Annotated in this window: 57 protein-coding genes; 18 read left to right on the top strand and 39 right to left on the bottom strand. The window is 39.1% G+C overall.

Annotated elements, in window-relative coordinates; all coding sequences use genetic code 11:
- Positions 1–45 precede the first annotated feature (45 nt).
- The gene (locus ORQ98_RS06890; RefSeq protein ID WP_274688053.1) at positions 46–1,428 is read left to right on the top strand and encodes an HDOD domain-containing protein; all 1,383 of its coding nucleotides are present in this window, start codon (positions 46–48) and stop codon (positions 1,426–1,428) included.
- Positions 1,429–1,439: 11 nt separating this feature from the next.
- Here ORQ98_RS06890 and ORQ98_RS06885 read toward each other — a convergent pair whose 3' ends face one another.
- The 4 genes from ORQ98_RS06885 to ORQ98_RS06870 all read right to left on the bottom strand — a co-directional run bounded on the left by ORQ98_RS06885 (position 1,440) and on the right by ORQ98_RS06870 (position 3,443).
- Positions 1,440–1,958, bottom strand: a complete 519-nt coding sequence (locus tag ORQ98_RS06885; protein WP_274688052.1) for a hypothetical protein — start codon at positions 1,956–1,958, stop codon at positions 1,440–1,442.
- A 110-nt stretch (positions 1,959–2,068) separates the two neighbouring features.
- Complete coding sequence (locus ORQ98_RS06880; RefSeq protein ID WP_274688051.1) at positions 2,069–2,452, bottom strand: SCP2 sterol-binding domain-containing protein; 384 nt, start codon at positions 2,450–2,452, stop codon at positions 2,069–2,071.
- A gap of 39 nt (positions 2,453–2,491) precedes the next feature.
- On the bottom strand, positions 2,492–2,767 hold the full coding sequence (locus ORQ98_RS06875; RefSeq protein ID WP_180566423.1) for an HU family DNA-binding protein: 276 nt from the start codon (positions 2,765–2,767) through the stop codon (positions 2,492–2,494).
- A gap of 508 nt (positions 2,768–3,275) precedes the next feature.
- Complete coding sequence (locus ORQ98_RS06870; RefSeq protein WP_274688050.1) at positions 3,276–3,443, bottom strand: rubredoxin; 168 nt, start codon at positions 3,441–3,443, stop codon at positions 3,276–3,278.
- A 161-nt stretch (positions 3,444–3,604) separates the two neighbouring features.
- Here ORQ98_RS06870 and ORQ98_RS06865 point away from each other — a divergent pair, with 161 nt between their 5' ends.
- From ORQ98_RS06865 to phoR, 4 genes are all read left to right on the top strand, one after another.
- Entirely contained in the window at positions 3,605–4,168 is a 564-nt protein-coding gene (locus tag ORQ98_RS06865; protein ID WP_274688049.1) for a chorismate--pyruvate lyase family protein, read from the top strand.
- Positions 4,169–4,195: 27 nt separating this feature from the next.
- Positions 4,196–5,071 (top strand): 4-hydroxybenzoate octaprenyltransferase, encoded by an 876-nt coding sequence (gene ubiA / locus ORQ98_RS06860; protein WP_274688048.1) that lies wholly within the window; start codon positions 4,196–4,198, stop codon positions 5,069–5,071.
- Between the two features lie 173 nt (positions 5,072–5,244).
- Positions 5,245–5,934, top strand: coding sequence for a phosphate regulon transcriptional regulator PhoB (gene phoB, locus ORQ98_RS06855; protein WP_163836011.1), 690 nt, complete (start codon positions 5,245–5,247; stop codon positions 5,932–5,934).
- A 2-nt stretch (positions 5,935–5,936) separates the two neighbouring features.
- Positions 5,937–7,262 carry a phosphate regulon sensor histidine kinase PhoR gene (phoR, locus tag ORQ98_RS06850; RefSeq protein ID WP_274688047.1) on the top strand — a complete coding sequence of 442 codons (1,326 nt, stop codon included), beginning with the start codon at positions 5,937–5,939 and terminating at the stop codon, positions 7,260–7,262.
- A gap of 246 nt (positions 7,263–7,508) precedes the next feature.
- Here phoR and ORQ98_RS06845 read toward each other — a convergent pair whose 3' ends face one another.
- The 8 genes from ORQ98_RS06845 to ORQ98_RS06810 form a co-directional block, all read right to left on the bottom strand.
- On the bottom strand, positions 7,509–8,429 hold the full coding sequence (locus ORQ98_RS06845) for a response regulator (RefSeq protein WP_274688046.1): 921 nt from the start codon (positions 8,427–8,429) through the stop codon (positions 7,509–7,511).
- Between the two features lie 107 nt (positions 8,430–8,536).
- Positions 8,537–11,011 (bottom strand): EAL domain-containing protein, encoded by a 2,475-nt coding sequence (locus tag ORQ98_RS06840; RefSeq protein WP_274688045.1) that lies wholly within the window; start codon positions 11,009–11,011, stop codon positions 8,537–8,539.
- A gap of 158 nt (positions 11,012–11,169) precedes the next feature.
- Positions 11,170–12,234, bottom strand: coding sequence for an ABC transporter substrate-binding protein (locus ORQ98_RS06835; RefSeq protein WP_274688044.1), 1,065 nt, complete (start codon positions 12,232–12,234; stop codon positions 11,170–11,172).
- A 301-nt stretch (positions 12,235–12,535) separates the two neighbouring features.
- Positions 12,536–13,258 (bottom strand): phosphate signaling complex protein PhoU, encoded by a 723-nt coding sequence (gene phoU, locus ORQ98_RS06830; protein ID WP_274688043.1) that lies wholly within the window; start codon positions 13,256–13,258, stop codon positions 12,536–12,538.
- A gap of 191 nt (positions 13,259–13,449) precedes the next feature.
- Positions 13,450–14,250, bottom strand: coding sequence for a phosphate ABC transporter ATP-binding protein PstB (pstB, locus tag ORQ98_RS06825; RefSeq protein ID WP_425347674.1), 801 nt, complete (start codon positions 14,248–14,250; stop codon positions 13,450–13,452).
- A 366-nt stretch (positions 14,251–14,616) separates the two neighbouring features.
- A complete protein-coding gene (gene pstA / locus ORQ98_RS06820) occupies positions 14,617–16,287 on the bottom strand; it encodes a phosphate ABC transporter permease PstA (protein WP_274688041.1) in 1,671 nt (556 codons plus the stop codon).
- A 21-nt stretch (positions 16,288–16,308) separates the two neighbouring features.
- Positions 16,309–18,603, bottom strand: coding sequence for an ABC transporter permease subunit (locus ORQ98_RS06815; protein WP_274688040.1), 2,295 nt, complete (start codon positions 18,601–18,603; stop codon positions 16,309–16,311).
- Between the two features lie 206 nt (positions 18,604–18,809).
- Positions 18,810–19,787 (bottom strand): PstS family phosphate ABC transporter substrate-binding protein, encoded by a 978-nt coding sequence (locus ORQ98_RS06810; RefSeq protein WP_274688039.1) that lies wholly within the window; start codon positions 19,785–19,787, stop codon positions 18,810–18,812.
- A 372-nt stretch (positions 19,788–20,159) separates the two neighbouring features.
- Here ORQ98_RS06810 and ORQ98_RS06805 point away from each other — a divergent pair, with 372 nt between their 5' ends.
- Together ORQ98_RS06805 and ORQ98_RS06800 are read left to right on the top strand one after the other, a co-directional pair.
- Entirely contained in the window at positions 20,160–20,711 is a 552-nt protein-coding gene (locus tag ORQ98_RS06805; protein WP_274688038.1) for a TRAP transporter small permease subunit, read from the top strand.
- Positions 20,711–22,090, top strand: coding sequence for a TRAP transporter large permease (locus ORQ98_RS06800; RefSeq protein WP_274688037.1), 1,380 nt, complete (start codon positions 20,711–20,713; stop codon positions 22,088–22,090). The genes ORQ98_RS06805 and ORQ98_RS06800 overlap by 1 nt, the downstream gene beginning before the upstream one ends.
- 16 nt (positions 22,091–22,106) lie before the next feature.
- Here the strand turns inward: ORQ98_RS06800 and ORQ98_RS06795 are convergent, their stop codons facing one another.
- Entirely contained in the window at positions 22,107–22,970 is an 864-nt protein-coding gene (locus ORQ98_RS06795) for an alpha/beta hydrolase (RefSeq protein WP_274688036.1), read from the bottom strand.
- A 733-nt stretch (positions 22,971–23,703) separates the two neighbouring features.
- Between ORQ98_RS06795 and ORQ98_RS06790 the strand changes: the two genes are divergently transcribed.
- A complete protein-coding gene (locus ORQ98_RS06790) occupies positions 23,704–24,387 on the top strand; it encodes a hypothetical protein (RefSeq protein WP_274688035.1) in 684 nt (227 codons plus the stop codon).
- Between the two features lie 69 nt (positions 24,388–24,456).
- On the opposite strand, the gene ORQ98_RS06785 is transcribed toward ORQ98_RS06790, so the two are convergent.
- The 18 genes from ORQ98_RS06785 to ORQ98_RS06700 form a co-directional block, all read right to left on the bottom strand.
- Entirely contained in the window at positions 24,457–24,885 is a 429-nt protein-coding gene (locus tag ORQ98_RS06785) for a hypothetical protein (protein ID WP_274688034.1), read from the bottom strand.
- A 108-nt stretch (positions 24,886–24,993) separates the two neighbouring features.
- The gene (locus ORQ98_RS06780) at positions 24,994–25,332 is read right to left on the bottom strand and encodes a VOC family protein (protein WP_274688033.1); all 339 of its coding nucleotides are present in this window, start codon (positions 25,330–25,332) and stop codon (positions 24,994–24,996) included.
- 191 nt (positions 25,333–25,523) lie between these two features.
- Entirely contained in the window at positions 25,524–26,153 is a 630-nt protein-coding gene (gene can, locus ORQ98_RS06775; protein WP_274688032.1) for a carbonate dehydratase, read from the bottom strand.
- A gap of 373 nt (positions 26,154–26,526) precedes the next feature.
- Positions 26,527–27,063 (bottom strand): GNAT family N-acetyltransferase, encoded by a 537-nt coding sequence (locus ORQ98_RS06770; RefSeq protein WP_274688031.1) that lies wholly within the window; start codon positions 27,061–27,063, stop codon positions 26,527–26,529.
- A 37-nt stretch (positions 27,064–27,100) separates the two neighbouring features.
- Complete coding sequence (locus ORQ98_RS06765) at positions 27,101–27,481, bottom strand: VOC family protein (RefSeq protein WP_274688030.1); 381 nt, start codon at positions 27,479–27,481, stop codon at positions 27,101–27,103.
- Positions 27,482–27,484: 3 nt separating this feature from the next.
- The gene (locus ORQ98_RS06760; RefSeq protein WP_274688029.1) at positions 27,485–27,967 is read right to left on the bottom strand and encodes a GNAT family N-acetyltransferase; all 483 of its coding nucleotides are present in this window, start codon (positions 27,965–27,967) and stop codon (positions 27,485–27,487) included.
- 33 nt (positions 27,968–28,000) lie between these two features.
- Positions 28,001–28,435, bottom strand: coding sequence for a GNAT family N-acetyltransferase (locus ORQ98_RS06755; protein ID WP_274688028.1), 435 nt, complete (start codon positions 28,433–28,435; stop codon positions 28,001–28,003).
- Positions 28,436–28,565: 130 nt separating this feature from the next.
- Entirely contained in the window at positions 28,566–29,342 is a 777-nt protein-coding gene (locus ORQ98_RS06750) for a class I SAM-dependent methyltransferase (protein WP_274688027.1), read from the bottom strand.
- A gap of 40 nt (positions 29,343–29,382) precedes the next feature.
- On the bottom strand, positions 29,383–29,625 hold the full coding sequence (locus ORQ98_RS06745; RefSeq protein WP_274688026.1) for an MOSC domain-containing protein: 243 nt from the start codon (positions 29,623–29,625) through the stop codon (positions 29,383–29,385).
- A 10-nt stretch (positions 29,626–29,635) separates the two neighbouring features.
- Positions 29,636–29,935, bottom strand: coding sequence for a hypothetical protein (locus tag ORQ98_RS06740; protein WP_274688025.1), 300 nt, complete (start codon positions 29,933–29,935; stop codon positions 29,636–29,638).
- Positions 29,936–30,292: 357 nt separating this feature from the next.
- Positions 30,293–30,994, bottom strand: a complete 702-nt coding sequence (gene trmB / locus ORQ98_RS06735; RefSeq protein WP_274688024.1) for a tRNA (guanosine(46)-N7)-methyltransferase TrmB — start codon at positions 30,992–30,994, stop codon at positions 30,293–30,295.
- Between the two features lie 75 nt (positions 30,995–31,069).
- Positions 31,070–31,444: a DUF423 domain-containing protein gene (locus ORQ98_RS06730; RefSeq protein ID WP_274688023.1), complete on the bottom strand. Its 375-nt coding sequence runs from the start codon at positions 31,442–31,444 to the stop codon at positions 31,070–31,072.
- A 420-nt stretch (positions 31,445–31,864) separates the two neighbouring features.
- A complete protein-coding gene (locus ORQ98_RS06725) occupies positions 31,865–32,083 on the bottom strand; it encodes a hypothetical protein (RefSeq protein ID WP_274688022.1) in 219 nt (72 codons plus the stop codon).
- 916 nt (positions 32,084–32,999) lie between these two features.
- On the bottom strand, positions 33,000–33,854 hold the full coding sequence (gene rpoH / locus ORQ98_RS06720) for an RNA polymerase sigma factor RpoH (RefSeq protein ID WP_274688021.1): 855 nt from the start codon (positions 33,852–33,854) through the stop codon (positions 33,000–33,002).
- A 319-nt stretch (positions 33,855–34,173) separates the two neighbouring features.
- Positions 34,174–35,187 (bottom strand): permease-like cell division protein FtsX, encoded by a 1,014-nt coding sequence (gene ftsX / locus ORQ98_RS06715; protein ID WP_274688020.1) that lies wholly within the window; start codon positions 35,185–35,187, stop codon positions 34,174–34,176.
- Positions 35,184–35,852, bottom strand: a complete 669-nt coding sequence (ftsE, locus tag ORQ98_RS06710) for a cell division ATP-binding protein FtsE (RefSeq protein WP_274688019.1) — start codon at positions 35,850–35,852, stop codon at positions 35,184–35,186. The genes ftsX and ftsE overlap by 4 nt, the downstream gene beginning before the upstream one ends.
- Before the next feature lie 177 nt (positions 35,853–36,029).
- Positions 36,030–36,455 carry a MarR family winged helix-turn-helix transcriptional regulator gene (locus tag ORQ98_RS06705; RefSeq protein WP_274688018.1) on the bottom strand — a complete coding sequence of 142 codons (426 nt, stop codon included), beginning with the start codon at positions 36,453–36,455 and terminating at the stop codon, positions 36,030–36,032.
- A gap of 127 nt (positions 36,456–36,582) precedes the next feature.
- Positions 36,583–37,308 (bottom strand): cytochrome b/b6 domain-containing protein, encoded by a 726-nt coding sequence (locus tag ORQ98_RS06700; RefSeq protein WP_274688017.1) that lies wholly within the window; start codon positions 37,306–37,308, stop codon positions 36,583–36,585.
- A 130-nt stretch (positions 37,309–37,438) separates the two neighbouring features.
- Between ORQ98_RS06700 and ORQ98_RS06695 the strand changes: the two genes are divergently transcribed.
- From ORQ98_RS06695 to ORQ98_RS29505, 3 genes are all read left to right on the top strand, one after another.
- Positions 37,439–37,876, top strand: coding sequence for a c-type cytochrome (locus ORQ98_RS06695; protein ID WP_274688016.1), 438 nt, complete (start codon positions 37,439–37,441; stop codon positions 37,874–37,876).
- 46 nt (positions 37,877–37,922) lie between these two features.
- Entirely contained in the window at positions 37,923–38,270 is a 348-nt protein-coding gene (locus tag ORQ98_RS06690; protein ID WP_274688015.1) for a hypothetical protein, read from the top strand.
- An 80-nt stretch (positions 38,271–38,350) separates the two neighbouring features.
- Entirely contained in the window at positions 38,351–38,491 is a 141-nt protein-coding gene (locus ORQ98_RS29505; RefSeq protein ID WP_342455187.1) for a MarR family transcriptional regulator, read from the top strand.
- Between the two features lie 128 nt (positions 38,492–38,619).
- Here the strand turns inward: ORQ98_RS29505 and ORQ98_RS06685 are convergent, their stop codons facing one another.
- The 5 genes from ORQ98_RS06685 to ORQ98_RS06665 form a co-directional block, all read right to left on the bottom strand.
- Positions 38,620–41,664, bottom strand: coding sequence for an efflux RND transporter permease subunit (locus ORQ98_RS06685; protein WP_274688014.1), 3,045 nt, complete (start codon positions 41,662–41,664; stop codon positions 38,620–38,622).
- Entirely contained in the window at positions 41,664–42,752 is a 1,089-nt protein-coding gene (locus tag ORQ98_RS06680) for an efflux RND transporter periplasmic adaptor subunit (protein ID WP_274688013.1), read from the bottom strand. The genes ORQ98_RS06685 and ORQ98_RS06680 overlap by 1 nt, the downstream gene beginning before the upstream one ends.
- A gap of 548 nt (positions 42,753–43,300) precedes the next feature.
- Positions 43,301–43,510, bottom strand: coding sequence for a YgdI/YgdR family lipoprotein (locus ORQ98_RS06675; protein ID WP_274688012.1), 210 nt, complete (start codon positions 43,508–43,510; stop codon positions 43,301–43,303).
- A 347-nt stretch (positions 43,511–43,857) separates the two neighbouring features.
- Positions 43,858–45,240 (bottom strand): hypothetical protein, encoded by a 1,383-nt coding sequence (locus ORQ98_RS06670; protein ID WP_274688011.1) that lies wholly within the window; start codon positions 45,238–45,240, stop codon positions 43,858–43,860.
- Positions 45,241–45,545: 305 nt separating this feature from the next.
- Positions 45,546–46,331, bottom strand: a complete 786-nt coding sequence (locus ORQ98_RS06665) for an AraC family transcriptional regulator (RefSeq protein ID WP_274688010.1) — start codon at positions 46,329–46,331, stop codon at positions 45,546–45,548.
- A gap of 302 nt (positions 46,332–46,633) precedes the next feature.
- Here ORQ98_RS06665 and ORQ98_RS06660 point away from each other — a divergent pair, with 302 nt between their 5' ends.
- Complete coding sequence (locus ORQ98_RS06660; RefSeq protein WP_274688009.1) at positions 46,634–47,824, top strand: MFS transporter; 1,191 nt, start codon at positions 46,634–46,636, stop codon at positions 47,822–47,824.
- A 31-nt stretch (positions 47,825–47,855) separates the two neighbouring features.
- Here ORQ98_RS06660 and ORQ98_RS06655 read toward each other — a convergent pair whose 3' ends face one another.
- On the bottom strand, positions 47,856–49,616 hold the full coding sequence (locus ORQ98_RS06655) for a sensor histidine kinase (RefSeq protein WP_274688008.1): 1,761 nt from the start codon (positions 49,614–49,616) through the stop codon (positions 47,856–47,858).
- A 206-nt stretch (positions 49,617–49,822) separates the two neighbouring features.
- On the opposite strand from ORQ98_RS06655, the gene ORQ98_RS06650 reads away from it, so the two are divergent.
- Genes ORQ98_RS06650 through ORQ98_RS06640 form a run of 3 tightly spaced genes read left to right on the top strand, consistent with a single transcriptional unit; the run spans position 49,823 to position 51,948 of the window.
- On the top strand, positions 49,823–50,893 hold the full coding sequence (locus ORQ98_RS06650; RefSeq protein ID WP_274688007.1) for a cytochrome-c peroxidase: 1,071 nt from the start codon (positions 49,823–49,825) through the stop codon (positions 50,891–50,893).
- Positions 50,894–50,908: 15 nt separating this feature from the next.
- The gene (locus ORQ98_RS06645; protein ID WP_274688006.1) at positions 50,909–51,229 is read left to right on the top strand and encodes a plastocyanin/azurin family copper-binding protein; all 321 of its coding nucleotides are present in this window, start codon (positions 50,909–50,911) and stop codon (positions 51,227–51,229) included.
- Between the two features lie 14 nt (positions 51,230–51,243).
- Positions 51,244–51,948, top strand: a complete 705-nt coding sequence (locus ORQ98_RS06640) for a cytochrome c (protein ID WP_274688005.1) — start codon at positions 51,244–51,246, stop codon at positions 51,946–51,948.
- A 14-nt stretch (positions 51,949–51,962) separates the two neighbouring features.
- Here the strand turns inward: ORQ98_RS06640 and ORQ98_RS06635 are convergent, their stop codons facing one another.
- Both ORQ98_RS06635 and ORQ98_RS06630 read right to left on the bottom strand, forming a co-directional pair.
- Entirely contained in the window at positions 51,963–52,910 is a 948-nt protein-coding gene (locus ORQ98_RS06635) for an ABC transporter substrate-binding protein (protein ID WP_274688004.1), read from the bottom strand.
- A gap of 174 nt (positions 52,911–53,084) precedes the next feature.
- The gene (locus ORQ98_RS06630; RefSeq protein ID WP_274688003.1) at positions 53,085–54,443 is read right to left on the bottom strand and encodes an alkaline phosphatase family protein; all 1,359 of its coding nucleotides are present in this window, start codon (positions 54,441–54,443) and stop codon (positions 53,085–53,087) included.
- 446 nt (positions 54,444–54,889) lie between these two features.
- Between ORQ98_RS06630 and ORQ98_RS06625 the strand changes: the two genes are divergently transcribed.
- The 3 genes from ORQ98_RS06625 to ORQ98_RS06615 all read left to right on the top strand — a co-directional run bounded on the left by ORQ98_RS06625 (position 54,890) and on the right by ORQ98_RS06615 (position 57,577).
- Positions 54,890–55,120 carry an alpha/beta fold hydrolase gene (locus tag ORQ98_RS06625; protein ID WP_274688002.1) on the top strand — a complete coding sequence of 77 codons (231 nt, stop codon included), beginning with the start codon at positions 54,890–54,892 and terminating at the stop codon, positions 55,118–55,120.
- 266 nt (positions 55,121–55,386) lie between these two features.
- The gene (locus ORQ98_RS06620) at positions 55,387–56,757 is read left to right on the top strand and encodes a KamA family radical SAM protein (RefSeq protein WP_274688001.1); all 1,371 of its coding nucleotides are present in this window, start codon (positions 55,387–55,389) and stop codon (positions 56,755–56,757) included.
- Positions 56,729–57,577 (top strand): ATP-grasp domain-containing protein, encoded by an 849-nt coding sequence (locus ORQ98_RS06615; protein ID WP_274688000.1) that lies wholly within the window; start codon positions 56,729–56,731, stop codon positions 57,575–57,577. Before ORQ98_RS06620 ends, ORQ98_RS06615 begins: the two co-directional genes overlap by 29 nt.
- Positions 57,578–57,671: the final 94 nt, after the last annotated feature.

Raw genomic sequence — 57,671 nt, 5'->3', positions numbered from 1 at the left:
TACACTTATGTTACTGGAGATCACTACCTAGCAAGAGGATCAAACATGGCTATTCCGCAACAGGTGCAGCAAATCTTGGATAACGAGCAAATTCGTTACCGGCTTTCCAGTGTTAGTGATAACCATGAGCATCCTCCCAAAAGTGCTACTGCTGTTTCTGTTGTATTAGAAGATGATGCTGGACAGCTGCAGATTATCTGTCCTCGTGACCATATGATTGACCTGGAAAAGATGAATGAAAAGCTAGGGCGTAAGTTAGTAGCGACGTCATATCGAAATATGCAAAAGCTTTACAGCAACCATGGTCTGCAAGCATTACCCGCTATTCCCCAGCTAACAGGTTTACCAACCTTAGTTGAAAACAGCTTGCTAAAACATGAAACTATTTATATTGACTCAGGTACCCAGCATCAATATATCCGGGTTAAAAGCGATGAGTTCAAGCGTATCACTGGCACTGCAACCTATTTGGACATTACGCTACCACTCAGTGAAATCCATCAGCGCTTTCCTAAAGCTGAAGATGATGTACAGGATATAACCAACGCGGTTGAAAATTTTACTTCCCTAAGAATCAAACAACGCTTGGAGCAGACTATTGAGATTCCGCCCTTGCCAGAAACCGCACAGAAAATCATTCAGCTACGAGTAGATCCTAACGCTGATATCCGCCATTTAATTGAGGTGGTGGAAAAAGACCCAAGCTTAGCCGCACAGGTAGTCAGCTGGGCAGCTTCACCTTATTATGCAGCTCCCGGGAAAATTCGCTCGATTGAAGATGCCGTAATTAGAGTGCTTGGCTTTGACCTGGTTATTAATCTAGCTATTGGCTTATCACTTGGTAAAACCTTAACTCCCCCCAAAAATGAGCCCGAAGGGTTCACCCCCTATTGGAAACAAGCCGCTTACTGTTCATTGGGGGTTGAGGCGATGGTTCGAAAAATTCCTCCCAAACAGCGGCCAGAACTAGGGTTAGCTTACTTAGCTGGGTTGTTACATAACTTTGGGTACTTGGTGCTGTCCTTTGTATTTCCGCCACATTTAGAGCTGATTAACCGGTATCGTGAAGCTAACCCTCATGTCAGCTATGTGGATATTGAACGACATGTACTGGGAGTTTCGCGAGATCAAATTGGCGGTTGGTTGATGCAAATATGGGACATGCCTGATGAAGTAGCCAAGGCTATTCGCTATCAGAATGATATTGAATATGTGTCTCAGCATGCTGAGTATGCCTACTTGCTTTATATTGCCACACAATTATTGTGTCGACATGGGATTGGTGAAGGGATGGATGAACCAATACCTGAGAACATGTACGAAACCCTATCGTTAACCCCAGGCGAGGCTGAAGAGGCTATCAGTAACTTAATTGAGAAAAGTGAAGCCGTTGAAAATTTGTATAAGTCTTTTAATTCTCTAGGTTAGCCTTTGTAACTCTATTTTTTTAAAGCAGCCAGAATTTGGTCAGTGGTCCAGTTTTGGCTAATCCAAATTGCTTGGGAAGAAAACATAATAATTTGCCTGATATCATTCAATTTAAGCCATTCTTGCCCTTGCACTTGGCTCGACTTGGAAGCTCTGGCATTTGCATTTTTCTTCAAAGGCTTTCCCATCGACTGTTCAACCAGGCTCATAACATGCTCAAACCCAGGAAACTGCTGATAACAGCTGGAGATTACAACTGGCTTTTCATCTGTACTGGGGATGTTGGCAATACAGGTTAAAATTTCTAAATAATCGTAAGGGCCAAAAGGCTTAACATGGGCTTGCCCTTTGCCATTATAGTGTCGCCAAACACTTGCCTTAGCTGGAGCAGATAAAGATTTAGTTGCCACAGGCTTTGGAAGCTCAGGCAACTGCAGCAAACCATACCAATACATCAAGTAGGGAAAGCTGACCAAGCTGATACAAACCACCAACACCAGGGCTATGATGAGTTTTGGCAATGAAGTCATCGTGTCGTAAAAAATACCAACCGCTAATTTGACTTCATCTTAAAACAACAGGCCAGCATTACCCGCTGAGCCTGTCACAGCTTAGCCTGAAAATCTCACTTTCTAGCCACCTAGGACTGCTTCTTTTTACCCTTCGGCATCCAGTATTTAGTTAACCCTTGAAACCACATCACTTCCTTGGTATCTCCAGTAATTCTCAAGGTTTGTTTTTGAATTGCCTTCATAAATGCCTCTTGGGCATTTGCAGCAGTAAATGTAGTAAAACCTGTATTGGGATCAGCAAACTCCAGGGTAAAAGCTGGTGTTTCGCATTCTCCTGCATGACTCTTAATTAAGCCATTACTTACAATAAAATGCCTGGCAACATGACCATCACGGGTTTTAATTTGAAAGCTAAGCTGTTTGTCAGCTATTTTTTCTCGCATTTTTTGTTCTTTTTTACTAGCTCTAGCCATCAAAAAACCCATCATCCAGAGCAGTAACCTAAATTTCATAGCCACTCCTATGGCTGGTTATAAGACCACCCAGGTTAGTTATCCATTAACCACATCCTTAAACGCTTTACCTGGCTTAAATGCAACCGTATTACTGGCTTTAATTTCTATCGTTTCACCTGTTTGTGGATTTTTTCCTGTTCTGGCACCACGGTGACGTTGCTCAAAAGTACCAAACCCAATAAGCGTTACTTTATCTTGTCGATTAAGGGCATGGGTAATTTCATCAAGAATGGATGTTAATACCTGACCTGCCTGCTCTTTAGTTAAATCTGCTTTATCAGCTATTGCGGCAACAAGATCTGGTTTGCGCATGGTTCCCCCCTAACTCAATAGTTATTCAGTGCACGTTGAAGAAAAGTACAAGTTTAGGCCTGCTGCTATTTGTATGAAAATTGCTGTTAAGCGATATTTCAGGCAAATGGAAACAGATCCTAGAACAGACTGTTACTTATTAGGCTTACTGATTATCAGAATTAGTTGCGCAATAATAGCCTGCAACTGCCTTTTAATATGTCTGATCAGTCAGAAAGGTGTTTTACTTATACACCAATTGTTTTTATTTCTTATTTATTGCGTATCGATTAAAACTCTGTGTTTCTTATATTTATTTTTTAAGCTATATTTACAGTTATCACTTACTTTACTACTTATTTTTTCAATTTTTGATAGCTGTTGATTATTGATGAAGTTTAAACAAACGTTCACCCTAGCAAATTTTTTCAAATAAGTCGGCTATTTTATAATTTATTTCAGATCGTAAAAACGGAAGCGTTTGATTACATTTAACTAACAACTACACCTAACCATTAGCAAGCAAATACTAACCAATTGCAATCATTTCAAAATCCAGCTTACTCACACCACAGTCTGGACATAACCAGTCTTCTGGCACATCTTCCCAGCGGGTACCAGGGGCTATTCCTTCTTCTGGCCAGCCTTCCGCCTCATCATAAATAAATCCACAAACTACACATTGCCATTTTTTCATATGTCAGGCTCCTCACCCACTAATAAGGGCTAATCAGTTATAGTTCACTAGGGCAGCAAGCAATTATGAGAGGTACCCTTCTATTCAAAACTTGCAACTGATAGCAAGATATCGCATTCTGCGCGCCAGACAACTAATCAGTATTAAGTAAAAACTTCATTGTGAGCGCATTATCTATCTTTGAAACTGCTCAGTGGCAGCCTCATCTTAACATACCTGCACCCTGGCATGACTGGCTGACATTCACGGGTTCTCTCTCACAACGCTTGCAGGATACCTTTCAATCCCTATCAGTCAAGCTGATCAGCCAACAGTGGCAGCCTGCACTTCTTTCTGAACAAAAGCAGTTGGGTATTCCAGAGCAGCAGTCAGCATTTATTCGTGAAGTGATTCTGTGTGTCTGCCAGCAGCCAGTAATCTATGCACGTACTGTGATACCAGCATTTACCGGCTTGCTAAGCTGTCAACCACTACTCAGTCTCGATACAGAGCCACTAGGCAAGTTATTATTTACTCATGCCAGTAGCAAACGTAACCCAAACTTTCAGTATGCTCACTTTAGTCATGAGCAGCTGCAGGCATTACCCATGCCCTCAACAATAGCGCACTCAGCTATTAATCAAGACTGTTGGGGCAGGCAATCGGTTTTTATCATTAACCAGCGGCAGCTAGCGGTAAGTGAACTATTTTTGCCGACGATTTTTTCACTGCAACAACTAACATAATCATGCTTATTGATAGTGACTAACAGGATGGAAATAACCAGTAGCTCTTCTGACAAACTCAATGCATTGCTGAGTATCACCCGTTTAAACCGCCCTATTGGTCTTTACCTATTGCTTTGGCCAACCCTTTGGAGCTTGTGGCTAGCTGCTGATGGTCTGCCAGATTGGCACCTGATTATTATTTTTTGCTTAGGTGTCACAGTAATGCGCAGCGCAGGCTGTGTAATCAACGATATTGCTGATCGTCACTTTGATGGCCATGTTAAACGTACTCAAAGTCGGCCACTGGTTACTGGTGAGCTAACGCTTAAGGAAGCAATTGGCTGCTTTGTAGCACTTTGTACAATTGCGCTGGTACTGGTGTTATTTACTAATCAGCTGACTATTTTACTGAGCTTTGGTGCCTTGGCTTTAGCGATTTGCTACCCCTTTATGAAGCGCTACACTCATTTCCCACAAATTGTATTAGGGGCTGCTTTTTCCTGGTCGATTCCTATGGCCTATACTGCTCAAACTGGAGAGCTAAACCATGCTATCTGGTTACTGTTTTTGGCTAATCTGACCTGGACAGTTGCCTACGATACGGCTTATGCCATGGTAGATAGAGATGATGATTTAAAAATAGGCGTCAAATCTACTGCTATTTTATTTGGGAAAGCTGATAAACTTATGATTGGCTTATTACAAATAATTACTCTAGCTTTGTTAGCAGGGGTAGGCTATTTATTTCAGCGTGGTTGGCTGTTCTTTATTGGCATCGGTTTAATGGCTGGGCTGTTTATCTATCAGCAGTACTTAATCAAAGATCGTGATCGGTCCCAATGCTTTAAAGCATTTTTAAACAATCACTGGGCAGGCATGTTTGTCTTTGTTGGAATAGTTTGTGATAGTGCTGTTTCTTAGTTTCATTTGTAGGTAATAACTAGGAAAACTTCTCACTGTGGTATTGAGCCACAGTCATAAAACTCATGGATTGGAAACACTTTCAGGGCAGAGCCATACGAATGTCATGCAAATGTAACATAAAGACTGTGTAATGCTCTGCTGACAACTTGAAAGCGAGAGAAGGCTTGAAAATGGTTGGCAAAAAAATACTCATAGTGGACGATGAGGCCCCCATCCGAGAAATGATTGCAGTTGCACTCGAAATGGCAGGCTACGAATGTCTGGAAGCAGATAACACGCAAGATGCGCATAGCATCATGATCGATAAGAAACCCGATCTAATTTTGCTTGATTGGATGCTACCAGGAACCAGTGGAATTGAATTGGCTAGACGGCTTCGCCGTGATGAAATTACGGCCAATATTCCCATCATCATGTTAACCGCCAAAGGCGAAGAAGATAATAAAATTCAGGGCCTGGAAGTGGGAGCAGATGACTACATCACCAAACCATTCTCCCCCAGAGAACTGGTTGCCCGTTTGAAAGCAGTATTGAGGCGCTCTGGCGCTCAGGAACCTCAAGAGCCCATCAGGGTTGAAGGGCTTGAGCTGGACCCAATCAGCCACCGAGTTAGCATTAACGGTAAGCCGACTGAGATGGGACCTACTGAGTACCGTTTATTGCAGTTCTTTATGACACATCAAGAGCGAGCCTATACCCGTGGCCAGTTATTAGACCAAGTGTGGGGCGGCAATGTGTACGTTGAAGAGCGTACCGTTGATGTTCATATCAGACGACTGCGTAAAGCACTAGGCACTGGCCATGATCGCTTTATTCAGACCGTTAGAGGCACTGGCTATAGGTTCTCAACTAAGGCTTAACGGTGAAAGTTAACTGGCAAGGCGAAATTATTCAGCGGCTCGCTATCACTGTAGTAGTCAGTGTGTTGTTTGGAGTAGCTATTGGAGAAGTGGCCTGGGTTTTAGCAATTGTCTTAGCGGGATACCTTAGCTGGACACTGTTACAGGTTTTTCGCCTCAGCCATTGGCTTCAAGAAAGTGAGCACAATCACCTAGAGCCACCAGAAAGTCGTGGTATCTGGGGAGATATATTTGATGCTATCTACCGGCTACAGCGTCGAGATCAAAAGGCGCGCGCCCGGCTACAAGCAGTGATTGACCGCGTTCAAGAGTCTACTGCAGCGCTTAATGATGCTGTGATTATGGTTGACAATCAGGGCAACCTGGAATGGTGGAACCAAGCTGCAGAAGCCATGCTCGGATTTAAGAGCCCTGTAGATCAGGGGCAATTAATCACAAACCTAATCAGAGACCCAGCATTTTTCAAATATTTCGACAAAAAGGAATATCAAGAAGCGCTGGAAGTACCCTCCCCCATCAATGACCAGCTCATCTTACAATTCAACATTACCCTGTTTGGTCGCAATGATCGCTTGTTGTTAGTACGAGACATTACCCGACTGCATAATCTTGAGCAAATGCGAAAAGACTTTGTGGCAAATGTTTCCCACGAATTAAGAACCCCCCTGACAGTGATCAGAGGTTATCTGGAAACCTTGCTGGATAACGCTGATATTTTGCCTGAACGCTGGATACGCGCCTTACAGCAAATGCAGCAACAATCAGACCGAATGGAAAATCTGGTCAGCGACTTACTGTTGTTATCACGACTAGAAACCAGCGACCGACAAGCTGATTTAAAGCCAATTTGCTTACAGCAGATCTTGTCAAACATTATTAGTGATGCCAAAGCGCTCAGTGGTGACCGTTGTCATCATATCCAGCTGGTTTGTCCAGAAAGTGCAAAACTGCTAGGCCATGATCGAGAGTTGCATAGCGCTATCTCTAACCTGATCTTTAATAGCGTCAAGTACACTCCCGCTGCAGGACAAATTGATGTGCATTGGTGGGAAGATGACTCTGGTGGACATCTCTCCGTGATGGATGATGGAATTGGTATTGACCCCAAGCATATCCCACGCCTTACTGAGCGGTTTTACCGTGCAGATCCCAGTCGTTCAATTAACACTGGTGGCACTGGGCTTGGCCTAGCCATTGTGAAGCACGTACTGATCAGACATAACGCTCGCTTAGAAATCCAAAGTGAGCTTGGTAAAGGCAGCTGTTTTATCTGCCACTTCCCACCCACCATGATCGCCAGTGAAGATTGTCCAGAACTCGTGGAATAAAGCCCTAAAAGAACTAAAAAATTTCGTAATTCACAATAATGCCTAAAGCGAAGGGCATATACCCATCATGAATCATTTTTAGGTGTAAAAATAAAGTAGTATATACTCAAAGCGAAGGATTATTTAGGCGAGGCCACTGAGCGATGAAGCTCCAGGAGTTTAGATAAACTAAATGACTGGGGTGAAGAACGACGGTAACAAAGCCCTTGTGCCCTAGGGGTATAAAAATCATTCGCGAAGAGTATATCACCAGTATTTTTTCCCAGACCCCGAAGCAATAAACTTCGATAAATAATCAAATTTCTGTGGATCTTCATCAACAAAAACCACTGAAATGACAATATTTTCTGCATTAATATTTTTTTGAGGTGCCTGTAATGTATGGATTAAACAGTTAATTCTGGCTATATCACCGGCATTATCATTTTGCTGCAAGTCTATTACCGCTGTGTCCAACAACTGAGGAATACCATGCTCACGACTGGCAATCACTTTTGCTTCTTTTAAGCTGATATCCTGAATTTCACAAGGAATCGTTTTATCATGCACTCGCAATTGCGCAGGGCCTTTTGTTGGTTTTTTACTTGCTTGCGGCTTAGCTGACGCCGTTGTACCTCCTGTTAATGCTGCAACAGAGCCTGACTGGGCTGGTTGAGGGGCAGCTTTAGCCGCAGGCTTAGCTGGTGCCCCTCCTACTGCCTTAGCACCAAGTGCTGATATCGAGCCTTGCGAAACACTGCTTTCAAGGGCACTTTTGGTCGCCTTACCTTCCAATACATCACGGGGTAGCCGCTTGGATAGCACTTTAATGACTTTTTTCACCAACTGATCATTAGAGAATGGTTTGCCAATATATTCACTCACACCAGCTTGAATCGCTTGGACAACATTTTCTTTATCACCGCGACTGGTTACCATGATAAAAGGGGTTTTATTATACTGATACTCGTTACGCATCCACTGCAATAGCTCCAGGCCGCTCAGCTCTGGCATTTCCCAGTCACACAACACCAAGTCGTATTCACTTTTCTCTAGCATGGACATGGCTTTTTTGCCGTTAATCGCCTCCTCAAAAATAAAGTGAGGAAAACGATCTTTCACTGCTTTTTTTACCAGGTCCCTGATAAAGGATGCATCATCAACAACTAATAACTTTACTTTTTTCATCGTTATGTCAGCCCCTTTGGGCTAAACCCAAAAAGCTCGTCTAATGAGAATATAGACTAAATAGTCAATGGCCATTGATTGAAATGACCTACCTACAATTAAAAATCTTAACCTGACTTAATCAACATAGGCTCGCTATGGTTAGCCAAAAATTGTTCCATTTCTTTTGGAGGGAGTGGTTTGCTCAGCAAATACCCCTGAATAAAGTCGCAACCATGGATTTGTAGAAAGTCACACTGCTCGCTCGTCTCGACTCCCTCTGCCGTCAGGCTAATACCAAACTGTTTGGTCATTGCCACAATCGCTTTAAAAATTACCTTACTTTCACTGTTCTCAGGAATTTCATCAATGAAGCTTTTATCTACTTTCAGGTTATCAATAGGTAGTTTTTTTAACGCACCCAGTGATGAATAGCCTGTACCAAAATCATCCATGGCTATCCCCACCCCTTGACCTTTAATAGCCTGAAGCATTTCAAAGGACACATCACCAGATTGCATAATGCTGGTTTCAGTTAACTCTATTAATAAGTATTTAGCTTCTAACTCTGTTATGGAAAGTTTGTCTGTGACTAGCTGACAGATGTCCATTCGATTAAACTGAATATTTGATACATTTACTGCCACTTTAAGAGGCTTAAAACCCGCCAGCTGCCACTCCCTTGCTTGGCGGCAAGCTTCTTCTAATACCCATTCACCTAACGGCACAATTAAACCAGACTCCTCAGCGAGTGGAATAAAGCGTAAAGGTGCTATCAAGCCTTTTGTTGGATGCTCCCAACGAACCAACGCTTCACAACCAATTAACTCACCTGATTTAAGTTCTAGTTGTGGTTGATAGTGAAGTACCATTTGGCCTTGCTCAATGGCTTTACGTAAATCAGTTAATAGTTCGTGGCGCTCCATTGCCTTGGTTGTCATTGCGTTATGGTAAAATTGATAAGTATTTTTACCCAAGTTCTTAGCATGATACATTGCTGTATCGGCGTGCTTTAATAGCTCTCCTGCTTCTTCACCATCATCAGGATAAACTGTTATACCTATGCTGGCCCCCAGGTGATAACGCTGCCCTTTTAATATAAATGGATGTGATAAAGCCTCTAGAATTCGTTCTGCAACCAGGCTAGCATCCTCTCCTTTGGCTACACCATTGAGTAAAATAGTAAATTCATCTCCACCCAGTCGAGAAACGCCTTCATCAGGCTCAAGGGTACTATCAGACAAGTCTGCAATATTGCGAGAAATTAAATCTTCTGTACGTAAACAAAGCCTTAGTCGATTAGCAAAGGTTTTTAGTAGATCATCTCCCGCATCATGTCCTAATGTATCATTGACTACCTTAAACCCATCCAAATCAATAAAGAGTAATGCAAAACAAAGCTTTTGCCGCTTACAGTGCGCTATGGTTCGATTTAGCGATTCAATAAACATGTTGCGATTGGAAAGCCCTGTAAGGCTATCTTGGTAAGCAATTTTATGCAGTGCAATACCCGTCTCTCGCAAACTATCACGCATATCATTGAAAGCTTTGGCTAAATCACCAATTTCATCTGTTTGTCTAGTATCAATTGCCACTTTCATATTGCCTTCAGCAATATCTAAAGCCGCTTGTTTGAGATAAACAATGGGATTAACAATTAAGGAATTTAAAATCCAATACAGTAAAAAACCACCCACCAACATCGTGCCAAAAGTAATTACCGCCACTACTACTTCAACCCGTTCAGTAATTACATGAACATCAGCCTCTGGCCAAACAGCAATAAGACTCAGATTGTCAGCAAGTTGCACTAACGACAAGTAGGACTCATCATTCGCAAATGGCGCTTTTAGGGTTTCATTAACTTGGTTTTTTAGTCGGCTGAATAGCGCTTTATCCATTATTGTTTTATCAGGTTTTGGGCTATATAACGTCTGCCCCTGGTTATCAACCAAAAACATATAGCCATTGTTACCAATCCGAGCTTGCTGCAAATATTGCAATAGCTCGCTGGTGTCTACTGAGATGACTAAATAGCCTCGTAATTTAGCTTCTGCAAATAAAGGGTCAATCGATTGATCAGCTAACCGTACCGCTTTGGATACTAATAATGTAAGGCTTTGAGTATCCGGATGTAGCATGAAAAATGCCTGAGTTTCCTGATCACTCTCTTTTAAGCGGCGAAACCAAGGCTCTCCTCCTTCCTGATCCGTTTGGTTAACAACTGGCTCCCAGGTAGAACGCACATCCTCATAACCGTCTGGCAACAGCAAACGAATTTCAAAGTGGTCTGAATACGTATTTTGATAATTTTGAAATACTTGTAATAACGGGCGGTAAAGCAGCTGATAGCGCTTATTTTCATCCAACTGAAAATACCGCTTTAGCAAATTGGTGGAAGCCAATAAACTGATATTGCCGATACTCACCCGTTGCAAATGATTAACCTGGGTTTTTACCTCTTTAATCTTGAGGGTCATTTGATCAAGGGTTTGATGCTCATAAAGCCGCTTTATTTCCTTATAAGCTAAAAACCCCAGCAGTAGAACCGGTAAAACTACCGTGGGCATCAGCAACAGAATTATTTTCGCCCTTAACTTCATACTGGTAAGTACTATTTACTAAAATAACTATTAAAAAACATTATATTCAGTATATTAGCCCGAATACTTCAGCAGAACATATCATTTTTAGACATAGGGCACCTCTAATAATTGTTTGCCGCCTCTGGCCTTCATGAAGAACCAAAAGAAAAACCGGCTTATTGTAAATGGAAATAAATCTGACTAATTTTCTTAGTTGCAGTACTTGGCAATGGCAATAATAGTTCAAGCTTCTGCATTACTTGAAGGGATGGATATAACCATGGACTCTGTTGCATTGGTTCTGGGAGTAAAGCTCTTGCAGCAGCATTTGGGCTGGAGTACGCTACATAGTGAGCATTTTCTGCCGCATTATGCGGTTCATTAAGAAAATCGATAAATGTAGCTGCTAGTTGTTTTTTTTCAGACTCCTCTGCTACTGCTAAATAATCTAATATCATCACTGAGCCTTCACTAGGAATAGTAAATTCTATAGGTACGCCACTACGCATTAACGCATAAGCTTCTCCATTATAAACAGCACTTACCCATAAGTTTTCGTTGATAGAACCTGTAGCGGGGTAACGAATATCACTTGTCCATAAAACAAAAGGCCGCTGTTTAGTTAGGGTTAATTCTGCTTTTTGTAAGGCATTGATACTGGTGCTATTGGCTGAATAGCCTAAACTAAGCAAAGTAATTGCCACCGTTTCATGGGCTGTCGGTGGCATCAGAATTTTGCTATAAAGCGAAGGGGATGGATTAATAATATTACTCCAATGCTTAATAGGTTCTTTTAACCTTTCATTATGAAAAGCAATTCCTAATACTTTCCAAAAATATGGCACTGCAAATTTTTCTAACAAATTATGCTGGGTTAACCAATGACTATCGATATACTGAGTATTTTTTAGTTCAAAATCAGTAAGCGGGGTTATCCAGCCACTTGCGATATAAGCTGTTGCTGAAGTAGAATCAACACAAACAACATCAACGCCGCGCCCATCACTTTCCAGCAATAACAAATTTCTATCATCATCACTACTATAATACACCAGTTTAATTTTTACGTTGTATTTTTGCTCAAATTGCTTATATACAGTGGGCGATAAATAATTATAACGAATAAGAACACTCAGCTCAGGCTGATCTGTTTTAACTGTGTTGCTTACTGCAGCATGAGCTAAAACACCATAGTTACAACTAAGCCAAATAATGATTAGGAAAAATATATTGAAGCGCATTATGTGTTAATAATAGCTTTCAATAAGTTAGGCAGCAGGTTTTATTAGTATTTTATTTAAAGAATGATATCTTGGGGGATAAAAGTTAATGTAGTGATAGGGTATCGCGAAAGGATTAGAGCCATGGTGGAGCCCAACCTCCCCCTTTGAAAAAGGGGGATTGAGGGGGATTTCATGAAAGCTTATTCAAGGCATCTAAAACAGCCCACAGTCTTTTATGCTCAAATAAAATCCCCCCCTACCCCCCCTTTACCAAAGGGGGGAACAGCTTTACTATAAAATTTGAAAGAGTTGATAAAAACTACTTCTCTAATACTTCTTCTTTCATCCGTTTTAAACCAATATGCCGAACATCCGTCCCTTTTACTAAATAAATAACATGTTCGGCTATATTTCTGGCATGGTCGCCAATACGCTCTAAAGACCGCAGCACCCACATAATATTTAATACTCGAGTAATACTTCTGGGGTCTTCCATCATAAAAGTAACTAGCTCTCGCATAGCACTTTGGTACTCTAAATCAACCGATTTATCTTCTTGGGCTACTCTCAAGGCCATTTCTGTATCAAAGCGGGCAAAAGCGGTTAGTGATTCTTGAACCATGCGACGTACTCGGGCACCAATATGACGGGTTTCAATATACCCTTTTGGTGCTTCACCTTCCTCGGTTAATTCAATGGCATGGCCAGCAATTTTAGCTGCTTCATCACCAATACGCTCCAAGTCTGTCGACATTTTTGAACAGGCTATAACTAGCCGTAAGTCACTGGCTGCTGGCTGCCTTCTCGCTAAAATGCGTGCACATTCCTCATCAATGGTAAGCTCCATTGCATTGATTTGGTCATCATTTTTACGCACTTGTTTACCTAGCTCACTATCCGCATCAATAAGCGCTCGAACGGCATCACTGACTTGCTTTTCAACGGAGCCCCCCATTGCCAGCAAGCTATTTCTTACTTCTTCAAGTTCTGCATTAAATTGCTGGGAAATATGTTGAGTGTGAGCGTCTGAATTGATGTCCATTACTGCTTGCAACCTTGTTGTGAATCGGCGGAGCCCTGGGCCCGCTAAAACCCAGGCAATACCTGAAAGTATGTCAGATTAATAAGTTTACTTTATCATTACACAGCTTACTTTAATAATAGCTGATATCATTCCTCAAAAACGACACTTGATGTTTATGGTCTTTATATTAATTCCCAAGTGTATGCAATTTAGCCATAGCGTCCTGTAATATAGTCCTCTGTTTGCTTTTGTGCTGGGTTGGTAAACAATGTATCTGTATCGTCAAATTCTACTAATTTACCCATATACATGAACGCGGTGTAGTCTGAAACCCGAGCAGCCTGTTGCATATTATGTGTAACAATAACAATGGTATATTTAGACTTTAGCTCATTAATAAGCTCTTCAATCTTTAATGTAGAGATAGGGTCTAACGCTGATGCAGGCTCATCTAGTAGTAATACTTCAGGTTCTACAGCAATAGTTCTGGCAATAACTAACCGTTGCTGTTGTCCACCTGACATCCCTAGAGCGCTTTCATGAAGTCGATCTTTCACTTCGTCCCATAATGCAGCGCCTTTTAAAGCCCACTCAACTACTTCATCCAACACCCGCTTTTTATTAATTCCCTGGATTCTTAGCCCATAGGCAACATTTTCATAAATACTTTTTGGAAATGGATTAGGCTTTTGAAACACCATTCCCACCCGCCTGCGAAGATCCGCTACGTTAACAGATCGATCATAAATATTTTGATTATCCAAGGCAATCCGGCCCTCTAGCCGACAGCCGTCCACCAAATCATTCATCCGGTTTAAGCTTCTTAATAGCGTAGATTTACCACAACCAGAAGGGCCAATAAAGGCTGTTACCCTTTTTTGCGGAATTGACATATTGATGTCAAATAGCGCCTGCTTTTCACCATAAAATAAATTAACGTTGGCAATTTCAAGACAAAGTTGCTCCTGACTTAAGTCAAGACTTTGCCTCCCACGACCGAGGGTTGCCATATCTACACCATGAGTCAATGGCTGGTTTCCCTGTTGGTTAGTTTTCTGTGCTTCAACGGTTGCGAGGGTCGTCATAACATACTCTCACTATTTTAATAATAAATGCTTTATTACTGGCTATATATAAATTAATTTCATATATACCCTTCTCGAATGATTTTTAGGGTTTGTTGTCGTCTCTCCTTACCCCAATCATTTATAAACACATAAACTCATGAGACTTCGTCGCTCGACGGCCCAGCTAGCACTTTTTATTTCAGTTAGTGCTGCTATCGCTAGCTTTACAGTAGTAAGCTAGACCCCTAAAAACCATTCGCTTTGGCTATAGCTAGTGTCGTATTCAATAATAATTTAAGAATGCGACAGTTAGACTTCTAACGATTTATATTTTTCACGTAAATGATTACGAATTGCGACAGCCGATAAATTTAATACAGCAATCACAATGACCAATAACAACGCTGTGGCATAAACTAATGGGCGAGCCGCTTCCACATTGGGGCTTTGGAAACCTACATCATAAATATGGAAGCCCAGATGCATAAACTTCTGGTCTAGATGTAAATAAGGATAGTTGCCATCCAGCGGTAGTGAAGGAGCTAATTTCACCACCCCCACTAACATTAAAGGTGCCACCTCACCTGCAGCCCTTGCTACAGCCAGGATTAAGCCCGTCATCATAGCAGGACTAGCCATTGGTAGTACAACTCGCCACAAAGTTTCAGCCTTGGTTGCTCCAAGCGCCAGGCTACCTTCACGCACAGCCCTTGGAATACGCGATAAGCCTTCTTCCGTTGCAACAATCACAACCGGTAAAGTGAGTAGTGCCAAGGTAATAGAAGCCCATAGTAACCCTGGGGTACCAAAAGTTGGCGAAGGCAATGCCTCAGGAAAAAATAGCTGATCGATATTAGAGCCAAGAAAATAAACAAAAAAGCCTAAACCAAACACGCCATAAACAATAGATGGCACACCCGCTAGATTATTCACAGCAATTCGGATCGTTCGGGTAATGGCACCTTGGCTAGCATATTCTCGTAAGTAAACTGCAGCGATAACGCCAAATGGCGTTACCATAACTGACATCAGAATAACCATCATTACTGTGCCAAAAATGGCTGGGAAAATACCGCCTTCGGTATTAGCCTCACGGGGGTCATCACTAACAAACTCCCACACTTTATCACCATAAAAGGCTATTTTTTGCCAAAGGCTCATGGCATTAGGCTTATATGCCCTAACAATTTTAGCCAGTGATATTTCAGTGGTGTTTCCATCAACAGAGTCAACAACAATACTGTCACGCTGAAAGGAAACATGTAATTTAGCTAACTTCTTCTCAAGTTGTTTATATTGTGCTTGTAGTTCTGCTTCTTGAGCCTTGATATCGGCTAACCGAGTTGGCGTTAATTCATTGTCCAACTCCAACCGACGCTGCTGTAACCTTAACCTTTCCAGCTCAGAGTTTATTGCACCAATATCATGTTTTTCAATTTCATAAATATCGTCGTAAATCGTTAATGCCCGCTCAATCCGCTGCTGGAAAATACTCCATAGCTCTGCGTCGTTGGCACCTGCTATTAATTCTCCATCCTGTTTCACTGCTCTTAAGTAACCATAAAAATTACCCCACTCTCGGCGCTCTATTGCCATAACTTCTTCAGGGTATTCTATATTAGTTAAATAATTAGCGACTACCCACTGAAAATCAGCATTGGTCAAATCACGATTACCCACTTTTAGCAGCGTTCGTTGCATGGTTTCGATACCCTCTATAATGGGTACGCCTGCATTTTTAAGCTGCTTTATAGGGACTTCTTCATGATCAACTTCTTCACCAGCAACCAACCGGCTTTCAGTACCAGGTAGCTCATAATTGGCTTGCATAATAGCAGCAGGCCAAAAATGCCCCATGCCTCTTACGGCAATTAATGCTAATAAACCCACCACCATAACAATGCTGATGGCTACGGCACCAGCGTTCAGCCAAACCCAAGGTTCGCCACTTCGGTACCATTTTTGTAAGGAGATACGCATCACTTTCACCTATCTCAACTGTTATAGCGAGCTGTAACGTTTTCTAAGCCGATGACGAATCATTTCAGCCATAGTGTTAACAACAAAGGTAAATAAAAACAGCACTAGTGCAGCTAAAAATAATACCCGGTAATGAGAACTACCTACTTCAGATTCCGGCATTTCCACAGCAATATTGGCCGCCAAAGTACGCATTCCCTCAAAAATGTTGACATCCATTATGGGGGTATTACCTGTTGCCATTAGTACAATCATCGTTTCTCCCACAGCTCTACCCATGCCAATCATGACAGCAGAAAAAATACCTGGGCTTGCGGTTAACAGAACAACCCGAGTTAAGGTTTGCCAAGGGGTTGCTCCTAATGCTAAAGAACCATAACTTAAATGTTTGGGGACACTGAAAATAGCATCTTCAGTGATCGAGAAAATCGTTGGGATTACTGCAAATCCCATAGCTAAGCCAACAACAAGTGCATTACGCTGGTCAAAACTAATACCCTGTTCACCCAACCAACTACGCATATCACCACCAAAAAACAGGCCTTCCATCGTGGCGCTCATGCTAATAGCTAACCAGCTTAAAATAATGACTATTGGAATTAATAATAATGGCTGCCAACCATCCGGCACTCGATGTCTAATATTATCCGGTAGTTGATGCCAACCAAATGAAACCAATAAAAAGCCTATTGGAACCACAATGAGTAAGGCAAAAATTCCTGTTAAGTGGTCTTCTACAAACGGTGCAAGCCAAAGTCCAGCCAGAAATCCGAGAATAACCGTAGGCAATGCTTCCATTAACTCAATTACTGGTTTAACTTTTCGACGCATGGCAGGTGCCATAAAATAAGCGGTATAAATTGCGCCACAAATTGCCAGTGGTGTAGCGAGCAACATTGCGTAAAACGCTGCTTTTAGGGTACCAAATGCTAATGGCATTAAGCTCATCTTTGGCTCAAAGTCGTTGGTAGATGCTGATGACTGCCAAATATAATCAGGCTTGTCATAGTCTTCATACCATACTTCATCCCATAGCACCGACCAAGAAACTTCTGGATGCTCATTATCAACACTCCAGAAACTCACCTGACCATTTTGATCTTCAGCTAAAAATGCTTTGCCACGAGGAGAAACTGCTAACCAAGCAATTGGCTTTTCACTGATTTGTTCATTAATTAATGTGCGACGGGCTGTTGTGTTGTAAATACCAATCTGTCCTTGATCGTCTGCAACCAAAAACCCTTTTCGGCGATGTTCAGGGGCAATACTTGTTATGTTATTATTTGCTAATTTAAAGTCCCTAATTCGCTCTAGACGCCATTCGCTGTCTTTATCTCTAACAAGAAACCATTGAGAGATATTGCCGCCACTATCTCCTAATAATAAAGAGACGCCACCAAGCAATAATTTTGCTTGCGATAATTGATATTCACCACTGGTAACATCTAACACACTGTTAATTTTTGGAGTATTTCGATCTGCAATATTCAAAATTGCCAGCTGTGCTTGATCAATTAACACATAAAGCCAGCGTTGCTCAGGATCAATCAACAACCCTTTAATATCTCCAGTAATTTTTGGCAGCTCTAAGTGCTCCTCCTCAAACGTAATTTCTTCTGTTAGAAAATCTTCTTCTTTATTGAGAATATTGAGCAGCAGCTTGCTATCTGTTGCACCAGCAATGGCAAGAGACTCTTCTGTGTCACGAATAGCAATATGGGTAATTGCATCACCATTTTTAGATAATACCACTGGCTCTTTACCATAAGGATATTGAATAGATGGCTCGATCAAGCGTTGATTGTCTTCACCATAACTCACAGTATACTCATGCTTAAAAACTAATGTTTCACCATTACTGAACCCTAAAGCAAGCTCATCAGTCCCAGGTCCTGCCTCAGCTATAGCCGTTATCGTGTTATTTGCAGGTATGGGTACAGCATGCTTTTTTAGTATTTCGCCTGAATGGGTTCTAAAAAAGATAGCATTCCCTGCACTATCAACCCTCAGACCTATCTCCGCCTGCTCCTCCATGCTGAGATAAAGGGTTTTAGCTTGCTCCTCAGCCCCGTTTTCTACTTCTACTACAGGTACCGAATATTGGCTGATTTTTTCGATAGATGCTGACTTAAACAGCGGCATGACCTCATACATTAAGTAGAGAAATATCAACAGTATGGCGACAATGACTCCAATGCCTCCAATAGCGACACCCCACTTAGCAAAGATATCTTTAAAGTGACGTAAACGCCGATAACGTTTGGCACTTGCCGTGTTTAAATCAATATTTGGTGTGTATGTGGTTTGCTCATTCATGGCAGGTACGATAGAGGCTGATTATTACAAATATATTACAGTCTAATGAAGAGCAGTGTTGAAATATTCACAAGCTGTATTTTTGAGTTTCGATAAAAACAAATTAACCGAGCGCTATCTTAAATAACACTCGGCTTACACTTTGTTTTCACTTATTTCTCTAGATAGCCTACATCAAAGCTTTCGGCTAGAAGAGGTGTACGAGATTAAACACCTAACTTCTTCAGCTGCTTTTCAACTACTTTGGCAGGCAGAGGAATATAACCATCTTTTATTACAACTTCCTGACCTTGTTTTGATAAAACCAGCTTAAAAAACTCTCGATCCAGTGGTGACAGTGGTTTATTTGGCTGCTTGTTTACATAAACATACAGGAATCGAGAAAGCGGATAAGAGCCTTTAGCCGCGTTTTCAGGTGTCGCTTCAATAAACGGCTGCCCATCTTTCTTGGCAAGTGGTACCGTACGGACACTTGATGTTTTATAGCCGATACCTGAGTAACCGATACTATTAATAGAAGCACTTATCGACTGAACGACTGAAGCTGATCCTGGCTGCTCATTTACATTATTTTTGAAGTCACCTTTACAAAGGGCTTTCTTTTTATAGTAGCCATATGTGCCAGATACAGAGTTACGGCCAAATAACTGGATATCGCGCTTTTCCCATGGGCCATTTAAGCCTGCTTTACCCCAGGTATTAATATCTTCTTTATGACCACATTTACGGGTAGTAGAGAAAATCGCATCAACCTGTTTGATGGTTAAGCCTTTAATGGGATTATCTTTGTTAACAAATACCGCTAGCGCATCGATAGCAACTGGAATTGCGGTTGGCTTATAGCCATATTTTTTCTCAAATGCTTCCAGCTCTTTATCTTTCATCTTACGGCTCATCGGCCCTAAGTTAGCAGTTCCTTCCGTTAAAGCGGGTGGGGCGGTTGATGAACCTGCTGCTTGAATTTGGATATTAACATTCGGATAGACTCGCTTGAACTCTTCTGCCCATAAGGTCATCAAGTTAGCCAGGGTATCAGAGCCAACACTTGATAAGTTACCAGAAACACCGCTGGCCTTAGTGTAGCTAGTTATTTTAGGGTCTACTTCTTGAGCAGCCTGGGTTAGCCCACTCATCGTGCCTACCGCAACTAGGGCAGCAGCTGGAAGAATGCTATTCAATTTCATCACATGCTCCTAATAGATTTGTTTTCCCGGCACAGTATTAATCTAAGTGGTGTTAACTATATGGAGTAAATATGACGTTTTTGTTAAAGGTATGAATAAAAAATCAACAACACGTCACTAACTTGTCGCATATTGGTCATTTTATGGATTAACAGTCTCCCCATTTACCACTTCACTTTTCCTAAACTAGTTTTGATTTGCACAAGCCCTCGTTAAAGTGTTCTACAAATCGCTAATGTCTAATAACTTGGTATACTGGCCAGGATAATTACCCAGGGATTACTGCTGGCGTTTGCCATTCAGTACTGGAAACAATAAACAACAATATATAAGAGCACTCAATGCTACTTAAGTACTCAGTATAGGTGTCAGATGAGCATTAAAAAGATAACTAATGTTGTTGCCATCATAGACCGAATCACAGAAGCAATTGGCAATTTTACCGCATGGTTTAACCTGCTATTAATGGCCATTGTATTTGTGGTAGTGGTTTTACGTTATGGCTTTGGTTTTGGCTCAATTGCCTTTCAGGAGTCTGCCATTTACGTGCACTCCTTTATCTTCCTAGTCGCCTGCGGCTATACCCTTAAGCATAATGGGCATGTGCGAGTTGATATTTTCTATTGTCACTTCAAACCTAAGACCCAAGCACTGGTCAATTGCTTTGGCAGTTTATTTTTACTTATTCCAGTGGTGTTATTTATTGGTTGGATGAGTTGGACATTTGTCACTGAGTCCTGGCGAATCTACGAAGGCTCCAGCCAAGCCGGAGGGTTGCCTGGAGTTTTCATACTGAAAAGCTTTATTTTAGCATTAGTAGCCACCCTGCTTCTGCAAGGTATTGGGGAGTTTCTTCGCGCAATTCTCATTATAAAAAACCAGGAAACACCTCCTAATGAGTCGGTTAATGAGGGGGCTGCCTAATGATGGAAGCAATACCACTATTGATGTTTGCTGTTGTTTGTGGAGTGCTACTACTGGGCTATCCAGTCGCCTTTACCTTAGCAGGTACTGCAATTGCGTTTGCAGCCATAGGCTCTGCAACTGGTGCTTTTGACCCCATTATCCTTAATGCATTACCAAGCCGCCTTTATGGCACCATGACCAATGAAACCCTAATGGCTGTTCCTTTATTTGTCTTTATGGGCGTCATGCTGGAAAAGTCCAAAATAGCCGAAAACTTGCTAAACAGCATGGCTCTTTTGTTTGGCCGTTTCCCTGGTGGACTAGGTATTTCCGTTACGGTAGTGGGTATGTTATTAGCTGCCAGCACCGGTATTGTTGGTGCTACTGTAGTAACCATGGGATTACTATCACTACCCACCATGCTAAAAAGAGGCTACAACAAAAGCTTAGCCTCAGGCACTATCTGCGCAACAGGTACCTTGGGACAGATTATTCCACCTTCTATCGCTCTAGTTTTATTAGGTGATGTTTTATCGAGTGCCTATCAACAAGCCCAAATTGATATGGGAATTTTTTCACCCAAAACAGTATCTGTAGGTGATTTATTTGTCGGGGCGATTATTCCAGGGTTACTGCTAGTAATCATGTACATTGCCTACCAATTTGTAGTGGCCGTGCTCAAACCCGCCCATGCTCCTGCAGTTGATACTAAACAGCTTAAGGAAGATATTCATGACAGCAGCAGCCTGCTAGGTAGCTTGGTCCCCCCACTGCTACTGATTTTTGCTGTACTTGGCTCAATTTTGGGCGGGCTTGCTACGCCTACTGAAGCAGCAGCAGTAGGGGCAGTTGGAGCAACAATTCTGGCATTAAGCAAAAAGCAGCTCAGTATTAACCAATTAAAAGCGGTTGTTCAATCTACTACTCAAGTCACCTGTATGGTCTTTATGATCCTGATCGGCGCCTCTGTATTTTCGCTGGTATTCAGAGGCTATGGTGGCGATGAGGTGATTCAGGAAATTTTTAACGATATGCCTGGTGGTGTTGTTACTGCCACTTTTATTGTGATGTTAGTTATTTTCTTGCTTGGCTTTATTTTAGATTTTATCGAAATCACCTTTGTAGTAGTGCCCATTGTTGGGCCTGTGTTGTTGGCAATGGGGCTGGACCCCATTTGGCTAGGGGTAATGATTGCAGTTAACTTACAAACTTCATTCTTAACCCCCCCTTTTGGATTTGCACTTTTTTATCTACGAGGGGTCGCACCAAAAGGCTTATGCACCACAGATATTTATAAAGGTGTTGCACCTTACATTATCATTCAGCTCATTTTGCTAGCTCTATTGGCTTATTGGCCAGGGTTAACTACATGGCTGCCACAAGCAATGTATGGATAACAGATAGCCATTAACCTTAACTGAGTAACCCTAACTGCTGGCTCACTTTAATAAATAGCGGTGAGCCAGCTTCACCAAGTTGATCCAAAATAGTAAAGTGATTAGTTCCTTTAACTTTGACTTCTTTTAACTCTGGTAAATACCTACGCCAACTGTCCCCAAATACCTGCTGTTGATCGTGAAACCCTTTAATTTCTTGATCTCCCACCGCTAACAATAACGAAGCGTTAGTTAATGGCTTCAGCCGACAAGGACTATAATGACTCACCTCTTCATCAGTAAGCCTTAGAACACTATTCACAAAGCTATGCTGGATGGGTGTCAAATTATAAATTCCACTGAGCGCAGTGACACCTTTTATCACATTGTTAGGAATTTTCGGGCTAAGCCGTTGCCAGTCAATCGTTAACAAATAACTAGCCAAATGGGCACCCGCTGAATGCCCCATTAGAAATAGCTGATCAGGGTTAATTTTGTAATCAGCGGCATGCTGATAAAACCAGTGAAGTGCTCGCTGGATACTACTAGTTATTCCCGTAAGGGTTTCATGAGGTGCAAGTGGGTAATTAATAAAAATAAAGTTAACACCACGATCTACCCATATAGGGGCTAAAAAATGAAAAAACTTTTTATCCATCGACTGCCAGTAACCACCATGAATAAATAAAATAGCCGGTTGGTTTGCCTGTTTAGCTGGAAAAACATCGAGTGTCTCACGATTCGACAGACCATACCTAATATCATCAAAGTGGACATAAAACTGGCGTGCTTTTTTACTGGCTTCCTGCCACGACGAAAGAATTTGATCAAAGTTAGTCACTGCTTGGCGGTTATTATAGTCCCTATCTAGGGACTCTTGAGTATACTGTTGGTATTGCATAGCCCTTCCTGGTTCACGACTTGAGGGCACCTCTAACTAATAATTGTCGACTGTCTCAGGTCTTATGCACAACCCCGTCAACTTGCGCAGAGGCCATAAGCAACTATGAGAGGCATCCTTGAATCAATTCACATTACAAATAAAGCCAAGCTGTTGCAATGCAATTCAGTTCATATACTTCATGAATAATAAGAATATTACACAAACATAATTAATAGTATTGGCTGTTTTTCAGCCACATCAGTGCACATTCATTCAGTGACGAATTTAACTGAGTGTTAGTTTATGAAAGTGATAACTGACGATATTTTTTACGAGCTTTTATTCATCTCATTTACATTAGCGAAATATAAATTGAGCAAGCGCACAATAAATCGCTTATTAATTAAGTACTCACGAGGCATAAATAACGATTATTTCATTTAGTTCCATATATTTTCTGCTTTGTCAAAAGCATTTACACGCAGAAAACACCCATTCTGATCAATATTTATCCCTTATTATTGTAGATATTGTCCTGTGAAATATAGCAAAAACATTTACAGACTCTTTATCAGGCAAAATGTGTTAAGTGCCTCGTTTACTAAAATAAGCCACTAAATAAAACCAGTTTTATAATAATTGGCACAATACTAGCTCTCCAATGGCAGTAAAGTTTCCTCGTATATCGGTTTTATTAAAATCAGCAATATGCAAGGCATACACGACAAATTCTTATAAGGTTATCAATCAAATGAAAAAAGCTTTAGTAACATTAGCACTAGGTAGCGTTCTAGCAACAACAGCTCAAGCAACTGTTTATACTTATGAGCAAAACAAGCACAACAGACCAAACAATAAAGACTCAATTGAAAAGGCTACCTTCACTTACGACAATCAATTACAACAGTTCACTTTCAAAGCATCCTTAACTCGCGATACTGATGGCCTATGGGCTGTAGTGAACCGTGGCAGCAGCCCTAGCAATAAAAATGCAGGCTTTATGCATATCGACCTGAAAAACAATATTATTACTGTTAACCAAGGCTATCGCATTAATGGACCAAACTACCAAAACCCTGTCGTTCAGCGCTTTGAAAATGTAATTAATTATCACCAAAATACTAAAACGTTAGACTTCTCCATTAACGTTGCTCAAATCAATGAAAAGTTACGTAACCAGACAGGCGATCTGTTAGGTGGTATCGAGTTCAATAATACTATTGGCGGCTGGGTACATGCAGACTATACCCCCAATGCACAATACAATGGCAACACAATCACTCACTGGAAATACTCTGGTATTAATGGTATAGACTTCCACAATAGAAACACTACTATTGTTCCACCTAAGCCTCCAGTACCAGTACCAACCCCAGCACCTCTTGCATTAATTGCATTAGGCTTACTTGGTTTATATCGCCGCGCTAAAGCTTAATAACAATTAAGTATGCAAAATAAAAGGCTACATTAGTGTAGCCTTTTTTATTGGCCTCAGAATAGGGGTTTATGCTATGCAAAATATTTCTTTAAATCGGCTTAATAAAGCTTGTTTGCCAGCCTCATCCCCAATAAATACTGGTGCTATACGAATGGAAATACTCTCTCCATTCCCCCATGGCCACCATGCGCAATATAAAAATGAACCACTCCCTGGGTCAGATATCAATAGCTGCTGCCCAGGAGAAATCCCTCCTAGACTTTTAGATACGCTTTTGACTGCTTCAGATGCAGTTTCAATACTAGATGCATCCAAAATTGTATCTAGGCTTTTACTAACTGCTTGATGCACTAGCTCTTGCTTGCTTACAGAAAAAGCTGTTAGTGCAGTGTTAAAGCGATTATCCCATTCCCAAGACAAGCCACCTTCAGCCAAGGATTGTACTAAGTCTTTTGAGAGATTTTCCAAGTGAGAGTCTTGAGTTTCAGCAGCCATTGTCTAACCCTCGTATAGGTAAGCCTTAATAACCTTTAACAATAGCAGTTAGTATAGCTCTAAACCTGGATAAGGATTGTTTTTCAGTGAGTCTAAACGACTTTGCAATCAACCCACATGAACTTCCAGTTTATGGCCATCGGGGGAAAGTATATAGAGAGAACTACCTTCACTCGTATTAACCTTCCATTGCCTAACCTCCATTGCAACCAGTCGATCCTTTAAAATTGGAAAATCTTGTTCACTCACATCAAATGCAATATGAGTATAGTCATTACTTGGCTGGGTATGATCTACAGATAAACAAAGCCAAAGCTCTCCAACCGACAAATATGCTCCTTTATTCCATTTTGCATGAGGCTTGAAGCCTAAAATTTCCACATAAAAATCAAATGACTTATCTAAATTATTTACTGCCATTGTAATATGATTTAAGCCGTTAATCACTTTTATCCCCTAAAGTCGTTCAAGTAAAGCTCGTAAAACAGCTATTATTTAATATTTATTCTCAACCCATGAAAGGCTGATTTTTTTATTTTTTGCGAAATATATTAAATGAGTTTTGTAAAACGTTTTTTTTCAGCTGTCATTAAATAATTAATAACAGCCTGGTTTTACTGATTAATACATGAAAGTGATTATTTTACTCGGTGAATCTGGTCGATTTCATTAAGGCTAGTCGTGCATACATTTAAATCTCTCAATATGCCATCCTCTATACTGTAAATCCAACCATGTACAGACAGCTCCTGACCAGCTTTCCATGCATTTTGCACGATTGTGGTATGGCATACATTGGCTACTTGCTCAATAACATTCAGCTCACACAAGGCATTGATGCGTTCTCTTTCATCCTTAACCTCATCTAGCTTTTCCTGGTGGTAACGATAGATATCTTTGATATTTCTAAGCCAGTTATCGATCAAACCATGCTCATGATGATCAATGGCAGCTTTAATTCCACCACAGCCATAATGGCCACACACAATAATATGCTTTACCTTTAGCACTTCGACTGCGAATTGCAGAACCGAAAGACAGTTAAGGTCCGTATGAACAACAACGTTGGCAATGTTGCGATGGACAAATACTTCACCAGGAGGTAAGTCAACTATCTGATTAGCGGGAACTCGACTATCAGAACACCCAATCCAGAGATACTCTGGTGCTTGTTGTTTAGACAATTGCGCAAAAAACTCTGGATCTTTCTCTTTAATCGAAGCAGCCCAAGCTTGGTTTCTATCAAGTAAATGTTTCAGTGTTTTCACAACCTAGATGCCCTATGATTTCAGTTTGGATAAACGTTTTGATCACCCTTGGGTAGGAGCCTGTTAGGGTCTAAAACAATTATCTGTACAGTAATAAATTCTATCCAACCAACCCTAGTTTTGCCATCTAAAGTTGTAGCACTTTACGCTGTCTCCTTCATGTCTAGCGTTCAATAGGTATAGAGCCTTCACTTATCATTCAAACGTATCATATAGAGCACCGGGTCATTACAGTGCTAAACTCTGACATTAAATAATCTTCATCCATTTTCTACGCCATAGAGGAGGTTCAAAGCTATCTGGCCAAAATTCCTTTTGCTTGACTATTAGTCCATCTTCTATCGTATGAAAAGTGATGACCGTTGCATTAGTATTATTTTTGTTCTCTATGTAATCCATAAATAGCATGATCTACTATTTTACCATTAACGTTTTCTTGATTGGTAATAATCCCTTCTAAGTTCATTCCTAATCGCTCGCAAACAGCGCGGCTTTTAATATTCTCTTTAGCTGCAGAGATTTGTACTTTATCCACATTATAATAATCAAAAGCGATTTCTATTAGCTTTTGACAAACCTGGGTCACAACTCCTTTTCCTTGATACTCAGCAGCTATCCAATAGCCTATTTCAGCTCTCTTTAAAATCGGCTCAATAGCATTAAAACCACATACTCCAACTAACTTATCTTCAAATAAAATACTACAAGCCATTTTTTTACCAGCGGCATAGTCATATAACACTTGCTTAATAAAAGACTCATAGTCTTCAACCGACTCTGTTCTACTTACCCATGGTAGCCATTCTGATAAATACGCTCTATTACTTTCGACTAACTCATATAACTGCTGAGCTATTGCTGGATGAACAAGCTCTAATTTAATAGTCTCATTTACTTCTAATATAAACATATTATTTTCACCTTACCCTGGTATTTTTTGTTACTTATCAGCTGGAAATTGTTTCGTACAAAAAATTAGCTTCAATCCCTATTCCTGCTGGGTCTTTGAAAAATAGTTGAGTCATACCTATATCAGCTAAATGATCCACAGTAAATTCAATATCCATCTTTTTCAGTTTAGAAATAAATTCCTTTAATCCAGTAATCTGAAAAGCAATATGATCTAAGTATCCTGGCTTTTCATTGCGATAATGCTTATTACTTTCTGTCAAGTGAATCAATGCTTTATCTGCAGAGTATAGCCAATAGCCTTTTCGAGAGAAGTTTGGCCGATACCCTTCAACCAAATCAAACAACTCGCCGTAAAACGCTTTTAACTCTGCCAACAGCTCACTTGGCCCACTGATGTTGATATGTTCAATAAGCATACATTATGACTTAGCTAAGTCTAATAGTGATTGTCCAGACAAACGATACCCAACCCACTCACTTTGTGCTTTAGCTCCTAAAGACTCATAGAACTTGATAGCAGGCTCATTCCAGTCAAGACAACTCCATTCAAATCGACCACAGTTGCGAGATACCGCTTGCTTAGCTAAATAGGTTAACATCGCTTTACCAGCCCCTACTCCGCGTTTTTTAGGTGTAATATATAAGTCTTCAAGATATAATCCATTTTTACCCAACCAAGTAGAATAGTTGAAAAAGTAAACAGCATACCCTATTGGCTGCCCACCACTTTCACAAATTAATGCTTGAGTTGTCGAAGTGTCAGCAAATAACGTTTCAATGATATCTGCTTCTGTTGCTATCACTTCATGTACAGCTTTTTCGTATCTGGCTAGCTCCTTGATAAATTCAAGAATTAAACTTGCATCTTTATAAGTTGCTTGGCGAATTACTACTTCTGACATCAATCTTTCTCTCTCAAACGAATAAAACTAATACTATAACTGCATATGTAATAATGGATAAGGCTTTCCCAGTCCATCAACCTCAGAGCGACTTACCACTTTAAACCCTAATCGTTCATAAAAACCGACAGCTTGGGTATTTTGCTCATTTACATCAACTTTATTAGCGCCTAACTGTTCCACTGCATAGCTTGTTAATAGTTTACCAATGCCTTTACCTCTATTGCCTGGTGAAATAAACAACATCTCAATGTTATCATCAGCAACACCTACAAAGCCAATAATGTGCTCTTGACGATTTTTAACACACCACAGGTTTTCTACAGCCTGAAGATATTCATTTAGTATTTTTGGCTTAAAGAATTTGATATCTGCTTCGGTTAAAAATTCATGAGTGGCTCTTACTGATGCCTCCCATACATTAACTATTTCTATATATTCAGTTTTATCTACAGCTACTATTTTCATGTTTCAATCATTTATATTGGTAAAAGCCTAATTTTACACCCATCATGAATCATTTTTAGGGGTGAAGAGGTGATGGTAACAAAGCCCTTGTGCCCTAGGGGTATAAAAATCATTCTCGAAGAGTATAAGTTCAACGTTTTTCCCCAAGGATAGAGAACACAAGAGGCATATCATATTTAAATTTATCCAAATAATATCTACCGGACTCTTTTTCTATTAGCCCATCAAAGCATTTATAAGGGCTAAATGGAAACTCATTCAGCTGATTAATTTGTATACCTGCTTTTATAAGAGAGTTGACCACATTGCTTAGTGGATGTGACCATGTTGCTAGCTTAGTTTTTTCTCCACTGCAATTTTCAGTATATGTACCTGACTCATCTATTACTGGCTCAGCCAGATAGAAATACGAATAATCACTAACAAGATCATAGACAGGGTGAAACTCAACCATATAAAACGTACCACCTGGTTTTAAGTGCTTTGCTATAGTCTCAGCCCATTTATTTAAGTCTGGCAACCAACAAATAGCCCCATAGGAAGTAAAAACCACATCATAGTAATTTATCTCTTCCTCACTATCATTGAATTGATAAATATCTGAGCAAATGAATTTGGCATCGATATTTGCTTGTCGTTTTATATGGTTAGCAGTGTTAATTGCAACAGAGGAGAGATCCACCCCTGTCACAATAGCTCCTTTTCTTGCCCAAGACATGGTATCAAGACCAAAGTGGCATTGTAGATGTAGCAACCTTTTCCCTTTAACGTCGTTTAACTCAATAAGCTCTATTTCCTGTAATGACGTTTTTCCTTCTAAAAAACCCTTTACATCATAAAATTCAGAGTCTACATGAACTTTTGCCCGTTTATCCCAAGCCTCTCTATTAATCTTTAAATAATCCATTAAAATAAACCCTCGAAATCAATATAATCGATTGATCGACTTAAATTTTCTTAATCATTGAATCAATTTTTACTAATCCAGGCTTAATGATTTTTGCATTTATACCACGTAAGTTTAATTGTTTACCTTGCTTGGAGTTGACAAACTTAACTGCATCTATCCCAAACCGATCTGCAAATTTTTTACAACCCAAATGAGGTTCTTCTGTGACTTCTATAATAGCATCACCTATTAACAACTGAGTACCAGGAGGTATATTTTCATAGCTTAAATTAAAATCCACATAAAACTGATCACCTGCTAATTGCCACTGTTTTTTTATCTCTTGCAATGGCTTCGATCACTCTGGCATTCATCAAATTTAATTGGGTATCAAAATTAACCACCCCATTTTTAGATCGGGCAAGCTCTCTTTGTTTCCAGTTATCTTCTAGCAGTCCTTCTTCAAGGCTTAGTTCACCTATCTCTAATACTTTTCGTTGATTGATGTTGGGGCGGCAAATTATTAGTTTTACCTTACCCTCCTGCTTTGGCGACTGTGTAATTATTTCTAGTGCTAATTCAAGATCCTCTCTTGACGCATAACTATTCACTTAGTACTCCATTTTATTACAAATAAAGGCTTCTTATTGATTAACAGAATCTGTTTTGCAAAACTGAACAACCTCTGTTAACCCTAATTCAAAGTATTGCTCCTCTTCAAAATGCTGCTTTATCATCAAATCGCTCCCACAGCAGAAAACGATCTGGCTCACTTTGGTCTTGATGAAAGATAAAGATTATTGAAAGCCCTTCATAAGTTAATTAGTGCCAACTTTTCTATTGTATACTCTTTAGTCAAACACATAAAAAACAGCAAGTAATTTTTTATCGAACATAACATTCAAGCACAAAAAAGGCCGCATTAAAATGCGACCTTTTATTAATACATCAAACGTTGTACTACTTACTTAGTTTATACGCTTGAATATCAAATCCCATACACCATGCCCTAACCTCGCGCCACGTTTTTCAAACTTAGTGATCGGGCGATAATCTGGCCGTGTCACATAGTCGTTCTGAGTGGAGGTGTTTTCAAAACCTTCTGCCTGCTGCATAACTTCAAGCATATGCTCTGCATAATTTTCCCAATCTGTCGCCATATGGAAGAGCCCATTCATTTTTAATTTAGCTCGTAATACTTGGACAAAAGCAGGTTGCACTATGCGGCGTTTATGGTGACGCTTTTTATGCCATGGATCAGGGAAGTATAACTGGAGGCGGTCGATACTTTCATCCGGAATACAGTGCTTTAATATCTCAACTGCGTCATCACAATACACTCGTAGATTGGTAAGCCCTGCTTTTTGTGCTTCATTTAATAGGCTACCAACCCCAGGACGGTGCACTTCAATACCAATAAAGTTCTTTTCAGGCTCTTGTTCTGCCATTTGCAACAACGAGAGGCCCATACCAAACCCAATTTCTAACACCAATGGCGCTTTACGGCCAAACAACTCATCCATGATTTGCACACCACTATCAATGGTAAGTCCCAGCTCTGGCCATACATCATCCCAGCCACGTTGCTGTCCAACGGTCATTCTTCCTGCACGTAGCACATAACTTTTAACTTGCCGAAGATGCTTAGTTGATTGCTGATCTTGATTCATAGGTAACTTCTATGTGGTCTACTGCGAACAAAGCGGGGTATTTTATAGTGTTTACATTTCAAACAACAGCAAGAATTAAACATTCCTTGCCGCAAACCAGCTAATACAAGCCCAGCCTATAATAAATGCTACTCCACCTATAGGAGTCACTGCACCTAACCATTTAATGCCTGTCACAGCTAGTAAATAAAGACTTCCACTAAACAATAGTATACCTACTATAAAGCTCCAGCCTGCAACGCTTAACAGGGAACTTCCTGGCCAGCGGTATAGCGCCAGAGCGACAAACCCCAAGGCCAAAGTATGATAAAAGTGATATTGTATGCCTGTTTGATATACAGTGAATAGGTTCTCGGCCAGCCTTGATTTCAGCCCATGAGCACCAAAGGCACCTAGAATAACTGCCAGTGCTCCACTGATCCCTGTAGATAATAATATTAACTTAGCCATTGACTCACCACTCTATTCATAACCCTGCTATAAGCAAAGAATTATAACGAAATGAATACAATGAAAGTAATAGTTTTAAAAGAAGAGCAATAGAAGTAAAGACATACGAGTAGGTAGATTGTTACTTTTGATGAAATAGCAGGGCACTTTTATGCTGACTCTTATTACTTTATTTTTTATTGTTTACGTCTTAATAATTTAGTCATTTTATTAAACGTAGCCTCATCACTCGTCTAATTTAAGCGCCCAAATCTATTGGATATCTACACACTAGCACATACTTGAAAGTTAACTTCTTCCTCCTACAGTTACTACCTGTTCCCACGATATAAAACCATCATGGACAACGTGTTCTTGCTTCATAACCAATAACATAGTGCTTACATGACACTTTGACTATTCTTGAGACCAGATTAAGACTTAGTTAGGCTGCTGGCTTTCTTCAGGTACAACTGTTCTGGCAATACACCTGGCTTCTGCTAGTTCATTTGCCATTTCAGCCAGCCTGGCTCGATTATTACCCGAAATCTCAACAGTGCCTCCTGGAATATCTGCAACCAAAATCCAGCCACCATCAGGAATAGGCTGACAATCTGCTTCAGTGAAATGGTGAAGTGATACGCTTAATACATGTGACATAACAGTACCAACCTTATTATTTATCTTGTTCGTTCAGCTACACAACAATAGACTTCTTTTTAAAGGAAAGTTCTAGTCAAGGACAATTAATTACTCACATATCGGTTAGCTTTTTTTTGTTCTGATAAAAGCTTCTTATTTTGTACGAACGGTTTAACACTTAAAATTGAGCATAGCTACTTTTTAGTATGCCTATTTTTGAGTAAATCTAGTTGAGCACGTTCTGTGCCAAAAAATAAGCTCAACTTAATACGCTATTTGTTTTATTAAACTTGTCATTTATTCACAATATGTTGTTTTTATGCACACCAAAAAGACTCTATGCACCTTGTTTACCTTCTACAACCACTCAAGCTCCAAATGCTACCTCAGATTCTATTATCAAGGCGCAATAGGTGTCTAAATATTAAACAATCTTAACTCAGCTACACCCCATATGCACTCACAAATCATATCCGCATTGTAAGTGATTTATTTATCAAGACTATTATTTTTTTATTACATTATTTCTATGCAATTCTTTCTTAGTGACCGATGCCACCATTGTATTTAAATACATCAACCCAAACGTTTCATCAAACCACAAAGAGCTTCCATAGAGGCCAATAAAGTCAAGGCATTTTGCTTTTTATAGTCGTTACCCTTCATAGCTAATTCTGCTTATCAAATTCCTGTATATTATGGATAAACAGATATAAGTTCTTAAGCTTCTAAATAAATTCTATGAATTAGTGTCAATTATTTTTTCATTAGTCATACCCTACATTATGGGTATATTTAACAAAGTTAAAAAAACAATATTGATAATCAACCTATAAAAAAACCTGCTCTAGTAGCAGGTTTTTTAGTTCCAATTAGTAAGCTTTTTTATAAACTCACTTATTGTTATTGCATTTTGTATTATTGCAATTAAATTTTACGCAACCATGGCACCTTTCAATTTTTTCAAGGCATTTTTTTCTAGCTGCCGAATACGTTCGGCTGAAACACTGTATTTAGCTGCTAGCTCATGTAATGTGGATTTGCTTTCGTTGAGCCAACGATGTTGCAAAATATCTCGGCTACGGTCATCCAGTTTATCCATTGCCTGCTGCAAGTTTTGGGTAGCAGCGCCTTTCCAGTCAGCCTCTTCTAACTGACGTGCTGGATCATACCGTTTATCTTCAAGGTAATATGCCGGTGCCTGATAAGCCTGTTCATCATCTTCATCAACACCCGCATCAAAAGCGGTATCTTGACTGGCCATTCGGCTTTCCATCTCACGAACCGTTTTTGGCTCGACACCCAGATCTTTAGCTACAGAGTTAACTTCATCATTCGTAAACCATGCTAACCGCTTTTTGCTGCTTCTTAAATTAAAGAACAGTTTGCGTTGAGCCTTGGTTGTTGCAACTTTAACAATTCGCCAGTTGCGCAGGATAAACTCATGCATTTCTGCTTTTACCCAGTGCACCGCAAAAGATACCAGGCGTACTCCCATTTCAGGATTAAAGCGCTTGACCGCCTTCATCAGGCCAACATTGCCTTCCTGAATCAGATCTGCTTGAGAAAGCCCGTAGCCGGTGTAACTTCTGGCAATATGGACAACAAACCGCAAGTGAGCCAACACCAACTGACGTGCAGCCTCTAGGTCATTTTCATAATAGAGTCGCTCAGCAAGCTCTTTTTCCTGTTCAGCGGTCAACACAGCAATGCCGTTAACAGCTTGAACATAAGCTTCCAGGTTCTGGCCTGGAGTTAGCGCTTCTATTGTTTGTAAACTAGTGCCCATATGGTCTCCGTAACAGCTAATCTCCGTAATAACAGCATGTAATTAACAACAATACGTAGCAACAAAGTAAACTGAAGTCTACCACTGTTTTTTTCAGAGTGCGATCTTCTCAAAAAGTTCCTCTAAGTCGAAATATGTCTAACAAAAGTGGCATAAGCCGATGTAGTTGAACTGTTAAAAGATAGTAACTTGATATTAAGGAATATCAAGTGCTTGCATTCTAAAAATACACAGCTTGTGTAATTCAATACAGCTACTCACCACTTAACAGCCAACTCGTATTCTTTAGCCAAAGTGAGAGGCTTTTAGAGAAGCTCATCTAGCGAGGTTCGATCTCTCTTAGGTAGTGCCAACAAATTAACCAAGCACCACCATAACCCAAACAAGCACTTACACCCAGCAAGATCAAGCTATCTGAAAGGCCTAAGCCCATGACTTTAAAATCACTATCATATAGTGTAGATAACTCAGCTACTGGTGTTGCTAACGAGCCAATTAAGCCTTGCAGCAAAATCAAAGCCAGTAGGCCACCCCCAATACCAAACCAAAAGCCTAGGTAAAGAAATGGTCTGCGAACATAACCGTTAGTTGCACCAATAAGCTTCACTACCATGATTTCTGAACGACGGCTTTCTATTGAAAGCTTAACTGTATTACCTATCACCAACATGACAGCCAGTGCTAAACCTGCCGCAATTAATATGCTGAACTGAGATGCTATAGCTGTCATTTTATTTAGCTTATCAACCCAAGCCAGATCGTATTGAATCACATCAATCCCAGGTAACAGTCGCCACTCTGCTACTAGCAGTTGAATATCAGAAGACTCAAACTGTCCACTAAACTTTACTACCAGTACTGTAGGCAATGGGTTACTGGGCAAAAATCGTGCAACCCCTTTAAAGCCACCTGTATTTTCCAGCTGAGATAATGCCTGTTCAGGTGTGATAGTGGTTATTTGTTCAACAATTTGTGCTTCTTTGATTTTGCTGGCTAACGCATTCAACTGTTCTTGCTTAACATTTCTTTGTAAAAAAACTGATAGCTGGGGTGCACCATCCCACCGCTCTCCCAACGTTTTGACATTAGCTAAGCCAATATACATTGCAGCAGGTAAGGCAAGTGCTAAAGCAATCATCAGCCAAGTAAAGACAGTTGATATAGGAGCCTTAAGCAATCTTTTAAGTGCATCCCACATAGAAAACTGATGATGTTGAAAAAACTGAATCAATGGATGAGCAACTTTTGCTGCCTGATTGGCTGGCCTTGCTGGATCTTGATTGGCTTTAATAGCATCCGTTCGGTGGCGAGGTAAGTCGTTAATACTATTCATTGAACTGTTACATCTCTTAGCAATCGTCCTTCTTGTAAGGTGATAACCCGGCGTTTCATGCTTGCAATCAGGCTCAAGTCATGGCTTGCCACTAAAACCGTTACACCAACCTGATTAAACTCAGTAAACAGTCGCATAATTTCAGCAGATAACTCAGGGTCCAAATTTCCTGTCGGCTCATCGGCCAACAAGAGTGGCGGTTTATTCACGACAGCTCTAGCAATCCCTACTCGCTGTTGTTCACCACCAGAAAGCGCCATAGGATTCTGCTTTTCTTTATTTAGTAGCCCAACTTTATCTAGTGATGCCCTTACCCGTCGTGGGATGTCACGATAACTATAGCCAGCAATCTGTAACGGCAGTGCCACATTATCAAAAACCGTTCGATCAAACAGCAGCTGATGGTCTTGAAATACCACACCAATATTACGTCGTAAAATAGGAATGTGATTACGCCACAAGCTTTGTAGGTTTTGACCTCCAATCCACACTTGACCTGCCGTAGGTTTTTCCATAGCAATAATTAGTTTTAACAGAGTACTCTTACCCGCCCCAGAGTGCCCAGTCAAAAATGCCATTTGGCTTCGAGGTATATGTAAATCAATACACTCCAAACCTTGATGCCCATTGGGATAACGCTTACTTACACCATCAAAACGTATCATATGCACAGTAAATTGGTTATTGATGAACCGCTATCCACTTAGTGTACGGTTAAGCAAAGCAAGACACCAGTTTCAAAGTTAGTGCTACTTGTTTTAATTTTAGAAGCTGGGATGTAAGGTAGTTAGTGTATAAAATGCGAGCAGCTGTCGGCTTTAGTAACAGTTAGAATTAGATCATCAACTTATTAGCAGCTGCATTAATGACATGAGCTGTGCTCTTTGGTTTTTATCCAGTTTGCTTAAATATTCCTTATTGACTGCTTTGGCCTCGGCAATTAATTCCGGCTCCAACTCCCGTCCTTTATCAGTTAAATAAACTCTAAATGCACGCCGGCTCTCTGGGTCTGGCCTTCTTGCCACCAGCTCTAGTTCTTCAAGTTTATCTAAAACACGGGTCGTAGTGTAGTTACGAGTCTGACAAGCTTTTGATAACTCAGTTTGGGTATAACCTTCTTGCTGCCACAATAAGAAAAGCGTTGGCCATAAAGATAAATTCAAACCATATTTTTTTAGTCGAGCATCCAGACTATACCCCATCTGCTGTGAAACTACAGCGATCAACCAGCCAAAGCTATCCTCTCGTTTCAGTTTTTTGGATGACACGATAAACAATACCCATGAGTTAACACGCAACAGATAAGTATCGCGTATTTAGGGTATTGTTACCAGGAGTGAGTTGTAGTATTTACTAATAAAAATGGAAAGCTAGTTCTCTCTTAGCCTCCTTACTTTAATTGATAGTCAAAAGTAATAACCCTACTAATCCAAGAGCCACCACCAGCGTAATAATAACTTTTATGTTACTCGCAAAAACGGGCTCTCTATTGCTTGAAATATCAGAGCTATCCAGCTTACCTGTTACCATTGCTCTCACCAGTCGCTGGCCTTTTAATTGGTAAACAGCAATGGCGATTAAGTGAGCTACAATACAAAACACTAGCAAGCAGGCAACGACTCCATGAGTCACACCAACAAGTTTATCAGCAGTACTTCCCATAATAATCATTAAATCGATAATGCCACCAAGATGCATTCCCGTGATGACCTGACAAGTCAGCAACACCAACATTGTCATAACCATCCAACCACCTGCGGGATTATGCCCAATAGCCACCTTCGTCTTATTTCCTTTAAAAATTGTACAGAAATAATGAAAAACAGTGACAGGACCTTTCACAAACTGACTAAACCGAGCGGTATGACTACCCCAAAACCCCCATAACCAACGCCAAACAATCGCACAAGTTAATAGTAATCCTGCGGCCATATGTGGCGGCCGATCCCCCAGGCCTGCAAATCCAGAAATAAGCAATGTGCAAACCAAAACAGTTAATAACCAATGGTTAATGCGAGTGGCAAGATCCCAAATGTTAATTGATGAATTGAACTCGGAGCCGCTATTAACACCTACAGGCGTCTGCCGAAAGTTTTCTCTTGGTTGGTTTTTTGTACACATTACTTCTCAATCTACAGCTTACTTTCGTTTAAGTAAGGATAGCTTGCCTAAATTTAATTGCATTTGCAATATTTGCTATTACAAATATAATAATAGCAAATTTCGCTAATGCAATTAAAAGGAAATAAATGTGAACAAGCTGTATTACATTGCCTTTATGCTCACTATTTTTACTACTTCTCAATCAGCTCTAGCTGAAGACTTTGCTAATATAATCAGCCAACGGCAACAGAGCTTTAAAGCAATTGAAATCTTTTTTGATAACTTTGAAGAGCCTGATAGTGACATAGAGTGGCAGATAATTAATAAAGAAAGCGCTAAATTAGCTAAAGCAACTCAACAGTTACCAAACTTATTTCCAATTGGAAGTGATAAAAACAGTAAAAGCAAAGAAAAAATATGGGATAACAAACAAGACTTTAACATTCGACTCGACAAACTAAATAGCGCCTTTAATAATATTCAACAAGCCACCCAAGAAAAAAACCAGCAATTACTAATTGAGAACTATAAACTAGCAAAAAGTAGTTGTAATAGCTGCCACCGTAAGTATCGTTCATTATGGTAAAATATTGTTTTAGTACATACGCTCCTTTTAACGGAAGGTTTATCATATGCTACAGATAAAAAAGCTTTTTATTGGTTTGATGATGGTTTCCACCTGCGGATGTACCCTTAACAGTAAAACAAACAACTCATTTAATTTTTATTGTTCAAGAAATAACTATGATGTAACCGTACGTGCTTATTTACCTAAAGGTAAACCCGCTAAAAAAGCAAAAATATCTGCTTATGATGATACTGGTCAGCTTGTTCTGCAAAAAAAACTGAACAATAAAGGCCACGCTAGCTTTCGCTTCCCTTCTTATGCTGACGAAATTACGGTTTATGTTAAAAGCCAGGAAGGATGGGAAGATAAGTGCAGTTTATTTAAGCCACCCAGTAAATATAGAAAAATGTAACCCCTTCACGGGGTTTCAAAACTCAATTAAGATGTTTGTTGTAATTGCTTAGATCGAAACCGGCCTGCCATTTTTAAACCATCACTGTTTCTCAAATAGTCCGCCTGATGGGACAAACTCGCCAGGCCGTGCAACGACTAGCAGATGATATGAGCAAGGAAGGACTGCTGGCGTTTATAGACAACACTTGCCACACTCAAGTACATGGCAAGCTTGTTTGATTCAAAATAACTATTTTTAGAAGCGCCTATCCTAGGGTGTATTAATCTTTAGTGCTTATTCTTTCAATCTACCAGCTTAACTACCGCTGTATCGCACGACTAAATACGATACAGCGGTAAATTCCAGCTTATACTTTTACTCGATAAAACACCGCATACAACACAGGAAGTATAATTAAAGTAAGTACTGTGGCGCAGCCCAAACCAAAAATAATGGTAACAGCCATACTTTCAAAGAAAGCATCGAATATCAGGGGAATCATCCCTAACATGGTAGTAATAGCAGCCATACAAACCGGCCGAACCCGGCTAACCGATGCATCAAAAATTGCATCGTAACAGTTCTTACCTGAGTCTGCTTCCAGCTTAATTTGTTCAACGAGCACAATTCCATTTTTCAGCAGCATTCCAATTAAACTTAATAAACCTAACAGCGCCATAAAACTGAAGGGCTTATTTAATAACAACAATCCTCCAACAACGCCAATAAGCGATAGAGGCACGGTTAACCAGATAACCAATGGTTGCCTAACCGTATTAAACAGCAGCACTGTAATTAAAAACATAAACAACAAGCCTGTCGGTAACGAGCCAAACAGACTTGCCTGAGCTTTTGTTGCAGTTTCATATTCCCCCCCCCATTCCAACTGATATCCATCAGGAAGTGGTATGGCTTCTACCTGCTTTTTCAGTCGGCGAAATACACTATCTGCTGTTTCATCACTGAGTAACACAGGGTCAGCATAAACCGCCAACATCCGCTTGCGATCGCGCCGCTTAATTAATGGACTTTCCCAATCAATATTAATACTTGAGGTTATTTGTGATATAGGCAAGTAAGCGGAGTATTCTGGGCTCCATACTTGTAGCTCAGTCAAACTAGATGCACTCAGCCGCTCTTTATCTGGCGCCCTTACGACGATAGGAATTAAATCAGTTCCATCCCGGTAAGTGCCCATCACTTTACCACTAAAGTTTACCAACAAGGCTTCATCCAAGGTATTTTTCGTAATTCCTGCCCGTCGTGCTTGTTCTTCCAATAACTCAGGCCTGATTACTTTTACCCTATTACGCCAGCTATGACGAACATTATCCGTCCAAGGGTCTGCATTAAATACGTTTATTGCCTGAGCCGCCAACTGACGCAAAACTTCTGGATTTTCACCATAAAAACGGGCTTCTATTTTCGCCGCAGGTGCTGGGCCATTCTCTAGTTTTTTGACACGAAAATCAGCTTCAGGATGCTGATTTCGTAATAATTCCGTCACCTGAACCAACGCTTTTTCTAACTGCTCAAGGTCTTCCATATTAACAATTAACTGGCCGTAACTACTGTAACTGTCTTCAGGTGCATAGGGCAACACAAACCGTTGCGAGCCACCACCAATAACTGCTGTTACATCTACCACACCAGGCACTTCATTTACTTCTTTTTCAAGCTGCGCAATCGCTTTATCAGTGGCTCTTATATCAGTACCTTCTGGTAACCAGTAATCGACAAAGAAGATAGGTGTTGTAGACGCTGGGAAAAATACATTTTTTACTTTGGTAAAGCCAAATAATGCCGAAACCAGCAGAGCCACCACAGCCACTATGGTGATGATTCGATGATTTAAACACCAGCCAAGCAGCACTTTATAAGCAGTAAAAAAAGCGCCTTGATAAAGCTCACCCGCGGCTTCAGTAGTATTGACTTCTTTATAAAACAAATCAAAAAAGAAAGGAGTTAAAGTAATCGCCGTGATCCAACTTAAAAACAGTGCAACAAGTAAAACCCAAAATAGTGAGCCAACAAACTCTCCAGTAGAGTCCGCAGAAAGCCCTATGGGTGCAAATGCCATAATAGCAATCACGGTTGCTCCTAGTAATGGCCATTTGGTTTGATCAACAACAGCTTTAGCAGCTTCCAGTTTAGTCAATCCTTTTTGCAAACCAATCAACATTCCTTCAGTAATAACAATGGCATTATCAACCAACATTCCCAAAGCAATGACTAGGGCACCAAGGGAAATAATTTGCAAGTCGATGGCCATTACCTTCATTACAATAAAGGTACCTAAAATGGTCAGCAACAGGATCAGCCCCATCAGAATCCCACTTCGAGCCCCCATAAAAACCAAGAGCACTACAATAACAATGGCAACCGCTTCTAGCAGGTTAATTAAAAAGGCAGATACTGACTGATCAACTACTTCTGCCTGATTGTAAACACTGGTAATTTCCATCCCGAGTGGTCGATCACCTTCTAGCTCATCAATGCGAGCCATTACTGCACGGCCTACATCAACCACATTTACGCCAGCCATAAATGACACACCCAGCGATAACGCAGGCTCACTGTTTAAGTGATAAAGCTTATTCGGCTGATCCGTAAAGCCTCGTTGAATCGTGGCAATATCACCTAAATACACCAGTTGTTCACTACCTGCAGAGCTGATCAGTAAACGCTCCATTTCTTTTACATCATTGAACTCGCCAGTGGGGTGAATTCTGATTGACTCATCACCAACAAAAATATCACCCGCATTCGACACCACATTCTGATTTTTAAGCAGATCAAAAATGCGCTGCATACTGATCCCTAATGCCGTCATTTTTTCTCGCGAGATTTCTACATAAACTCGCTCTGGCAAGGCGCCATCAATGGAAACTTTCTTTACACCAGGGACCAACACCAGCTCACGACGTAATAGGTCCGCATAGTCCTCAAGGTCGTGGTAGGTATAACCAACACCAGTAATATTTAATAAAATACCAAACACATCGCCAAAATCATCTACCACTAATGATGGCTTTACCCCAGGAGGCAGCGAGGCTTGAGCGTCATACACTTTTCTACGCAGCTCATCCCATACCTGTGGTAAGGTATTTTTATTATAGGTATCTTTTATTTCTACCTTAATTTGAGAAAGCCCAGTACTATTAATAGAAGTAACATGATCAATATACGCTAACTGCTGAATAGCATCTTCTAACTGAACTGATACCTCTTCCTCGACTTGCTGAGGCGTCGCACCAGGATAGCTGGTAACAACCAAGGCATCTTTAATAGTAAATTTTGGAAACTCTAACTGGCCTAGCTGAAAAAAAGAAAAAACGCCCCCTAGCAATAAAATTAAAGCAAACATCCAGCTAATAACTTTATTGCGAATCGAATACTCAGCAATATTCATTACAGCCCCCGCTCTTTAACCCATGGCTTAACTTTCAAGCCTGCTTGCAGATGCTGTATGCCTGCTACCACAATTTGGTCGCCTGGTTTGATCCCAGTGAGCACTTGAATACCTTCATCAAGTAATTGTCCCAGGGTCACCTCAACGGGCTCAACGGTTTGCTGCTCTGGGTCGTATCGCCACACGACAGCTTTATGTCCTTGATCAGGATTGTCTACTGCGACAACAGGCACTATCACTGCATTTTTACTGGAAGGTCGGCTTATTTTAGAGAAATCAATTGTTACTGTTGCACTCATGCCTGGTAAAATATTCATCCCTTCTGGCGCTGACATAGTAAAGAGTACTTCGTAGGTTTGAGTACCAGGAGTTACTTGAGTAGAATGCTCCTTATACTGTACTTCGTACTGAGTGTCTTTTTGTGAAGCAAAATAAGCTGTCGGCTTATAATTTACTTGTCGTGCATCTTTGCGAATGTTTGCAACCAGCTGCTCAGGGATTTGTAAGCTAATATCAATATTATCGTGATTTTCTAACAGTAGTATCGGCTGTTTCGCCTGTACTGATTGATGGTTATCAACCAGCGTTTTTGCTACCGTACCATCAAATGGCGCTTTTAAAACTGTATATTGAACATTATCTTGAGCCAATTCTAATGCTGCTTTAGTTGAAGCCAATTTTGCTTTAGCTTCATCATATACAGACCTTGATACTGTACCTTTATTATAGAGCTTTAATTTACGCTGATGATCAGCCAACGCTAAATCATAGCTAGCTTGCCTGTCTGATAGCTGATTCTGCATATCAGCATCATCTAACTTGGCAAGTAAAGTACCTTTTGTGACTTGTTGGCCTTCTTTTACATTGAGTTCAATCAACTCGCCATTGAGCCGAAATGACAGCTCAGCTACTTGTGAAGCCAAAACCTTACCTGGAAAACTTCTAATTAAGCCACTAGTACTATCTTGGACTGTGGCTAATTTAACTGGCCTTATTGTGGACTTCTTAATTGGAGCTTCAGGTTGACTGCAACCAGCAACAGCTAGTGCAACAAGCACAGCCCCCCAAAAACTGTGTACTGAGGCCATCAGGCATTCCTCTTCAACTTAATAAGTTAATCTGGTTACAAATAGTAATAGAGGAGTATTGCAAGTGCAACAATAGTTACGTGCTCGTATTTAAGAAAATAACTGTGAGTGCGCTACAAAATAGAAGACTAAAAATATTAATTTAACTATACCCATGTAAAAAGGGTAGTTTGATAAGTTTAAAAAGCTTATATCATTAAAGCAATATTAATTTTAAGCATTTAAATTCACTAATATAAAGTCTGAATACTTCCGGTATAAATATCAACAAATATATCCCATGCGAAAGGTTTTTAGGTACGGTCATTAAGTGACGACTCTTCATGTGTCTATTGAAATAGGTGATCAGAGTGAGGAACGATGATAACAAAACCTAAAAATGATTCACGACGGGTAGAAAGCAATAATAAGGAGGGATAATATTATTTTTTTAGTCGGCTAATTAAAACAAAAAAATAACTCAGCTTAATTTTAGCTAATTTTTAAACATTAACGAAACCAATCTGAGCTATTCGTTACAAATAATAGGTAAAAATACTTATTATCTATTACAGGTCATCAATAGTTACGATCTCATCTTTATTCACTGTTCTCAAGCGACCAGTTGTATCTTCATACTCATAAAAGCCTGTATCTTCATTAAAATAGAGTTCATCAGGTGTATTGATAGTTGAACCATCCTTCATTTTAATCACCTGAGGAGAAGAGCATCCGGCTAACAAAGCAGCTACACTGAATACGAAAAAAAGTTGTTTCATTTAATCTACCTTCACTCATCAATAAGTTTATACCCAGAACATCAGGCAATAAATAATACAAGTTTAAAAAACTAACCAGTGAATCTAAAGAAGTTAGACTTACTGACCATAGCGAATTATTTTTGCTAGGGCAAATTTTTTACAAGTCTCTGACTCTACTCAGAATAATTATATAACGCTTGTTACATTAGCATTTGTATAAATTATTTGATACAGCCTCACTTTGGGTACCAATAACGATCTAATGTTAATAGAACTTAGCAGGGGTAAGACATGAATATCAGAAAAAAATTCCCTTCTTTCTTTTTACATACCCAAAGGCATCACCCAGCTTTATCCACAACCTACTAGCTATCACTATTTTTCTTTCGTTTTTCATTTTGCTCTTGTAGCTTATCCAGTAACTGCTCAACCATTGACTTACTTTCTTCAGCTTGTTTGGCAATAGTATTACCATAGGATTTTTGTTCATCCCTTAACTGTTGTAGTTTTTCTACGATATTATTGACCTGGCTAAAATTAAGCAAACCCGTTGGCTCAGTGTTATTTGACTGCTGATCACTGCTTACAAGCGCTTGAATTTTTCCATATAAATTTTTGAGCGCTTTGTCATAAAATATAGTATTCGATGCTATAAACAATGCTTGTGTATCTGCTATTGGCTGGTCAGCTCTTGCTTGAATGGCTAGGTCAACTTCTTGAATGGTTTTTACATCTCCATTTTCCATTAGCACTATACCATTTCCTTTAATATTACCTAGTAGAGCGCCCTGCCTTGAAACCAAGTTAAAGTCGTCTGGGGTATGACCTAAGTAAATTGCACCAACACCTACTTCAGTTAAAGACTTCAAGACGCCTCCCTCACTACCATCTTGAACCCACAACTTTAAGTCTTTAAAAATTGGATCACTTTCATCAATCCATAAATTATTATCATTATCATAAAGTGCAAGTTCAGCAAACCCTTGTCCTGTTTGGGGGCCAAATAGCTCTAGACCATTATCAATTACGCCATTGTTATTATGATCTAAAGCCAGATAACCACTCCCAGAGCCAAGCTGAGAGATTTGCTCTGTTTCTCCATCACCATTTAGATCAAAATTAAAAAATGTATCAGTCAAGTTAACTGTTTCAGCACTAAAATTGATTACCAAAGGGTCTACTACCTGTTGTACAACTAGTAACTCACTGTTTGACTCAAATAACTGGGCTTGCTGTACATGAAAGCCAACCGAAAACTCAATTTGTCTACCATCTGCCGTAACAATCATACCTGTTGTTGAAAATTGACTCTGCTCATTAATCTGAAACAGCTGGTACTGACTAATTTGCACTACACTCGTCTCAGTTAACTGCTGGGGCTGGTTAGCAACAGCTAGATTATTTGTACTAGACAATGAACTAACCCCCACTTGAAATTGGCTGAATATAGAGTTAGTGACAGTTTTAATAAACTGATGGGTAGGTTCAGCGGAAAAATTATCTAAACGCCCAGTTAGTTGCAAACGCTTATTTACAATCTGATTATCATTTAAATCAGGCCTGACCTGGCTTATCGAGTTAAATTTCTGTTGTAAGTGATATAAGTATTTCTGTTGCGCATCTACTGATATACTGACTTTATCAGCGCCAATTTGAAAGCTTCGTGACCGCCTTTCATTTACAGTCAAAGCTTCAAGAGAGCGAGAGTGGCTGTAATCCATGCCTATAACAGCAGCGGTCACTTTCATTAGACGATCCTGTCAGCTATACCCAGCCTGGCAACACATAAGCAAAAGCAGAAAACAACTTTACGAATGGACCACCAGAGTATATTTATACCTTTAATAGTTAACGCTTCTAAAAAGTGTATCGGCCAGATACTAGTAAAATTTAGCTTATTCGTTAATAGTTTTTATCTTTGGTAGTTTGAAGGCTTTAGTGAAATGTTGTAATTATAATACTAGTAAATTCGTATATCTTTTAAGCATATTAAGGGTAATTATCGCATTAATAACATCATAAAAGCCCATTATTTTTTCGAGCTTTCTGTGGTTTAATGAAACATTCGAGCCAAATAGCTTTTTGGGCTGAGCCCCATCTGCCGTTTAAACATATTAATAAAGGCAGCACTTGATTCATATTTCAATTCAAAAGCTACTTCAGTAACTGTCATTCCAGCAATCATTAGCTCAATTGCTTTAAGCACTTTTAACCGTTGTTTCCATTCACTGAAGCTCATTTGCGTCTGGTTGAGAAAAATCCGTCTGATTGTTCTGGCAGAAGCACCCAGTTGAACCCCCCAAGCTTCCAATGACTGACTATCAGTAGGATGTTGTAAAAGCCTATTCACCAGCTTCGTCAAACGGCTATCTTGTGGTACTGGCAAGTTAAGTGGTACTGACTCTGCTGATTTTAGGCAATCATACAACACCAACCATAGGTGCTTAGTAACGCTATCAGGTTTCCCTTTAACAGGGATATTAGTGATGGCTAAAATCACTTCTCTTAATAAAGCTGTAACCTGGATAACACTGGTAGGGCGATTAAGCTTTTCAGAACAGCGTTTAGCTATGTATAAACTACGAAACTTAGCGCCTGACAACGTAAATATTTCATGGTCTGTATAAGACGGCACCCAAACACCTTGTTGCGGGGGAACCAAAAAAGTGCCTGCTTCGGTCTTAACACAAATAAGTCCTTCAACGGCAAATAAAAACTGCCCCCAAGGATGCTGATGAGATGCTACAAAGTGCTTGGGTGGCATATCTACAGACCGAGGCTCCACAAGCCATTGCATTTTTTTACAAATTGATGTGCTAACGCTTGATTGGCGGCTCATAGCCAAAGTACTCACCTAAAAGCTTAACTTGCTTGATAAATTTGACCAAATCAATGAACTATATGGCAATATTAATAAATTATGACAAACAAATATCCTTTATGCTAGTGGTCTATGTGTAAAGTTGGACAACCGTCTTCAAAGCCATTTATTTTCTGGGAAAGCAATTTTTGCCGGCATAGTTAGGTCTACCTCAAGAAAAGACAATACAGCCAAAGAATAAATTAAGAAGAAGTCGTTACCTTATTTTACCCATGTACCACTGGTCAGTGGTAGTTTATATGTAAAAGGCTTTAGTACAAATGAATACATATCGCACACCAAAAGTATTTTTGATTCTATTATCTATTGCAATGCCATTGTGTTTTGCTACCTGGCAAGTACTGTTAAATAATTTCAGTATTCAAGAAGCAGGGTTTACTGGAAAAGAAATTGGTATCTTACAAAGCTTAAGAGAAATTCCAGGATTTCTTGCTTTTACTGCAGTATTTATCTTACTAGCCATAAAAGAGCAACAATTTGCTATTATTTCTCTTGCCATACTGAGTATTGGTGTAGCCATTTCAGGGTTATTTCCAACAGTATACGGCCTATATGCCACTACAGTACTAATGAGTATTGGCTTTCATTACCTTGAAACAATAAAGCAGTCTCTTGCGCTGCAATGGCTGGATAAAACTGCTGCACCTGTATTTATGGGAAAACTATTAGCTGTTAGCTCATTAAGTGCCTTAACAGCTTATAGCTTAGTTTGGTTATTAAACTTATTCAATGTCAGTTTCACCAGTACCTATTTGTTAGGCGGTAGTCTTGGGTTAATCATAGTTGCCATTTTACTATTTGCCTTTCCTTTATTTCCTGAAAAAGTGGCTCAGAATAAAAAGCTAATTTTAAGAAAACGTTACTGGCTATATTATCTGCTTACTTTTTTAAGTGGTGCAAGAAGACAAATTTTTGTTGTATTTGCTGCTTTCATGATGGTAGAAAAGTTTGGTTACTCTGTAGCAGATATTAGTGTCTTATTTATAATTAATCATGCAGCCAACTTGTATCTAGCACCTCGTTTTGGCAAGCTAATTCAAAAGATCGGAGAGAAAAAGGCCTTAACTATTGAATATGTTGGCTTAATAGTAGTGTTTACAGGGTACGGATTAGTTGAATCATCTGAAGTGGCAGCGATGCTTTATGTTGTTGATCATCTGTTCTTTGCCATGGCCATTGCGATAAAAACTTATTTTCAGAAAATTGCAGACCCGGCCGATATTGCCTCTAATGCTGGAGTAAGCTTCACTATTAACCATATAGCCGCTGTAGTTATTCCCGCTCTTTTTGGAATAATTTGGTTGGTCAACCCTCCTTTAGTATTTTATATTGGAGCACTAATTGCCTGTTTATCTTTAATAGTAACACAGCTAATACCTAATAACCCAGAACAAGGTAATGAAACAATACTTTCTACTAATAAGAGAGCTGGTCAGCCAGTTACTCGTTAGACTGTTAGATTCACCTAAAAAGCACCAAGTGTTAGTTTTTTCTATCACTTGGTAAAATAATAGTAAAAGTAGTCCCTTTTCTCAGCTCACTTTTAACTGAAATTTCTCCATATAAAATCTGGCTAACGATTCCATATGCTAAATACAAATCCAAGCCCAGTCGGCCTTTACTTCCTCTTTTAGTTGTAAAGAACGGGTCAAATATTTTTTCCAAATATTGTTTTGATATCCCCTTACCATTATCAGAAAACTGTAAAGTCAATTTTTTTTCATTACTAATAGCTGAAATTGTAATTTTTTTACCTTCCAAGCTATCACCGAATGCATGTATAACACAGTTATCATACAATATAGAAAGAACATTCAACAACTCGCTTGGATAACTATTAATCATAACATCTTTATCAATAGCTATTTCAAATATGATATCCTCTGACTTTTCTTCAAATGAATTAATAGCTTCTTTTATAACCTCATTGATCCCAAACCAAACAGGATCCCTCTTTTCATTGGTTACAATAGACCTCTTAATATTTTTTATCATGTAATCAGCTAAATCTAACTTATCCATAACAAGTTCAATATTTTTTTCACTTTTATTAATAAAATTATAGATAAGATCATAGTTCTCCTCTTCTACTACTCTTACTTGTTTTTTTAATTTATATATATTTCTTGCAACAGCAGAGGAAGCACTCATTGACTCACCAATATATAAATTAATTTCTCTAGTCAAACCAATAATTAGCATCTCTAATAGTTGGCTTTTTTCTTTAACAATAGATATCTCTTCCTGATGTACTTTTTTATCACCCTTCTGATCAGTTTCCTTTCTATCTTCTTGCACTTGAATTGGCTGTTCGTTGATTTGCTCGTTATGATAAGCACTCATTGTATTTTCGCTTTTTATTTCTTTTTTATCAAACCCATTTTCTAAGTTTAAACTAACTATATTACTATTTTCTTTTACAGTATTCTCACTATAGCTAGCGTTGTTTAAGTGATTTCCAGAAGGCTTTCCTGCATCCAAAGCTTCATTTTTAAATTTTGCTATAATTCTATATATTTTTCCTATTTCGTCTTTGCGCTTTGTTGACTCACCTACAATAAATTTTATATTATCATCATCCACTGCATTTATTAACTTAGTGACAGGCTGAATTATCGTCTTATTTAGGGCTACCATTATTAAAGTCAATATCAAGACAACGGCAATCAATAAAAGTATAAAATAGTTTCGATATGCATCGGATTTTAACAGCATATCTTTCAATTCTTTTTTACCTGAGACAGCAACATAAGTTTTGTATAGTTTTAGTGTTTTAATGAAGTCATTAAATTTTTTATCGAAATCCAGGTTAAGTTTAAGTGCTAATCTATCTTCTTTTTTTGCATAAGTCACCATCATGACCACTTGTTTATACTCATTCAGCTTTTCCTTAATCTCACTGATAAGCTCTAACTCCTTTTTAGTCAGCCTATAATTTTTTTCAATATTGGCTATTTTGGTTTGACTTACTTTAAAAGCTTCAAGCTGAGCTTTTTCTATAGAAATATTTCGCAACAGTGTTATTAGAAGTTCTTGCTGGACAGAAAACTGTGTTAGGGCAATTTCATCTATGATTTTAGACTTCTGTTGACTATCAGTTTCTATATGAATTAACCTAACACGTTGCTGGTAGGTATACCAAAAAGTACTGGCTACAACAAACAACATTGCCACTATGCAAATTAATGGTGGTAAAAAGGTTTTTATTTTAAGTGATTTTTGCTCAAGCCACTGAACTAACATTTAGTTGATTCTTTTGATATATACTATTTTTCGTATATCAGGTATTGTAATAAAGCGTCATTACAATAGCCTTTATAGATGTTATTGTAGCTGATAGCTAGTGTAGGTCTATCCTATAGCTATACGCCTTAACGTTGCATTTCATTTATTCATAGCTAGTATTATAGAACTGATGCCTATACTCTAAAATTTTAGGCTATTATACTATGGCTTCAGGCATATATTTAAAAGGCTTATTTTTACAGCCATTCTTATTAACTTTACTACTGTTACCAGAATTAATTTCTGTGCTATATGCCAGTGAAGACAGTGACTCTATTACTTACTTCGAACCTGGCCATCCCTCTTTACAACAATGGCTATTACCAGTCCCCCCTATAACGACAGCAGCTAATGCAGTAGAACAGTTACAGCTAGGCAAGCTGTTATTTTTTGATCCTAGATTAAGTGCCAACGGCAATTTTGCTTGCTCCACCTGTCACAATCCATCATTAGGTTGGAGTGATGGATTGAAAACAGCGATTGGCCAACAAGGAATAAGTTTAAATCGAGCAACCCCCTCTCTTATCAACGTAGCTTATAACAAAATTTTTATGTGGGATGGACGCCAATCAAACCTTGAAAGCCAAGTTTTGGGCGTGATGGGGGCAGAGCATGAAATGAATGCAGACTATGAAAAGCTACTTATTTTTCTTAGCCAAAACTCTACATACAGAAGATTGTTTGCAAAAGCTTTTCCAGGTAAACATATCAACAAAGAGACTCTAGCTGCCGCCATAGCTCAATTTGAGCGTACGATTATTAGTAAGAACACCCCTTTTGATCGCTGGATTGCAGGTGAATCTGCTGCTATGTCTGCTGATCAGGTAGCTGGATTTCAGGTTTTTATAAATAAGACTAAAGGTAATTGTGCAAGCTGCCATCATCCTCCTAACTTTACTGATGATGGATTTCATAATATTGGCTTAAAGTCTTTTGCTTCCTCCAATCCAGATTTAGGTCGTTACAACATTAAACCCATTAAAATTTCAAAAGGCGCTTTCAAGACTCCACCTCTTAGAGGAATTGGACTAACAGCCCCTTATTTTCATGATGGATCAGCCGCGACTTTAACTGATGTGATAGATCACTACACCCAAGGTGGAGAAGTAACTACCAACATAGACCCAGAAATGAAAAAGTTATCATTATCCAAGATTGAAAAAAAACAGCTAAAATTGTTCTTGGAGGCACTAACCACAACAACAGATAGTTACCCCGTTCCCATTTTACCTTAGATGTATAAACTGAAAATGAAAGTATATAAACTGGCTTGCTTTTCTATAGCACTTATTTATCCACTGCTACTTACTGCCGATGTACACATTGTTGATCAGAAAAATAAAGAGTTTAGTACTAATGAGCTTAGGGTAAAAGTAGGGGATGAAATTCGCTTTACTAACCAAGATCCATTTTTCCATAATATTTTTAGCTTATCTGATACCATGTTTTTTGATCTTGGCTCATACCCACAGGGGGAGTTCAGGTCAATTAAAGTTAAGCAACCTGGAGTCATTGAGGTAGAATGTGCTATCCATCCAAGCATGAACATGAAAATTATAGTTGAAGAGTGATTAAGTTAATGCTTATGCTAGTCACTAAAAACTATAACCTATATATTTTAATACTAGCCTTAGCAATTACTTGCTCAGTGACTGGCAAACCAGCTAATGAGCAGCAATTACAATTAGGTGCAAAAATTTTTCAACAGCGCTGCGTTCTTTGCCACGGTGATCATGGTATGGGTGAAGGACTGTTGCCCATTATCGTTGCTAAATATCCCTCTACCAATCTATTCAAAAAAAAATTTATTAAAGATCCTAGTGACTTATCAAAACTGCGTCAACTGATCGCAGAGGGAAGTATTATTGAGGGCATTAGCGATTACATGCCACCATGGAAAGATGAGCTTACCTGGAATGAGTTAGAAACCGTTACCCAATTTACCCAATTTTTGTATTTTTTTCCTGATAAAGCCTATGAATATATAAGTAACGCTACAAAAACAGCCCCTATGGCCAAGTATGCCGGGCAAAAGCTCTTTGTAACCCGATGTAGTATGTGCCATGGTCGCTACGGCGAGGGCAATGGCCGACTAGCTAAAGTTATTCGTAACCCTCCTCCTTATAATCTAACCAAAAGTACTGCTAGTCTAGTTTATTTACAACAAATTATTACAAAAGGTGGAGCAGCGATGAACCGCTCTAAGCATATGCCACCTTGGGGTAAGGAGTTAACTGAAACTGAGATTAATGCTATTATTCAGTATCTATTAAAATTAAGAAATAACTAAAACTAACGTTACTTCTAACTTCCATAGCACTCTTTTGGAAACCAAACTATCCATATGTCTTTATATTTTACTTGCCAACGAACTGCTGCATTATTATAGGAAAGCCTATCATACTCATAAAGAGCAGCAGCCTCAGAAATCATTTCATTATTAAAGTTAATATTACGAATGAATTTATAAGCACAAGGCCATATATTTTGTACATTAGTTGACACAGCTTTTTTTAGCCAGCCATTAACCGGGTTTCCACAATCCATTGTCTTCATAGGATTAGGCCCCCACTTAGGATTTGTTATACACTCTGGCTCATAAACAGGAAACTCAACAAAACTACCTTTAATACGATTTTCAACCCAATTAGGAGTCCAATTAAACACAAGTAATGGAGTTTTTTTCTTAATAGCCAATAAAATTGTTGGTTTAATTGCTTCACCACCAATGCGCTTTAATAAAAAATTTAATTTTAACGCACGAATGCGTTTCCCTTCCTGCCTATCCCAAGGTCCGCTTATATATACCCCTTTATTACCAGAGTGTTCCATAGTAAATAAATGAACACACTTATTTAATACTCGCCAGTCAGGCAGCCCTGGACAATAGTCTGCTACATATTCTGGGTACCACCATTCTTCACGGGTTTTAGCATCATGTATGCCTGCATCAACAATGGCACCATTTTCAATCATTCGCTTGAAATCCTTAGCCATTGAGCCTTCCCAAACTTCAATTTGAAGATCAATCTGGCCTAAACGTAATGCCCCCCACTGTTGAGCTACACTAATATGTCGATATAAAACCTGATACCCTTGTTTGCTTAAAATATTACCCACAACATAAGACAACACAATCTGGCTTGCCCAATCATTTAAAGCTATTGTTATTGCCTGGCTCTTATCATCTTTATTCGCAGCAAAACCTGTACTTGCTATTAGATACATCAGCAGAAAAAAAATAATCTTCATGCTAATTTACACAACTCAAGAAGCTTCTTAATATTAATAGAGACTAAATACTTGCCCAAAGAATAGCTTAAAAACATCAGTTTTATTGAAATTTGATTAGAGCCCCCCTAAAGATTCTTTACAGGTAATACTTAAGAAGTAAGTCTTACCATAGCAGACTTACTCCTACGCTTACTACTTAACCATAATAGGGTCAGCACTGCCCACACAATCAAATTTAGCTACATGCTCATTACTACCTAAAGTAACTGGTGTGCCTGCATCAGCATCCCACTGGAAGCCACAGATTTGATCATTAATAGTAACTGAAATTTCACTACCACTTATATTCATTGGATCAGCATACCCAGCACAGTCAAACTTTGCTACATGCTCATTTTCTTCCAAGGTTAATGGTGTGCCTTTATCAACATCCCATTGTAAACCACAACCAGAGCCATGAATGTTAGTATAAATTTTATCCCCTCTAATAAACACTGGATCTGCATTACCTTCGCAGTCAAACTTTGCTACATGCTCATTTCTACTAATAGTGATTGGAGTACCTGCATTTGCATCCCACTCAAGACCACATTGCTTACCACCAATGTTGACATAGATTGATTTTGCCTCAATGGGCCCTATGAGTGGTAAACCATCTAATCCCCAATGATCACCGCTCATTATTCCTAAAAAGTTTAAAATTGTGGGCACAATATATGTTTGGGCAGGCTCTTTATAAAGACCATCAAAACTATTATTGGGTACAGCTGTATAGTTTTTATATTGGTAATGTAGTGGCTTATTACTTGCTATAAATATTGTCTTTTCTTTCTTTGTTTGCCCTCCATGTCCTTTCCCTGCTGAATTACGGCCATGATCAGTAGTTACCAATACTAACCAGTTTTCACCAAACTGTTGTTCTCTAAATGCTACTGCATCAAGCAACAAGCCCAGTCTTTGATCAGAACGAACAATTGAGTCATCATACGCTTGGCCATGCCCATGACTATGTCCAGCAGCATCAGGCTCATCTAAGTGCAAAAAAATAAAATCAGGGAACTCATTTTCAAGCACTCTCAGTGTTCTATTTACATTATCATCATCACTTCCGCCTTCAGCATGAGCAGTTAGAATATCCATATCTCTCGCAAAAAATTGTGTATGAATTGGCCCCCATGTACTATACCCATATATTTTTGCTTGTGGATTCGCATTATAAATATGCCGATAAATACTCGGCCAATTATTATTTGCAGCACCATCAGTATTACTCGATATATTATGTTTATTCTTCCATACACCAGTCATTATTGTAGACCATCCAGGTCCGCTGACAGTTCTTTGCTGTGTTTTATGCCATTGCACGCCACCAGCATATGCCTTAATTAAATTTAAACGATCAAATGCAGGTGTATTGAGGGCTAAAATACGTTCATATTGGACACCATCAATACCTACCAGCAATACCTTTTCTGATGCTCCCAAGCTAGAGCTGATGAAAAACAATAGTGTTATTAACCCCCAATACCTTATTTTTTCTCTTTTATTCATTATCATTTCTCTTTCATTTAATAATTATTATTAGCTATGTTTTTACTTAGCTTTTGAATTAACTTATATATCTAGATGCAAAGCATTCTAAACATCTGTTTGACATCAGAAGCATAACGGCAAATTATGTATATATTATTGCCTACAAACATTTAGTAAATCTGGCCATTTGAAAATATAGTAACTATTTACTTTCATTTTATATACTCTACTACTTGCTTACCAGTAACTAACATTGCATTAAAATCGCCATCTACCGTTGATGCCGAGTTAACCCAAGCATTTTTCTAGCTAATTTACAGGAAGCCTTTCAAAGTCTTCACAGCAACTGGTGTAAGGAGCTGAGTAATGCCATACGCCACTATTAACAGCCGACAAATACACTATCAAGACCATGGTACGGGTTTTCCTATATTATTTGGGCCAGCTATTTGTGGGACTCAAACATGTGGAAACCACAAATTGAAGTATTATCAAAAAACTATCGTTGTATAGTTCCTGATCTGTGGGGACATGGTTTATCTGATACTCCACTAAATATGCCTTACACCATAGCTCAAATGGCTGAAGATTATTGGTTACTAACTAAAGAACTGGGCTTAGAACATTTTGCTATTGTAGGATTATCCGTTGGTGGCATGTGGGGCTGTCAACTGGCACTCAGCCAACCCAAGTAAATGAACTACTTAGCCAATTTTATCAAAAACAATAAGCACAAACGAATAAAAGGAAACCTTATTTACAAGGAAGTAAATACCGACTGTCATCAACACTCTAATGACTCCCTTTATAGTTGTCAGTATTTACAACTCTTTATTTATTCATTTCTAATCTGTATATTGATCACCTATGTTTTTTTACAAAAAGCTGCTTTCTATCAAGCATATCTTATGTACTAGTTGATAAATTTACAATAAGCAATACATAGGCAATATACAAAAGAATGACAAAGAAAAATTATCAGCTAAAGTATTATAATATAAACAATTTTGAAACTATCCCCCAGTTACAAGCGCTTAGTGATGATCAAAAGCATACTATGCGTGTAATAAGCCATGTACTACCGTTTCGTACCAATAATTATGTTATCAACGAATTGATTGACTGGAATAATATCCCCGAAGATCCAATGTTTCAGTTAGCCTTCATGCAACATGAATTTTTATCAAAAAAGCAATTTAATCAAGTTGCAAGCGCGATTCATCAAACAAATTATCCTGATAAGTTGAAGCGTGTTATTCACAAAGTCAGGGCTCAGCTAAACCCCCATCCGGCAGAACAATTAGTCCATAATGTACCACTTTTAGCTGGCACACCTGTTCCTGGACTTCAGCATAAGTATAGAGAAACCGCATTAATCTTTCCTACAGCAGGGCAAACCTGCTTTACTTACTGCACTTTCTGTTTTCGTTGGCCTCAATTCATTGGTGAGAAGCAACTTAAGTTTGCTACCGATCAAAGCCAGCTATTTTTTCAATATTTAAAGCACCATAAAGAAATAACTGATGTACTGATTACTGGTGGTGATCCCATGATAATGTCTGCTCGCCATCTCGATAAACTAATTAGTCCTTTGCTTAGTAATGATTATAAGCATATTCAAAATATACGGATTGGTAGCAAGGTATTATCATTTTGGCCCTATCGTTTCATTACTGATCAAGATGCTGACCAGTATCTGTATATCTTTGAAAAAGTAAATAAGTCAGGTAAGCATCTTGCTTTTATGGCTCATTTTAATCACTGGCGGGAACTAGAGACTGAAGCAACTCAAGAAGCTGTACAGCGGATTTTAACAACCGGAACAAGTATTCGTTGCCAATCCCCCTTACTTCGTAAAATAAATGATGACCCCAACATTTGGCAACAAATGTGGCAAACTCAAGTTAAGCTTGGAATGATTCCTTATTATATGTTTGTCGAGCGTGATACTGGGCCTAAATCTTATTATGAAATACCGTTAGTAAAAGCTTATGAAATTTTTAGGCAAGCTTACCAAAAAACATCTGGGCTCGCTCGAACAGTAAGAGGCCCCTCTATGTCAGCAGCACCTGGCAAAATCACAGTGGAAGGAATAGAGGAAATTGCTGGAGAAAAAGTTATTCAGTTAAAATTTCTTCAAAGTCGCAATCCAGAGTGGTGTAATAAAATATTTTACGCAAAGTACAACGACAAAGCTTGCTGGTTATCCGATTTAGTACCAGCTTTTGGTAAGCAAGTATTCTTTTTCGAAGCAGAACTCTTAAAGTCAACAGTAAATTCAGTGAATAATAAGGATAACATAGATGTTACCCCAGTTAGTTTGTCTTACTAAAGCCTTACAAAGCTTACACATTCCATACCGTCTATTAGATCCAGAAGGTAATTTGATTAGAGTTCAGTTGCTTAGTAATAATTATTTATTTCAAAGTAACCGCACTCCGTTTAATTCAGAGTCTGTAGCTCAAATTTGTTTAGATAAAGAGCACACTTACCACATACTGAAAAGTGTCATCAATATGCCTAAAACGACTGGTTTTATTGATTATCAACAGGCTTCTGAATACCCACAATATACGCGTTTTAACAGTTTAGATAAAATAGTTAAAAAAATTGAAAGCCAATTCTCATATCCCATGGTAATCAAAAGAAATAGAGGCGCATTATCCAAAAATGTTTTTCTTTGTCAACTAAAAAAAGAACTGATTAATGCACTACATATTATTTATAATAGACAATCACTAGATTACGATTATGTGGCTTTAGCACAACAGTTCATAAATACCAAACAAGAATACAGAGCTATTTTTTTTAAAAGAGAACTCGTTTTAGCTTACGAGCGATATACTGATCAAGAGGGTTTTAAAGCTAGCTATTGGAACTTACCTGGTGGATATTCAAAACATATAACTGATAACTGCTTGTTAAAAGAGCTGCAAACTTTCGTTGAACCAATTTTTCAGCATATTCCAGCTGAAATGGTAGGTGTAGATATAATTAGAGATACATCAAACAATCTTTTTTTAGTTGAATTGAACTCAGGGCCTAAATTTAGTCACTTTATTCAATTTAATGGAGAAGAATTAATTATTGAGATGTACAAAAAAATTATCAAAAAAATAATAGACACAACTCATTACAACAAGGCTATCTAAATCATTTTTTATTAATATATACCAGTCGCGAATCATTTCTAGGTTCAATAATACAGCATCATGTGTATAATCCACTGTTATGAGAGGATTTGAA

This window comes from Spartinivicinus poritis (assembly GCF_028858535.1).
Lineage (GTDB): Bacteria > Pseudomonadota > Gammaproteobacteria > Pseudomonadales > Zooshikellaceae > Spartinivicinus > Spartinivicinus poritis.
This window is presented reverse-complemented; position numbering and strand designations above follow the sequence as displayed.

Bases quoted from the DNA above. Each gene is read 5' to 3' on its own strand.
- ORQ98_RS06890 (WP_274688053.1), top strand. From the start codon at position 46: ATGGCTATTCCGCAACAGGTGCAGCAAATCTTGGATAACGAGCAAATT.
- ORQ98_RS06885 (WP_274688052.1), bottom strand. From the start codon at position 1,958: ATGACTTCATTGCCAAAACTCATCATAGCCCTGGTGTTGGTGGTTTGT.
- ORQ98_RS06880 (WP_274688051.1), bottom strand. From the start codon at position 2,452: ATGAAATTTAGGTTACTGCTCTGGATGATGGGTTTTTTGATGGCTAGA.
- ORQ98_RS06875 (WP_180566423.1), bottom strand. From the start codon at position 2,767: ATGCGCAAACCAGATCTTGTTGCCGCAATAGCTGATAAAGCAGATTTA.
- ORQ98_RS06870 (WP_274688050.1), bottom strand. From the start codon at position 3,443: ATGAAAAAATGGCAATGTGTAGTTTGTGGATTTATTTATGATGAGGCG.
- ubiA (WP_274688048.1), top strand. From the start codon at position 4,196: ATGGAAATAACCAGTAGCTCTTCTGACAAACTCAATGCATTGCTGAGT.
- phoB (WP_163836011.1), top strand. From the start codon at position 5,245: ATGGTTGGCAAAAAAATACTCATAGTGGACGATGAGGCCCCCATCCGA.
- ORQ98_RS06845 (WP_274688046.1), bottom strand. From the start codon at position 8,429: ATGAAAAAAGTAAAGTTATTAGTTGTTGATGATGCATCCTTTATCAGG.
- ORQ98_RS06840 (WP_274688045.1), bottom strand. From the start codon at position 11,011: ATGAAGTTAAGGGCGAAAATAATTCTGTTGCTGATGCCCACGGTAGTT.
- ORQ98_RS06835 (WP_274688044.1), bottom strand. From the start codon at position 12,234: ATGCGCTTCAATATATTTTTCCTAATCATTATTTGGCTTAGTTGTAAC.
- phoU (WP_274688043.1), bottom strand. From the start codon at position 13,258: ATGGACATCAATTCAGACGCTCACACTCAACATATTTCCCAGCAATTT.
- pstB (WP_425347674.1), bottom strand. From the start codon at position 14,250: ATGGCAACCCTCGGTCGTGGGAGGCAAAGTCTTGACTTAAGTCAGGAG.
- pstA (WP_274688041.1), bottom strand. From the start codon at position 16,287: ATGCGTATCTCCTTACAAAAATGGTACCGAAGTGGCGAACCTTGGGTT.
- ORQ98_RS06815 (WP_274688040.1), bottom strand. From the start codon at position 18,603: ATGAATGAGCAAACCACATACACACCAAATATTGATTTAAACACGGCA.
- ORQ98_RS06810 (WP_274688039.1), bottom strand. From the start codon at position 19,787: ATGAAATTGAATAGCATTCTTCCAGCTGCTGCCCTAGTTGCGGTAGGC.
- ORQ98_RS06805 (WP_274688038.1), top strand. From the start codon at position 20,160: ATGAGCATTAAAAAGATAACTAATGTTGTTGCCATCATAGACCGAATC.
- ORQ98_RS06800 (WP_274688037.1), top strand. From the start codon at position 20,711: ATGATGGAAGCAATACCACTATTGATGTTTGCTGTTGTTTGTGGAGTG.
- ORQ98_RS06795 (WP_274688036.1), bottom strand. From the start codon at position 22,970: ATGCAATACCAACAGTATACTCAAGAGTCCCTAGATAGGGACTATAAT.
- ORQ98_RS06790 (WP_274688035.1), top strand. From the start codon at position 23,704: ATGAAAAAAGCTTTAGTAACATTAGCACTAGGTAGCGTTCTAGCAACA.
- ORQ98_RS06785 (WP_274688034.1), bottom strand. From the start codon at position 24,885: ATGGCTGCTGAAACTCAAGACTCTCACTTGGAAAATCTCTCAAAAGAC.
- ORQ98_RS06770 (WP_274688031.1), bottom strand. From the start codon at position 27,063: ATGTTTATATTAGAAGTAAATGAGACTATTAAATTAGAGCTTGTTCAT.
- ORQ98_RS06765 (WP_274688030.1), bottom strand. From the start codon at position 27,481: ATGCTTATTGAACATATCAACATCAGTGGGCCAAGTGAGCTGTTGGCA.
- ORQ98_RS06760 (WP_274688029.1), bottom strand. From the start codon at position 27,967: ATGTCAGAAGTAGTAATTCGCCAAGCAACTTATAAAGATGCAAGTTTA.
- ORQ98_RS06755 (WP_274688028.1), bottom strand. From the start codon at position 28,435: ATGAAAATAGTAGCTGTAGATAAAACTGAATATATAGAAATAGTTAAT.
- ORQ98_RS06750 (WP_274688027.1), bottom strand. From the start codon at position 29,342: ATGGATTATTTAAAGATTAATAGAGAGGCTTGGGATAAACGGGCAAAA.
- trmB (WP_274688024.1), bottom strand. From the start codon at position 30,994: ATGAATCAAGATCAGCAATCAACTAAGCATCTTCGGCAAGTTAAAAGT.
- ORQ98_RS06730 (WP_274688023.1), bottom strand. From the start codon at position 31,444: ATGGCTAAGTTAATATTATTATCTACAGGGATCAGTGGAGCACTGGCA.
- ORQ98_RS06725 (WP_274688022.1), bottom strand. From the start codon at position 32,083: ATGTCACATGTATTAAGCGTATCACTTCACCATTTCACTGAAGCAGAT.
- rpoH (WP_274688021.1), bottom strand. From the start codon at position 33,854: ATGGGCACTAGTTTACAAACAATAGAAGCGCTAACTCCAGGCCAGAAC.
- ftsX (WP_274688020.1), bottom strand. From the start codon at position 35,187: ATGAATAGTATTAACGACTTACCTCGCCACCGAACGGATGCTATTAAA.
- ftsE (WP_274688019.1), bottom strand. From the start codon at position 35,852: ATGATACGTTTTGATGGTGTAAGTAAGCGTTATCCCAATGGGCATCAA.
- ORQ98_RS06700 (WP_274688017.1), bottom strand. From the start codon at position 37,308: ATGTGTACAAAAAACCAACCAAGAGAAAACTTTCGGCAGACGCCTGTA.
- ORQ98_RS06690 (WP_274688015.1), top strand. From the start codon at position 37,923: ATGCTACAGATAAAAAAGCTTTTTATTGGTTTGATGATGGTTTCCACC.
- ORQ98_RS06685 (WP_274688014.1), bottom strand. From the start codon at position 41,664: ATGAATATTGCTGAGTATTCGATTCGCAATAAAGTTATTAGCTGGATG.
- ORQ98_RS06680 (WP_274688013.1), bottom strand. From the start codon at position 42,752: ATGGCCTCAGTACACAGTTTTTGGGGGGCTGTGCTTGTTGCACTAGCT.
- ORQ98_RS06675 (WP_274688012.1), bottom strand. From the start codon at position 43,510: ATGAAACAACTTTTTTTCGTATTCAGTGTAGCTGCTTTGTTAGCCGGA.
- ORQ98_RS06670 (WP_274688011.1), bottom strand. From the start codon at position 45,240: ATGAAAGTGACCGCTGCTGTTATAGGCATGGATTACAGCCACTCTCGC.
- ORQ98_RS06665 (WP_274688010.1), bottom strand. From the start codon at position 46,331: ATGAGCCGCCAATCAAGCGTTAGCACATCAATTTGTAAAAAAATGCAA.
- ORQ98_RS06660 (WP_274688009.1), top strand. From the start codon at position 46,634: ATGAATACATATCGCACACCAAAAGTATTTTTGATTCTATTATCTATT.
- ORQ98_RS06655 (WP_274688008.1), bottom strand. From the start codon at position 49,616: ATGTTAGTTCAGTGGCTTGAGCAAAAATCACTTAAAATAAAAACCTTT.
- ORQ98_RS06650 (WP_274688007.1), top strand. From the start codon at position 49,823: ATGGCTTCAGGCATATATTTAAAAGGCTTATTTTTACAGCCATTCTTA.
- ORQ98_RS06645 (WP_274688006.1), top strand. From the start codon at position 50,909: ATGAAAGTATATAAACTGGCTTGCTTTTCTATAGCACTTATTTATCCA.
- ORQ98_RS06640 (WP_274688005.1), top strand. From the start codon at position 51,244: ATGCTAGTCACTAAAAACTATAACCTATATATTTTAATACTAGCCTTA.
- ORQ98_RS06635 (WP_274688004.1), bottom strand. From the start codon at position 52,910: ATGAAGATTATTTTTTTTCTGCTGATGTATCTAATAGCAAGTACAGGT.
- ORQ98_RS06630 (WP_274688003.1), bottom strand. From the start codon at position 54,443: ATGAATAAAAGAGAAAAAATAAGGTATTGGGGGTTAATAACACTATTG.
- ORQ98_RS06625 (WP_274688002.1), top strand. From the start codon at position 54,890: ATGTGGAAACCACAAATTGAAGTATTATCAAAAAACTATCGTTGTATA.
- ORQ98_RS06620 (WP_274688001.1), top strand. From the start codon at position 55,387: ATGACAAAGAAAAATTATCAGCTAAAGTATTATAATATAAACAATTTT.
- ORQ98_RS06615 (WP_274688000.1), top strand. From the start codon at position 56,729: ATGTTACCCCAGTTAGTTTGTCTTACTAAAGCCTTACAAAGCTTACAC.